Raw genomic sequence first — 55,226 nt, 5'->3', positions numbered from 1 at the left:
CATGGTTTTCCAGTCCTTCAACCTCTTCCCGAACATGCGCGTGCTGCGCAACGTGACCGAGGCGCCGGTGCACGTTCTTGGACTGTCCAAAGAGGAGGCTGAGGAGCGCGCGCTCGGCCTCTTGGAGATGGTCGGACTCGATCACAAGATCGACTCGTATCCTTCCCAGCTCTCCGGCGGCCAGCAGCAGCGGGTCGCGATCGCCCGTGCACTGGCGATGCGGCCGGACGTGCTGTTGCTGGACGAGGTGACCTCGGCGCTGGACCCCGAGCTGGCCGCCGGAGTGCTCGACGTGCTGCGCGACGTCGCCAAGACCACCGACGTCACGATGCTGTGCGTGACCCACGCGATGAAGTTCGCGCGGGACATCTCGCACCGCGTGCTGATGTTCTGCGAGGGCAAGATCATCGAGGCGGCGCCGCCGGAGCAGATGTTCGACTCGCCCGACCACGAGCGCACGCGGTCGTTCCTCCAGTCCGTGCTGAACGAGTCCTAGGGCTCATCGGGTGAACGCCTGCGCCACGGCGAGGCTGTCCTCGTAGACGTGGTGCCGTGTGATCAGGCCGTCCTCGACCGTGAGGTGCAGGGCGAACCGTGCCCGGTAGGCGCGTCCGGTCGACTTCGCGGTCTGCCGGATCTCGCCCAGCACCACGGCTTCATCGCCGTCGACGAGGATGCGCTCGATCTCCGTCGCGGCCTCGCCGGGCACGTGGTTCTCGCCGATCTCGCGGAAGTGCGCGGCGGCGTCGGCGCGGGTCGACCGGTGGCGAATCCACGGCGTCTCGGCACGCCCGTGCTCCGCCTCGGGCCAGTCGAGCTGCCAATCCGTTTGCGGCGCATACAGTTCCGCGATTCGCGCGGGGTCGCCCTCACCGATTCGCCGCAGCAGCTCCATCACCGTGTCTCGCGTCGTCATGCCTCATGTCTACGCGAGCGCGTGCGTCGGATCGATTACCTGTCAGGTAAGGACGGCGCGCGTGCTGGTCACCTCGGCGAAGTTGCCGTGCAGGTTCACCGCGACCACGCGCGCGATCTCGTCGGCCGTGACGATCGACCCGTCCTGCGCGGTCTCGTCGAAGGTGTACGTCGCGTCGAGCACGTACTTGATCTCGTAGCCGAGGTCGCCGCCGACCCGGGTCGTGGTCTCGACGCAGCGGTTGGTCTGGATGCCGCAGGTGACGAGCTCGGTGATGCCGCGTTCCCGCAGCCACGCGTGCAGGTCCTCTTCGCCGTGGAAGGCGGAGTGCACGCTCTTGTTGACCAAGAAGTCCGGCGTGACGCCGTCGAGCTCGGGCTTGAAGTCGTTGCCTTCCTGGCCGGGGCGCAGCGGTGAGTCGTGCTTCGCGGAGTTGTGCCGCACCAACACGATCGGCTCGCCCTTGCGTTGCCACGCCTCGATGAGCAGCCGGATGTTGGCCTCCGCGTCGGGGTTGTTGCGCTTGCCCCAGAACTCGGTGTCGTCGAAGCCGCGCTGCACGTCGATCACGATCAGAGCTGTTGTCATGCGGTTGAGCCTGCCCGGCGGGCGGCGTGCGCGGGAGTGGCAGAACCGGCGCGAAGGAGTACTTTCCTGCCATGCGCACCGTCGGACTGCTTGCCCTGCCGGACACCCGCTCCTTTGACGTGGCTGTGACGGCTGAGGTGTGGTGCGTTGACCGCGTGGATTCGGGCATCGGGCCTTTTGAGCTGCGGATTTGTGCGCCTCGAAAAGCTCCTGTGGCTCTGCGACCGATCGGTTCACTGGTTCCCACGCATGGCTTGGACGGCTTGGCGGGCTGCGATCTCGTCGTGCTGCCCGGTCGCTACGACCCGCTGGCGCCCGTCCCTCGGTCGGTGATCCAGGCGCTGCGCTCGTACGACGGCGTGATCGCGACGCTGTGCTCCGGCGCGTTCACCGCCGCTGCGGCCGGGCTGCTCGACGGCCGGCCCGCGACGACGCATTGGCGGTTGCTGCCACAGCTGGCCTCTGCGGCTCCGCGCGCGGAGATCCGGGGCGACGTGCTGTACACCGACGACGGTTCCGTGCTGACGTCGGCGGGAGTCGTTGGCGGCGTTGACCTCTGCTTGCACCTGGTGCGGCGGTCGCTCGGGGCTTCCGTGGCCACCGCGCTCGCTCGACGGTTGGTGATGCCGCCCGCGCGCGAGGGGGATCAGCGCCAGTTCGTCGAGGCTCCCGTTCCGCCGCGCCCGGCTCAGGTGGGCATCGGGTCCACTGTGGACTGGGCGAGCGGTCGGCTGGAGAGCTCCCTGGGCGTGGGTGATCTCGCCGCGCACGCGGGGATGAGCGAGCGGTCCTTCCAGCGCGCGTTCACCGCCGCCATGGGCACCACGCCCGGGAAGTGGCTTCTGGCGCAACGGATTCGGCACGCCCAGCGCCTGCTGGAGACCACCGACCTCTCCGTCGACCGCGTCGCCCACCGTTGCGGCCTCGGCACCGCCGCGAACCTCCGCCGCCGCATGCACTCCGCCCTCGGCGTGACCCCCGGCGCCTACCGCCGCACCTTCCACGCCCCGTAGTAGCTGAATGACTCATTGAGGTACTTGAGCGTCCCGAATGAGTCATTCAGGGAACTCAACGCACCGAACGCGGCATTGGTGGGGTGCGGAGTGCGTGGCGTCAGTCGAGGGCCACGCGGAGGCCGAGGGCTACCAGGACGGCGCCGGTGAGGCGTTCGAGGGTGAGCTTGACCTTGGGGTGGGAGAGGAAGCGGCCGAGCTTGCCGATGAGGACGGAGAAGACGGTCCACCACGCCACGGCGAGCGCCAAGAAGACGGCGGCCAGCACGGCGGAGGTCGCCATGCGGGACTCTCCGGCGGCGACGAACTGCGGCAGCAGGGTCAGGAACAGCAAGGCGATCTTGGGGTTGAGGATGTTGCTCAGCACGCCCTGGCGGAACGCGGCGCTGCGGGCCACGGGCTCCTTGACGGCTGTCGTCAACGACGACCGGACGCCGCGAAGGCCGTGCCGGGCCGCCCAGAGCGCCTGCACACCGAGCCACACCAGGTACGCGGCACCCGCCAGCTTCACGACGGTGAACGCGGTCGCCGAAGCGGCCAAGAGCGCGGAGAGGCCGATGACCGCGGCGAGCGCGTGCACGGCGATCCCGGCGCAACAGCCGAGCCCGGTCCACCACGCGGCGGCGGTCCCACCGCGCACCCCGTTGCGCAGCACGAGCGCCATGTCAGGGCCGGGGGTGATCGTCAGCACGACGACGACGGCCAAAAAGGGGATCAGCAGTTCGGGCACCTCGTCAGGCTAACTCCGCGCCGCTACGGTCGGGGCCATGTCCGAGTACCGGAACCTCCTCGTCGATCGTGCGGACGACATCGTTCGGATCACGATGAACCGGCCGGAGCGCCGCAACGCGCTCTCCGCCGAGCACCTGACCGAGCTGCTGAGCGCCTTCCGCGCGGCGGGGGAGTCCGATGCGACCGGGGTGGTGCTCGCCGGGACGGGCAAGGTCTTCTCCGCCGGGCACGACTTCGCCGACGTGGCCGCGCGCGACCTCGACGGGGTGCGCGAGCTGTTGGAGCTGTGCACCGAGGTCATGCGCACCGTCCAGTCCATCCCGCAGGTGGTGATCGCGCGGGTGCACGCGCTGGCCACGGCCGCCGGGTGTCAGCTCGTCGCGTCGTGCGACCTCGCCGTGGCGGCGGCCTCAGCGGGATTCGCGCTGCCGGGCGGCAAAGCCGGGTGGTTCTGCCACACGCCCGCCGTGCCGGTGGCTCGCGCGATCGGCCGCAAGCGCTTGATGGAGCTGGCGCTGACCGGCGATCCGATCGACGCCGCGACCGCCGAGCAGTGGGGCTTGATCAACCGGGTGGTGCCGGACGAGGAGTTGGACGCCGCCGTCGACGACCTCCTGGCGCGGGCGACGCGGGGCAGCCGGGCGAGCAAGGCGGCGGGAAAGCGGACGCTCTACGCACAGCTCGACCGGCCCGAGGCGGACGCCTACGAGATCGCGCTCGAAGCCATGGCCGCAGCCTCGCAGACGCCGGGCGCGAAGGAGGGCATGGCCGCGTTCCTGGAGAAGCGCAAGCCCTCCTGGCCGGACTAGCGGGTCGGGACGACCTCCTCGACCAGGCGCGCGACGGCCAGCACGAGGTCGTCGGAGTGCCTGGGGCCGACGATCTGCAGGCCGACGGGGAGCCCGGCGGCGGTCCTGCCGACGGGCATGCTGATCGCGGGCTGCTGCGTCATGTTGAACGGGTAGGTGAACGGCGTCCAGTCCGGCCAGCCGCTCATCCCGCTGCCCGCGGGCACGTCCGCGCCCGCCTCGAAAGCGGGGATCGGCATGGTCGGAGTGATCAGCACGTCGTGCCTGCTGTGGAACTCGCCCATGGTGATGCCCAGCGCGGCGCGCTCGGCGTTCGCGCCGAGGTAGTCGCTGGCGGTGTACGTGCCGCCCTGCTCCCACAGCATCCGCAGCCCTGGGTCGAGCTTGTCGGCCGAGCCCGCCGGGAAGGCGTCGAGCCACTTCGCGGCGCCGGTGGACCACAGCACCCAGAACGCTTCCTTCGGGTCCTTGAAGTCGGGGTCGACCTGGTCCACGTGCAGCCCGGCCTCGTCGATCGCGCGCACGGCGGAGGCCACGATCTCGGCGACCTCGGGGTCCACGTCGACGTAGCCCAGGTTCGGCGAGAACGCCGCGCGCAGCCCGCGCACATCGCGCCGGACGGCTTCGCGGTAGGTGCCGACGAGCTGCGGAAGTGAAGTGGGGTCACGGTAATCGGGCAGCGCGAGCACGTCCTGCAACAGCGCGATGTCGTCGACGGAGAGCGCCATCGGACCGGCGTGCGACAACGGACCGAAGGGGCTCGCGGGGTAGAGCGGGATGCGGCCGTGCGTCGGCTTGAACCCGACGATCCCGCAGAACGACGCGGGAATCCGCACCGAACCGCCACCGTCGGTGCCCACGGAGAGCGCGCCCATGCCCGCCGCGACCGCCGCCGCGCTGCCCCCGCTGGAGCCGCCCGCGGTCTTCGTCGCGTCCCAAGGGTTCCGCGTGACGCCGCGCAGGGGGCTGTCGGTGACGCCCTTCCACCCGAGCTCCGGCGTGGTGGTCTTTCCCAGCAGTACCAAGCCGTTCTCGCGCAGGCGCGCGGTGACCGGGCTGTCCACCACCCACGGCTGCTCCGGGTCGATGCAGCGCGAGCCGCGCAGGGTGGGCCAGCCGACGCTGAGGAACATGTCCTTGATCGACGCGGGAACCCCGTCCAGCCAGCCGATCGGGTTGCCGTCGTGCCACCGCTGCTCCGAGGCTTTCGCCTGCTCCATCGCGGCTTCGGCGTCGACGAGGCAGTAGGCGTTGTACTCGCCGTCCCCGCGCTCGATCGCTTCGAGGGCCGACCGCGTCGCCTCCACCGGCGACAGCTCACCCGAGGAGAAGGCCGCTGCCAACTCGCTCGCCGTCGTCAGGCTGCTCGTGTTCGGGGCCATGACCCTCCTCAGCGTGTGCTCGGCACGTAGCCCAGCTGCTTGTCGACGACATTACGAAGATCACGATCGGCTCGCCACCGCCGAAAGTTGTCCGCGAAGACCTCGACCAGCGCGTCCCGCCAGCCGACGAAGTCGCCGGACATGTGCGGGGAGACAAGGACGTTCTCCATGGTCCACAGTGGACTGTCCTGGGGCAGTGGCTCGGTCTCGAACACGTCGAGCGCCGCACCCGCGATCACTCCGTCGCGCAGGGCGCGCACCAGATCCGAGGTCACCACCAGCTCGCCGCGCCCGACGTTGACCAACCGCGCGGTCGGGCGCATCGCCGCGAACGCGCGGGAGTCGAACATCCCCTTGGTGTGCTCGGTCAAGGGTGCGACCGCGATGACGAAGTCCGCTTCCGGCAAGTGCTCCAGCAGGTCGTCGGCGGCGTGCACGGTGCCGAAGTCCGGGTCGTCCGCGCGGGCTCGGCGGCCGATGCCGGACACGTGCACCCCGACCGCGCTCAGCAGCCCGGCGACGGCCCTGCCGATCGGGCCGGTGCCGACGACGAGCGCGCGCTTGCCGGTGAGCCGCTCGGATTCCCTGTGCAGCCAACGTTTCCGGCTCTGGAGTTCGGCCGAACGAGCGAAATCCTTGGCAAAGGCCAGCAGCACGCCGAGCACGTACTCGGCGATCGGCCGGTCGAAGACCCCGCGCGAGTTGGTCAGCACGACATCGCTGTCCCTGATCTCCGGGAACAGCACCGGATCCACCCCTGCGCTGGCGATGTGCACCCAGCGGAGCCGGTCGGCGGCGTGCCAGGCGCCGGGGACGGCCTTGGAGAGGAAGTCGTAGACGAACAGCGCGTCGGCGCCGCTCAGCGCCTCGGCGAGCCCGTCCTCGCGGGTGTAACGAACCACCGCGGTGTCCTCGATGCCCCGCATGCCGGGCGGCCGTGAGTCGCCGTGCAAGACCGTGAGCACTGGGGTTTCGGGCACGTTGACACGCTAGGAGTCGTTCGTATGATTGTCAACAATCCGAGGAGTCACCCCGGAGGCCACTCCTCACCCTGGGAGCCCAGCCTTGGATTTGGATCTCTTGGACTTCGACGGTCCGCTCGCCCAGCGCGGGATCGGCGTCATCGCCCCGTTCGACCTGGCGCTGGAGCGGGAGCTGTGGCGCTGGGTGCCGATGGAGGTCTCGCTGCACCTGGCCCGCACCCCGTACGAGCCGGTGCCGGTCAGCATGGAGATGGCGCGACTGGTCAGCAACAGCTCGCACCTGGCCGCCGCGACCAGGGACGTGCTGCACGTCGAACCCGAGGTCGTCGCCTACCTGTGCACCTCCGGCAGCTTCGTCAACGGCGTCGACCACGAGCGCTCGCTGTGCAAGGCGATCTGCGACGCGGGCGCCCCGGACGCGGTGACCACCTCGGGGGCGCTCGCCGAGGTGCTGCACCAGTTGGACCTGCGCTCGATCTCGGTGATCACGCCCTATGACGAGGACCTGACCAGGAGCCTGCAGGCGTTCCTGGCCGAACTGGGCGTCACCACGGTCTCCAGCGACTACCTCGGGCTCGGTGGCGGCATCTGGAAGGTCAGCTACCGCACCATCGCCGAGCGCATCCTCGCCGCCGACCACCCCGATGCCGAGGCGATCTTCGTCAGCTGCACCAACCTGCCCACCTACGACCTGATCGAGCCGCTGGAGCGCAGGCTCGGCAAGCCGGTGCTCACCGCCAACCAGCTGACCATGTGGGCGTGCCTGCGCCGCATGCGGCTGCCCATCGTGGGGCCGGGAACCTGGCTCCGCGAGGTCACTTAGGATTGTCGACAACCCTGTTGGAGGAACTCGCCATGCCGACGATCGGCTTCATCTACCCCGACCACGCGGTGGAGGACGAGTACCCGTTCGCGGCCGAGTTGCTCGCCGACGACGTGCGGCTGCCGGTCGCGCACATCTACGGCACGGACCTGCACGCCGTGCCCGAGCTGCTGGACCTGGGCAGCCCGGAGCGGCTCGCCGAGGGAGCGCGGCTGCTCGCGAAGCACGAGCCCGACGCCGTGGTGTGGGCGTGCACCAGCGGGAGCTTCGTCTACCGCTGGGACGGCGCCACCGACCAGGTCGCCAAGCTCGCCGAAGCGGCCGGGAAGCCCGCCTCCAGCACGTCTTTCGCGTTCGTCAACGCCGCGCGGGCGCTCGGATTGAGCAAGGTCGCCGTCGCCGCGAGCTACCCCGCCGACGTGGCCGAGTACTTCGTGGAGTTCCTCGGCGCCGGCGGTGTCGAGGTGGTGTCCATGGCCAGCGCGGACATCGACACCGCGGCCGAGGTCGGCAGGCTCGACCCGGACGCGGTGATCGACTTCGCGGTGGCGCACGACCACCCCGACGCCGAGGCGGTCCTGGTGCCCGACACCGCGATGCGCACGCTCAACGTGGTCAACGAGATCGAGAAGCGGCTCGGCAAGCCCGTGCTGACCGCGAACCAGGTGACCGTCTGGGAGGGCCTGCGGCTGGTCGGCGGCCACCCGGGGACCGCCGCCTTCGGCACACTCTTCCGCACAGGAGGTGCGTGATGGCGCTGCCGGACATCTCACCGGTCAGCCGGGAATCGACCGCCGAGATCATCGCTCGGCAGCTCCGCGACGCGATCATGCGCGGTGCCCTGCCGCCCGGCACGCAGCTCGGTGAAACCGAACTGGCGTCGCAGTTCCAGGTCTCCAGGGGGCCGCTGCGGGAGGCGATGCAGCGGCTGGTCTCCGAGGGACTGCTGCGCGCGGAACGCCACCGCGGGCTGTTCGTGATCGACCTCGGCCCCGCCGACGTGTACGACATCTACTCGACGCGCTCGGCGATCGAGCGCGAGGCCGTCATCCGCGTGATGCGCGGCGGCAACCGGGAAATCGTCGCTCTGGCGCTGGACGAGACCGTGCGCGCGATGGCGGCGGCCGCCGATGACGACGACCCGACCGCCCTGTCGGACGCCGACCTCAAGTTCCACGAGGCGCTGATCGCGGCCTCCGGTAGCCCCCGCCTGATCCGCATGGCGCGCACGCTGCTCATCGAGACGCGGATGTGCCTCGCCGAACTCCAGCGCACCTACCAGGCCGTTGAGGAGCGCGTCGGCGAGCACAACCAGATCATCCAGGCGATCCGCTCCGGCGACGAGGCCCAGGTGCTCACCCTGCTCGAGGCGCACATGGAGGACGCCGTCCAACGCCTAATCCCCGGCGCGAGCCTGCACGCCACGCCGCTGAAGCCCTGAACGGGTCGTTTAGTGCGTTGAGCGCGCTGAACGACCCGTTCAGTGCGTTCAACGCACCAAACGGGCCGTTGGCTGGTGGGGTCTGCGGTTGGGCGCCGTCCTGCGCGGGGCAGGGTTCGCCGGTCTTCAAGACCCGCAAACCCCCGCCGCAGTTGTCCGCAACGACCGCAAACCCTTACCGAGCCCCGGGGCGGCCTCAGTGCTGAATGACTCATTGAGGTACTTGAGCGCCCTCAATGACTCATTCAGCACGCTCAACCACACGAATGCGTCATTGAGGTGATTCGGCGGCGCGGGCGAAGGAGAGGGTTTCGCCTTCCACGCCGCGCAGCCACAGGTCCTGTGCGGCGGCCGCCATCTCGGCGAGGCCTTCCTCGATGGTGGCGAAGACGTTGCCGGGCACCCATCCCGCGTCGCCGTTGATGAGCAGGTTGTTGCGGCCGTAGAAGATCGCGAGGTCGGTGGCGCCCTCGTCGCCGTGCGCCTCGCTGGAGTCCTCGTAGCCGTAGGCGGGGTTGCCGATCTCCCACGCCTCGAAGCCGAAGTACACGACGTCGCCGGGAATCGGCGTCACGGTGGGGTTTTCCCTGCCGGGCTTGGGGTTCGCGAACGGCGGGACCAACGTGTAGACCTCGTTGCGGGCGTACTTGGCGTGGTAGGCCGACCCGCTCTGCGGCAGCGCGTCCCACACGGCCTTGCAGGTGCGCGGTGCCTCGGCGTCGAGCAGCCGGGCGCGGCAGGACACACCGCGCTTGTCCAGGGTGATGGTGATGTAGCGGGCCACGTCGAAGTCCTCTCAGCCAGTGGTGACGGCGGCGACGGCGTCGGCCCAGATCCCCAGGCCCTCGTCGACCTGCTCGGCGGTGATGATCAGCGGCGGGATCATCCGCACGACGTTCATGTGCGCGCCGCAGGTCAGCATCAGCAACCCGCGCTCTCCGGCGGCCTTCTGCGCGGCCTGCGCGGTGGCGGTGTCGGGCTCGCCGTCGGCGGTGGTGAACTCGGAACCCACCATCAGCCCCAACCCGCGCACGTCACCGACCCGTGGTGTCTTGTCCGCGACGAGCCGCGCGCCCGCGAGCAGCTGTTCGCCCCGCGCGGCGGCGTTCTCCACGAGACCCTCGTCCTGGATCACGTTGAGCGTTTCCAGTGCCGCGGCGCAGGAAACCGCGTTGCCGCCGTAGGTTCCGCCCTGCGAGCCGGGCCAAGCCTTGGACATCAGCTCGGTGGAAGCAGCGATGCCGGAGAGCGGGAAGCCGCTCGCGAGGCCCTTCGCGATCACGACGATGTCCGGGCGCACGTCGAAGTGGTCGTGGCCCCAGAACTTCCCGGTGCGGCCGAAGCCGGTCTGCACCTCGTCGATCACCAGCAGGATGCCGTGCCGGTCGGCGCGCTCGCGCAGTCCCGCGAAGAACTCGGTGTTCGCGGGCACGTAACCGCCCTCGCCGAGAACCGGCTCGATGAAGAACGCGGCGGTCTCGTGCGGCACGCTGGCCGTGGCGAAGAGGTAGTCCAGCTCGCGCAGCGCGAACCTCGTCGCGGTCTCGACGTCCCACCCGTAGCGGTAGGCGTTGGGGAACGGCGCCACGTGCACGCCGCCCATCATCGGTGAGAAGCCCGCGTTGAACCGGGTGCCGGACGAGGTCATGCTGGCCGCGCCCACGGTGCGCCCGTGGAAACCCCCTTGGAACACAACGACGTTCGGGCGTCCGGTGGCCTGGCGGGTCAGCCGCAGCGCTGCCTCGATGGCCTCGCTGCCTGAGTTCACGAAGAACAGCGAGTCCAGGCCGGGCGGCAGCACCGCGCCGAGCTTCTCGGCCAGCTCCAACATCGGGCGGTGCATGACCGTCGTGTACTGGCCGTGGATCAGCTTGCCGATCTGCGCCTGGGCGGCGGCGACCACGCGAGGGTGGCAGTGCCCGGTGCTGGTGACACCGATGCCCGCGGTGAAGTCGAGGTTGCGCCTGCCGTTCGTGTCATAGAGGTAGACGCCTTCGCCCCGGTCCGCTACGACGGGAGTTGCCTGCTTGAGCACAGGGGACAGCTCGGCCATCGAACACTCCTCGGCTGGTGCTGCGGGTGTTGTAGATTGTCGACAATATTCGTAGCATGGGGCTCGGACCGACGCAATGAACGCCATCGGCGAGGAGCGGGATGTCTGAGATCAGCGAGACCGGCGTGGTCGACCAGGTCACCAAGGACCTGTTCATCGGCGGGAAGTGGGTCGCCGCGTCCGGCGGCCGGACCTTCGCCGTGCACGATCCCTCGACGGGGCGAGGACTGTGCGAGGTCGCGGACGCTTCCCCTGCCGATGGCAAGGCCGCGCTGGAGGCCGCCGTGGCCGCGCAGCGGGGCTTCGCCGCGATGCCACCGCGCGAGCGTGGGGAGATCCTGCGCCGGGCCTACGAAATCCTGTTGGCGCGCAACGAGGAACTCGCGTTGCTGATGACGCTGGAGATGGGCAAGCCACTGGCCGAGGCGCGTGGCGAGGTCGCCTACGCCGCCGAGTTCTTCCGCTGGTTCGCCGAGGAGGCCGTGCGCATCGACGGCGGCTATGCCGTGGCGCCCAACGGGAACGGCCGCTTCCTCATCACCAAGCAACCGGTCGGCCCGACGCTGTTGATCACCCCGTGGAACTTCCCGATGGCCATGGGCGGGCGCAAGCTCGGTCCGGCGATCGCGGCGGGCTGCACCGTGGTGATCAAGCCGGCCGAGCAGACGCCGCTGTCGATGCTGGCCCTCGCGGGCGTCCTCGCCGAAGCAGGCCTGCCCGACGGCGTGCTCAACGTGATCACGACGAGCGACGCGGGTGCGGTGATGGAGCCGCTGATCCGCGACGGTCGCGCGCGCAAGCTCTCCTTCACCGGCTCCACCGCCGTGGGACGCAAACTCCTTGAGCAGTGCGCGGAAAAGGTGCTTCGGACCTCCATGGAGCTCGGCGGCAACGCGCCTTTCCTCGTCTTCGACGACGCCGACCTCGACGCGGCGGTGGACGGCGCGATGCAGGCCAAGATGCGCAACATCGGCGAGGCTTGCACTGCGGCGAACCGGTTCTACGTGCAGCGCGGCGTCTACGACGAGTTCGCGCGCAGGCTGACCGAGCGCATGGCCGCGCAGAAGATGGGCCGTGGCACGGAGGACGGCGTCGTGGTCGGCCCGCTGATCGACGACGACGCTGTGCGCAAGGTCCGGGAGCTGGTCGCGGACGCGGTCGAGCGAGGAGCGCGCGTGCTGACCGGAGGGTCCGAAGTGGACGGTCCGGGGCACTTCTACCCAGCGACCGTGCTCGTCGACGTCCCGCGTGACGCGCGCATGTCCGATGAAGAGATTTTCGGCCCAGTGGCACCGATTTCGGTCTTCGACACTGAGGACGAAGCGGTCGAGGCCGCCAACGACACCGAGTACGGGCTGGTGTCCTACCTGTTCACCAACGACGTGAAGCGCGCGCTGCGCGTCTCGGAGCGGCTTGAGGCCGGGATGATCGGCCTGAACCAGGGCATCGTGTCCAACCCGGCGGCGCCGTTCGGTGGGATCAAGCAGTCCGGTCTCGGCAGGGAAGGCGGAACCGTTGGTATCGAAGAGTTCCTGGAGACCAAGTACATCGCGGTGAGCCTGTGAGGACCTACGAGATCGCCTCTATCCCGGGCGACGGGATCGGCGTCGACGTCACCGTCGAGGCGCGCAAGGTGCTCGACCGCGCCGCGTCGCTCACCGGCTTCCGTCTACAGTGGACTGAGTTCGACTGGAGCTGTGAGCGCTACGCGAAGACCGGCTCGATGATGCCTGTGGACGGCATCTCGGTGCTGTCCGGCTTCGACGGGATTCTTCTCGGCGCGGTGGGGTTTCCGGGCGTTCCGGACCACATCTCCCTGTGGGGCTTGCTGATTCCTGTGCGCAGGGCCTTCGCGCAGTACGTCAACCTGCGCCCGGTCCGGCTGTTCCCCGGGACCAGTTCGGTGCTGCGCGAGCGCTCCGCCGAGGACCTGGAGATGGTGATCGTCCGTGAGAACTCCGAGGGCGAGTACTCGGCCATCGGCGGCAGGCACAACGCGGGCCAGCCCAGCGAGTTCGTGCTCCAGGAGTCGGTTTTCACGCGGGTCGGGGTCGAGCGGATCATCCGCTACGCCTTCGAGCTGGCGCGCACCCGCGACGGCAGGCTGTGCTCGGCGACGAAGTCCAACGGCCTCATCCACTCGATGCCGTACTGGGACGAGATCTTCGCCGAGATCGCCGCCGAGTACCCCGATGTGAAGAGCGAGCAGTGCCATGTCGACGCACTCGCCGCGCGGATCGTGCAGAACCCCGAGCGGCTGGACGTGATCGTGGCGTCCAACCTCTTCGGCGACATCCTCAGCGACCTCGCGGCGGCCGTCACCGGCGGCCTCGGCATGGCTCCGTCCGGCAACATCAACCCGCCCGGCGAGCACCCGTCCATGTTCGAGGCCGTGCACGGCAGCGCCCCCGACATCGCGGGCCAGGGCATCGCCAACCCCGTCGCCCAGGTCCTGGCGGGCGCCATGATGCTCGAACACCTGGGCGAAACCATTGCCGCACAAGCCGTTCGCAACGCGGTCGACGCCGTCCTGGAGGCCAAGCAGATCGCCACCCCGGACCTGGGCGGTACCGCCACGACCGAGGAGTTGGGCACCGCCATCACCCAGGCACTGCGAGCCTCGTGACACCCAACCCCCTTCCTCACCTTGCACTCCGCCATCCCCGCGCGCCACGCTTGAAAGCGGGGGAACCCCCAGGCGTACGAAAGCCACCCTCGCCCGCCCGCGTTGTTGTACCCAATGTGGCATTTGTTTCGTCAGAAGCAACAAATGCCACATTGGGTACGTAAGCCGGTCCCGTAGGACGGCTTCAACGAGTTCAGTTGTTGTGCAGGCGGAGGTGCGCCGGGGGAGCCGCTGCGGGGGCGCTCGCGGTCGGCACCGGCTCCGCGTGCGGCGGCACGCTCACGTCAGAGTGCGGGAGCTTGCCGCTGACCAGGTACTCCTTCATGATCCGCTCGGCCTGCGGGTTGGCGAAGGTGGACGGGCGCCCGGTCACGGTGGTGGTGCTCGAATTGCGCTCGGTCACCAGCACCGAACCACGCAGCCGCTGGTGCATGGCGACGGAGTCGGCGTACGGGGTGACCGCCGACCGATCGGTCGCGAACAACAGGGTCGGCGGAAGGCCCGCGCCAGTCGTCTTGATCCGCTCCTCGTGCCCGGCGGGCCAGTTCGCGCAGGCGGACGGGATGGTCACGTTGTACCAACCCCAGGAGGTGCCCTTGGACGCCTTGGTGAAGTCCCGCTCGATCCGCGCGCGGTCCGACGGCCAGTCGGTGTCCAGGCACGCGACCGTCATCAGGCTCGCGATGTAGCGCTCGACGTCGGGGCCACCGGTCGGGGTCGCCCAGGCGAGCACGGCCCGCTCGTCACCGCGAAGCACGTAGTCGGCCATCGCCTTGGCGAGCGGCTCCCAGTAGGCCCCGTGCGACTGGGTGCTGACGTAGGCGTCGAGCAGCTCGGCCGCGCCGACGTTCTTGTCCTGCCCGTGCGGCCGCGCGCGGAAGTCGCCGAGCATCTTCTGCCAGGCGGCGTTCACCGCGTCGAAGGTCTTGCCGAGGTGGAACACGTTGTCGTACTTGGCGATCCAGCTCAGGTACTCGCGCTGCCTGCCCTCGCCGAGCCGCACCTGCTCCAGACCGAGCTCGTACCACATCTGCTTGGTGTCGGGGTTGGTCGAGCTGTCGAACACGACGCGGTCGAGCCGGTGCGGGTACTGCTGCCCGAAGGCGGTGCCGACGTAGGCGCCGTAACCCGAGCCGAGGAAGCTGAGCTTGCGCTCACCGAGCTGGGTGAGCATGCGGTCCATGTCCCGCACCACGTTGCGCGTGCCGAAGTGCCTGAGCCGGTCGCCGTTCTTCTCGCCGCACGCCTTGGAGTAGGCCTGCCACCGGTTCCAGCTGAGGTCCCGCTGCCCCGGCAGGTCCGGGTCGGGCTGCATGGTCCGCCAGTAGTCCTCGCCGACGCAGCTCGGCTGCTCGCTGTGCCCGACACCGCGGGCGTCCATGCCGATGACGTCGTAGGTGTCGAGCACCTCCTTCGGCAGGCGGGTGTAGCCGCTCGCCTCCGCCTTCGTCAGCTTGCCCGCGTGCAGCACACCGGCTCCGGTGGTGCCGCCCGGGTTGACGAGCAGCACGCCACGGCGCTTCGCGGGATTCGTGCTCGCCCGCTTCGAGAGGAGCACGTTGACCTGTGCCCCGAGCGGGTCGGCGTAGTCCAGTGGAACGCGAAGATTCGCGCACTTCAGTTCGGGATAAGTCCCCGCCACATCGGCCGGGCAGGCGCCGAATTCGAGTTCGCCCGCGAAAGCGGGGGTGGTGACGGCGGCCGCGGCGCCCGTCGCGAGTATCGCGGCAAGGCCGAGCGTGAGGATTCTCCTCATTCAAACCCCAGGGAGTGTCGTGGATGGAAACGCGCAGGCCACATGGCCTCGCAGTTCAGTGCGAGGTTAGCGCACGACTACCACGGCAGTCGGGGTTTCATTCTTTGCTGAAACACCTCGATCGAATACCTGGCTATTGCCGGATTGAAAGTCTTTGCTCAGCCGCGTTCGTGCAAAAGGAGCAGTGCGTAGGCGGCGATCGACTGCGCGTCGGTGATCTCACCCTTGGCGATCATCGCCTCGAACTCCGCGCGGGTGAACCACGCGGTGCGCATGTCCTGCTCCTCGTGCTCGCGCTCCGGCTCGCCCTGCACGAGCTCGGTCGCCAGGAAGACGCGGCCGCGCTGGCTGGACATCCCGGGCGCCACGTCGAGCAGGCCGAGCTCGGTCATCCGCCCCGCGCGCAGGCCGGTCTCCTCGCGCAGCTCGCGCGCGGCAAGCTCCATCGGCTCGCTGTCCGCCCGCTCCGGTGCGGTGCCCTGCGGGAACTCCCACCGGCGCAGGCCGAGCGCGTAGCGGTACTGCTCGACCAGGTGCAGCCGGTCCCCGTCCAACGGCACGACCAGCGCGAACTGCGGCTTGTCCACCACGCCGTAGATCCCGCGCGAGCCGTCCGCGCGGCGGATGCCGTCCTCGCGCACGGTCATCCACGCGTTGGCGTACACCTCACGACTGTCCAGCTTCTCCACGGTCTCCATGCTGCCAGCCGTTCAGCCGGGACTTGCGCACGCCGTACAGGAAGTACACGCCGAGCCCGACGACCGTCCAGATCCCGAACGCCAGCCAGGTCTGCGGCTTGAGGCCGACCACGAGCAGCACGCACAGGCCGAGCCCGATGATCGGCGTGACCGGCATCAGTGGGGCGCGGAAGCTGCGCGGCAGGTCGGGCTTGGTCCGGCGCAGCACCAGAACGCCGATGTTGACCAGCGAGAACGCGACCAGCGTGCCGATGCTCGTCGCCTCCGCGAGCTGGCCGAGCGGCACGAACGCGGCCAGCGCCGCCACCAGACCGCCGATGACCAGGGTGTTGGCCGTCGGCACCTTGCGCTTGCCGACCTTGGAGAACATCGCGGGGACCAGGCCGTCGCGCGACATCGCCACCAGCACGCGCGTCTGTCCGTAGAGGACGGTCAGCACCACGGAGGCGATCGCGACCACCGCTCCGAAGGCCAGCACGATCGACGGCCAGCCCGCTCCGGTGACCTCGCGCATGACCGCCGACAGCGACGCCTCCTGGCCGCCGAGCCCGTCAGCCCCGACCGCTCCCACGGCGGTCAGCGCCACCAGCACGTACATCGCGGTCACGATGCCCAGCGAGATCACGATCGCCCTCGGCAGGTCGCGCTGCGGGTTGCGCGCTTCCTCGCCCGCCGTGGACGCCGCGTCGAAGCCGATGAAGGAGAAGAACACCGCCGACGCTCCGCCGGTGATGCCCGCGATCCCGGCCGGGGCGAAGGGCGCCATGTTGGCGGAGTTGAACGCCGACACCGTGACCACCACGAAGAAGACCAGAACCAGCAGCTTCAGCACGGTGGTCACCGTGGTCACCACAGCGCTCTCCCTGGCGCCGCCGATGAGCACGAAGGCGGCCAACAGCACCACGACCGCCGCGGGCAGGTCCATGATCCCGCCGGCCGCGGGGGAGTGGGACAGCGCCTCCGGGATGCGGACGCCGATCGTGGAGTGCAGGAACTCGTTGAGGTAGCCGCCCCAGCCGACCGCGACCGCCGCGACGGAGACCCCGTACTCCAACAACAAACACCAACCGCACAGCCACGCGACGAACTCGCCCATGGTCGCGTAGGAGTAGGAGTACGCCGAGCCGGAGACCGGGACCGCGCCCGCCAGCTCCGCGTAGGACAACGCCGAGAACAGTGCCGCGAGCGCGGCGAGGACGAACGAGAGCACCACCGCCGGGCCCGCCTGCGGGGCCGCTTCGCCGAGCACCACGAAGATCCCGGTGCCCAGCGTGGCGCCGACCGACAACGCGATCAGCGGGATCAGGCCGAGACTGCGTTTGAGCTGGGTGTTGGCGCCCTCGTCGGTGATCCGTTCGACGGGCTTGGTCCGCATCAGGGACTGCAGCGAGAGCGACACGGGCCGCGACGTTACTCGCCCGTAGCCCCCGCCCCCTGACTCCCTCCAAGATCCTGAACCGCCCTCACCCGCGCGCACGCCCGCCGCGGCGGCCCGTAGCCTCATCGCCGTGCGTCTGGTCATCGCTCGTTGCCAGGTCGACTACGTCGGCCGCCTCACCGCCCACCTGCCCATGGCCCAGCGGCTGCTGTTGATCAAGGCGGACGGCTCCGTCTCGATCCACTCCGACGACCGCGCGTTCAAGCCGCTGAACTGGATGAGCCCGCCGTGCTGGCTCATCGAGGACCCCGGGACCTGGGTGGTGCAGAACAAGGCGGGCGAGAAGCTGGTGATCACCGTCGAGGAGGTGCTGCACGACTCCAAGCACGAGCTGGGCCCCGAGCCCGGCCTGCGCAAGGACGGGGTCGAGGCGCACCTGCAGGAGCTGCTGGCCGAGCACGTCACCACCCTGGGCGAGGGCTGGACGCTCGTGCGCCGCGAGTTCCCGACGGCGATCGGCCCGGTCGACCTGATGTGCCGCGACGCCAAGGGCTCCAGCGTCGCCGTGGAGATCAAGCGGCGCGGTGAGATCGACGGCGTCGAGCAGCTGACCCGCTACCTGGAGCTGCTCAACCGCGATCCGCTGCTCGCCCCCGTTCGCGGCATCTTCGCCGCGCAGATCATCAAGCCGCAGGCCCGCGTCCTCGCCGAGGACCGGGGCATCGAGTGCGTCACGCTCGACTACGACGCCCTGCGCGGCATCGAGCCGGACGAGTTCCGCCTCTTCTGAATCTGTCTCGTGTCCTCCGCTCGGCGGGCTGTGCGCCGCGCCGGGAAGGTCTACTGTCCTCGAATTAGTGGTCGGTCACAACAAATTCGACACGACGGGCGAAGTTGAGGGTTCATGTGCGCGCCCGCGTGCGGTAGCGTGCGCCCCGTTGTGGTGATGGTGATTGCTGTTCGAAGGTGTTGACTTGGGAGGTAGGGCGGCGTGATCGAACTCGCCAAGTCGGAGCCACTGCTCAATGCGAGCTGGCTGGACTACACGCTGCTCGGCGTGTACTTCGCGCTGGTGCTCGGCATCGGGTTCATGGCCCGGCGATCGGTGTCCAGCAGCCTGGACTTCCTGCTCTCCGGGCGCTCGCTGCCCGCGTGGGTGACGGGACTGGCCTTCATCTCGGCCAATCTGGGCGCGCTGGAACTGCTCGGCATGACGGCCAACGGGGCGCAGCACGGCATCCCGACCGTGCACTACTACTGGATCGGCGCCATCCCGGCCATGGTCTTCCTCGGCCTGGTGATGATGCCCTTCTACTACGGCTCGAAGGTGCGCAGCGTCCCCGAGTTCCTGCGCCGCCGCTTCGGACCCGGCGCGCACCTGGTGAACGCGCTCAGCTTCGCGGTCGCCCAGGTGCTGATCGCGGGCGTGAACCTGTTCGCGCTGGCGCTGATCATGAACGCGCTGCTCGGCTGGTCCATCCCGCTCTCCATCGTGATCGCCGCGGTGGTCGTGCTGACCTACACCACCCTCGGCGGCCTGTCGGCGGCGATCTACAACGAGGTGCTGCAGTTCTTCGTGATCGTGGCGGCGCTGCTGCCGCTCACGATCATCGGCCTGACCAAGGTCGGCGGCTGGCAGGGCCTCGTCGACAAGATCACCGCGAGTCCCGGCGGCGCCGAGCAGCTCTCCGCGTGGCCCGCGACCAGCCTGACCGGCATCGGTGACGCCACGCTGAGCGTGCTCGGCCTGGTCTTCGGCCTCGGCTTCGTGCTGTCCTTCGGCTACTGGACGACGAACTTCGCCGAGGTGCAGCGCGCCATGTCGGCCAAGAGCATGTCCGCGGCCAAGCGCACCCCGATCATCGGCGCCTACCCGAAGGTGCTGATCCCGGCCGTCATCATCATCCCCGGCATGATCGCCGCGGTCGCCGTTCCGGAGATCGCCGCGCTCAAGCAGGGCGCGGGCGCCGAGGGCGTGGAGTACAACGACTCGATCCTGTACCTGATGCGGGACCTGCTGCCCAACGGCTTCCTCGGGGTCGCGCTCGCCGGCCTGCTCGCCTCGTTCATGGCCGGTGTCGCGGCCAACGTCAGCTCCTTCAACACGGTCTTCACCTACGACCTGTGGCAGAGCTACGTGCGCAAGGACCGGCCGGACGAGTACTACCTGCGGGTCGGCCGCCTCGCGACCGTCGGCGGCATGGTCGTGGCGATCTTCACCGCGTTGATCGCCTCCGACTACGGCAACATCATGGACTACATCCAGACCCTGTTCTCCTTCTTCAACGCGCCGCTGTTCGCCACGTTCATCCTGGCGATGTTCTGGAAGCGGATGACGCCGGCGGCGGGCTGGATCGGCCTGGTGGCGGGCACCGCGGCCGCGATCACGGTGGACCGGCTGGCGGCGGGCGGGGTGCTGGAGCTGACGGGTCAGGGCCCGGCGTTCATCGGCGCGGGCGCGGCCTTCGTGGTGGACATCCTGGTCAGCGTCGTCGTCTCGCTGGTCACCAAGCCGAAGCCGGAGAAGGAGCTGGTCGGGCTGGTCTACAGCCTGACGCCGAAGGAGGACCGCGCGCACTCGGTCACCGGCGAGGACGCTGGGTGGTACCGCTCGCCCGCCGTGCTCGGCGGAGGCGTGCTGGTGCTGACCGTCGCGCTGAGCATGCTGTTCATCTGAGTCGGAGGAGAAGACATGGCTTCGCAGTCCAAGGCGGGTCTGTTCGACCTCCGCCTGATCATCGCGCTGCTCTTCGGCGTCTACGGGGTGGTGCTGACCGTCACCGGCTTCGCCTTCACCACGGCCGAGGAGATCCAGAAGGCCGCGGGGATCAACATCAACCTGTGGGCGGGGCTCGGCATGCTCGTCACGTCGGCGATCTTCGTCGTCTGGGCGAGGGCGCGGCCGGTCGTGGTGCCCTCGGAGTTCGCCGACGACGCCGATGGCGTCGGCGAACCAGGGCACTAGCGGCGGGTGCGGCCCCGGTACGGGTAGACCGGGTTGAAGGCCTCGACGGTCCAGTCGTCGATCCAGCGGACCGCGCGGCCGAGACCGGTGCGGACCCGTCCCCGACGGGCCAGATGACCGCCCTTGCTGGTGTCTCGCATGTGTTTCACCTCCTGTGCGGACGGCTCGGACCTGCAAGCAGTCCTCGCGGCGATGTACTGGGTGCTTCCACCCGGTACATCGCCAGGAGCTTCTGGATCGTTTCCGAACCTCTCCGTGACATCGCGCACTCTCCGTATTGAAATGGCGCTGATCATGAGGTTCCCTGCACGCGTGTCCGACGGGGTCGCTACCGTGCACCTCGTGCGCAGCCCAGCCAGAACCGTGTGGACGGCAATCGCCCTGTCCGGGGCATTCCTGCTCGCCGGATGCGGGAGCCAGGCCGACCTGGCGAAGGTCAACCACCCGAGGACGGTCGTCCCCGCCAAGGTGGTCCAGAAGCCGCAGCCCAACACGCCGCCGCGGCCGGTAGAACCCGTGTTCGCCCCGGAGCGCCTGCGCGCCGTCGACCCGTGCGCGCTGATGGACACGCAGACGCTGTCAGCGTTCGGCGTCCCGGCCTCCAGCAGGGCCGTCGCGCTCTCCGACTGCGGCAACTACATGAAGGACGGCGCTGGCAAGCGGCTGAGCATCACGCTGCGCCTCGGCCAGAACGTCCTCATCTCCGACACCGCCAAGACCACCAAGCTGGCCGGGCTCACCACCGTCGAGTCCACCTCGACCACGACCTGCTTCGTCAAGTCGGTCGTCCAGGAGGGCTCCGTGGTGCTGGGCATCGTCGCCCAGGTCGACTACGAGGGTGACTCCTGCGACGTGGGCAGGCGGCTCAACGAGTCCGCGATCAACCGCATCCGGACCAACGCGCCGCTGCGCCCCCAGGGCAACAAGGGCTCGCTCACCTCGGTCGACCCCTGCGCGATCTTCTCCCCGGTGACCGCGACCGAGGTGCTCGGCGGCACGCCGTCGATGACCCCCTACGACCTGTACCGGTGCAACTGGCGGCGGGACAGCCTGTCCTTCGGGATCGAGTTCGCCGAGAACACCGACCCCAAGAACAGCAGCGCGAACAAGAAGGCCGAGGTCGTGACCATCGAGGGGGTCACCGCCTACCAGCGCAAGGACGACAGCTTCGGCAACTCGTGCAAGATCGAGTGGCTGCACAAGGCGACCACCGACGGCAAGGGCGAGGTCGCCACGGTCAGCGTCGACAACACGAAGAAGGGCGTCGACATCGACCTCTGCGCGAAGGCCACCACCGTGGCCAAGGCGCTGGTGCCCAAGCTCCCCAAGCCGTAGCCGTGGGCTGTGGGGCCGGTCACAGAGGGTCTCCCCTTGGCGCCGAAGTGTTGCGTACTGTTTGGTAACCGAAAGGTTTTCTGAACGGACGGGGAGATCGCGATGAGCCGAGCCGTGTCCCAGCAGGCCGACGAGCAGTGGTTCACCTCCCTGGATCCGCGCACCGCTGAGGTGATCGGCAAGCACCGGGTGCACTCCCCGATCGAGGTCCGTGCCGCGGCCACCCGCGCGCGCACCGCCGCGCAGTGGTGGGGCGGCCTCGACCACGCCGAGCGCAAACGGCGGCTGGACGCGTGGCGCGCGCTCATCCTTCGCAGGCTCGACGACATCGTGGAGCTGGTCTGCGCGGAGACCGGCAAACCGCTGGACGACGCGCGCCTGGAACTCGTCCTGGTCGTCGACCACCTGCACTGGGCCGCGCGCAACGCGGAGAAGGTGCTGCGCCGCCGCCGCGTCTCCCCGGGCAAGCTGATGTTCAACCAGGCGGCGACGGTGGAGTACCTGCCGATGGGCGTCGTCGGCGTGATCGGCCCGTGGAACTACCCGGCCTTCACCCCGATGGGGTCGATCGCCTACGCGCTCGCCGCCGGCAACGCCGTGGTGTTCAAGCCCAGCGAGCTGACCCCCGGCGTCGGCGAGTGGCTCGCGTCGACCTTCGCCGAGGTCGTCCCCGAGCACCCGGTGCTGACCGTCGTCACCGGCTTCGGCGCCACCGGCGCGGCGCTCTGTCGCTCGGGCGTCGACAAGGTCGCCTTCACCGGTTCGACCGCCACCGGCAAGCGCGTGATGGCCGCGTGCGCGGAGTCGCTGACCCCCGTCCTGGTGGAGTGCGGCGGCAAGGACCCGCTGATCGTGGACTCCGACGCCGACCTGGAGGCCGCCGCCGAGGCCGCCGTGTGGGGCGCCATGTCCAACGCCGGGCAGACCTGCGTCGGCGTCGAGCGCGTGTACGTCGTCGACTCCGTCGCCGACCGCTTCACCGAGCTCGTCGTGCGCCGCGCCCGCAAGCTCAAGCCCGGCGGCCAGGCCACCGCGCACCTCGGTCCGATCACCATGCCCGAGCAGGTCGGCATCATCCGGTCGCACATCGCCGACGCGCTCGACAAGGGCGGCCGCGCGCTCGTCGGCGGCCTCGACTCCGTGCGCCCGCCGTACGTCGAGCCCGTCGTGCTCGCCGACGTGCCCGAGGACTCCGCCGCGATCACCGAGGAGACCTTCGGGCCCACCCTCACGATCAACCGCGTGTCCACTGTGGACGAAGCCGTCGAGCTGGCCAACGCCACCCGTTACGGCCTCGGCGCCACCGTCTTCTCCCGCTCCCGAGGCCCCGAGCTGGCCCGCCGCCTGCGCTGCGGCATGGTCTCGGTCAACGGCGTCGTCTCCTTCGCAGGCATCGCCTCCCTCCCCTTCGGCGGCGTCGGCGACTCCGGCTTCGGCCGCATCCACGGCGCCGACGGCCTCCGCGAGTTCGCCCGCCCCCAATCCGTCACCCGCCGCCGCTTCTGGGCCCCCTTGCAGCCCAACACCTTCGCCCGCGCCAACGGCACCCTCCGCCGCCTGGTCCGCCTCACCCGCCTCCTCTACCGCCGCTGACCCCTCCCTTCGGCCCCAGCCCCCGGCTTCAGCCCTGAATGACTCATTCAGGTACTTGAGCGCGCTCAATGACTCATTCGGGGAGTTGAGCGTCCTGAATGAGTCATTCAGGGATTACGGGGGCCTCAGCCTGTTCCGGCTGAGCGGATCACGGCGGCGTTGTAGGCTCGCCTCAATTCGGCGATGACATCCTCTGGTGCGGATCTGAGGCGGCTAGGAAGTGTTTGCACCACATGGATACCAGCCATGGCGTATCGCGTGTTCCGCTGGAGTGTCCTCGCGTAGTCCTTTGGGTTGAGGTGGAACTCGTAGGAGTCGATTTCCCAGGCCAGTGATGCCTCAACGCACCACGCGTCGGGAACTCCGATGAGCACGCCGTTGGTGTCGTGGACGGGCACGTTCCACTGCGCCTTCGGAAGCCCACTTTGTTCCCACAACCGCATCGCGTCGATCTCCGCGACAGACCTGGCACCAAGGCCGATGGTGGCCAACACTCGGCGCGGAACCGCCGAACCTCGTTGGCTTCCCTCAGCGAGTTCGTGGTCGAGGTCCGACATCTGACAGCGACCGCGTTGGACAGCCTCAGCAAGCAGCGCACGTGCCGGGTCCAGGGTTCTCAGCCGTCTCGACGTGTCCAGGACCGCCCGCGCCAGGGGTGCGACCGGGAAGCCGCCCTTGATCTGGGGACGCGGCAGTCGTGTCGTCCTTTCCACGATGACGAACTCGCTGCTGATCCGTTTGCGGAAGCTGCTCATGAGGAGGTGGACCTTCTCGGATTCCGGCAGCTGTCGTAGGCCGTGCAGTCGACATGCCTCGCGCCCCGTGACCAAGGCGTCTTGGCGTGCGTACAGCAGCGCAGCGGCTATCCGCTGCTCCACGGACGGTGGTCCGGGACTGAGCAGGATCACGCCGGGGAGCATGCGTCGCCAAGGACCGCCCGCCCGGCAGCGAGCGTAGACACTCCGCGATGACATCCCCATCTCGATGAGCGTGGCGGCGCGGATGACGCCCCGGCTGCTCCTGCGGTAGATCAGTTCGGCATCTGCTGCCCAGAATCCTCGACGCATGGAACCATCGTCAGCCCAGTTCTCGGGTGAATGTGCCGGGAAGCCGCATTCTGTGGACAGCCGGTCGAGATGTGGACAAGTTCCCAATGGACCGTTTGTAGCGTTGAGGGTCCTGAATGACTCATTTAGGACCCTCAAGTACCTCAATGAGTCATTCAGCGCGTGAGGAGGGTGGTGAGGTCGTTGAGGACTTCGGTGGCGCCGAGGGAGCCGAGGCCGAGGAACCAGGTTTCGTCGGAGACGGTGCGGACGTGGTTGGCCTTGGCGGCGCCGAGCTGCTTCCAGACGGGGCCGTCGACGATGGTGGACTGCTGCGTCTTGGCGGGGTCGCCGTAGGTGCCGACGAAGATCCAGTCGCCGTCGGCCTTGCCGATCTGCTCGGTGCTGACCTCGACGGCGAGGTCCTCGACCTCCTGGCCGGTGGGCCGGGGCAGCCCGGCGTCGACGAGGATCGTGCCGATGAAGGACTTGGCCGCGTAGAGGCGGATGCGGCCGGGCATGAAGCGGACCATGGAGATGGTGGGGCGCTTGCCGAGCTTCTGCTCCGCCAGTGCGCCGATCTCCTTGGCGCGGCGGGTGTAATCGGTGAGCTGGGCGGTGGCGTCGGCGGTGCGGTCGAGCGCGGCGGCGTTGAGCCGGAAGTTCTCCTTCCAGGTGAACCCGGGCCGCAGGCTGAACACGGTCGGGGCGATCTCGGCGAGCTTGGGGTAGAGCTGCTCGGCGCGCAGCCGCGAGCCCAGGATCAGGTCGGGGCGCAGGCCCTTGATCGCCTCCAGCTTCAGCGCGTTGATGGTGCCGACGTTGGTCGGCTCGCCCGCCTTGGCCGCGAGGTAGCCGGGCATCGCGGGGGAGCCCTCGGTGTAGGCGACGCCGACCGGTTTGACGCCGAGCGCGACCACGTTGTCGAGCTCGCCGCCGTCGAGCACGATCACCCGTTCCGGGCGCTTCTGCAGCACGGTGCTCCCCATCGCGTGCTTGATGGTGCGCGGGAAGACCCCGGAAGCGGCGTCGGTGCCGAACTTGGCGCTCTCCTCGGCGGCCTTGGCGAACTCGGAGCCGCCCTGGGCCACTGCGGGCTGGTCGCCTGCGGGTTTGCCGGTCGCGCAAGCGCCGACGAGGAGGGAGAGCGCCGCGACGGCGGCGATGACGGGGATCCTGCTGCGCACGACGTACTCCTTCTGCGCGGGGTGACCACGCCGGTCACACCCGAAGTTAGGGGAGGCTAACCAGAGGTCGTGATCAACACCAGCGGCGCGTGTGCTTTCCCACTGCGCCCGCGGCGGGTATCAATGCGGGGCGGGTCACTTTTCCGGGCGGGCAAGGAGGGCTGCGGTGAAGAAGATCATCAACGATCCGGCGGCGGTGGTCGCCGAAGCGCTGCGCGGGATGGCGGCGGCCCATCCGGACCTGCTGACCGTCCGCACCGATCCGGCCGCGATCCTGCGCGCGGACGCCCCGGTCGCCGGACGCGTCGCGATCGTCTCCGGCGGTGGCTCCGGGCACGAGCCGCTGCACGGCGGCTTCGTCGGCAGGGGAATGCTGCACGCCGCCTGCCCCGGACCGGTGTTCACCTCCCCGACGCCCGATCAGGTGCAGGCCGCGATCGAGGCCGTGCACGGCGGCGCGGGCGTGCTGCTGATCGTGAAGAACTACACCGGCGACGTGCTCAACTTCGAGACCGCGGCCGAGTTCGCCATGGCGGAGGGCATCGACGTCCGCACGGTGCTGGTCGATGACGACGTCGCGGTGAAGGACTCGCTGTACACGGCGGGCAGGCGCGGTGTCGGCGGAACGCTGCTCGTCGAAAAGATCGTCGGAGCCGCCGCCGAGCGCGGGGCGGACCTGGACACCTGCGAGCGGCTGGCCCAGCGCGTGGTCGCGGGCACCCGCTCGCTCGGCATGGCACTCACCGCGTGCACCGTGCCGCACGTCGGCGAACCGAGCTTCACCCTCGCCGACGACGAGATGGAGATCGGCATCGGCATCCACGGCGAGCCCGGGCGCGAGCGCCTGCCCCTGGAGCCCGCCGACGGCATCGTGCGCCGCCTCGTCGACGCGATCACCGAGGACCTGTCCTTCAAGCGGGTTCTGCTGTTCACCAACTCGATGGGCGGGACACCGCAGCTGGAGCTCTACCTGGCGCACGGCATCGCGGAGCGCCTGCTCGCCGAGCGCGGGATCACGGTGGAACGGAGACTGGTCGGGCCGTACGTGACCAGCCTGGAGATGCAGGGGATGAGCCTGACGCTGTGCGGGCTCGACGACGAGCTGATCGACTTGTGGGACGCGCCGGTGCACACCGCGGCGCTGCGCTGGGGGTGCTGAATGGGTTGCTCCGTCGAAGAAGTCACCGCCGCGGTCCGCGTGGCGGCGGAGAAGGTCATCGAGCACCGTGACGAGCTGGTCGAGCTGGACCGCGTGATCGGCGACGGCGACCACGGCGAGAACCTGCACCGGGGGTTCACCGCCGTGGTGGCCAAGCTCGACGGCGGCGGCTTCGACAGCCCCGCGGCGGTGCTGAAGGTGACCGCGACGACGCTGATCTCCACGGTCGGCGGCGCGGCGGGGCCGCTCTACGGCACGGCCTTCCTGCGCGCGGCGACCGCGCTCGGCGACGTGTCCGAAGTGGACGGTCGCATGGCCGCGACCGCCCTCGAAGCCGCCCTCGAAGGCGTTGTGGCGCGAGGGAAAGCGGCACCCGGCGACAAGACGATGGTCGACGCGCTCACCCCGGCCGTCGCGGCCGCACGGTCCACTGTGGACGCGGGGATCGCCGACGTGCTCATGGCAGCGGCGGACGCGGCCGCGGCAGGAGCGGCGGCGACGGTCCCGCTCGTCGCGCGCAAGGGCCGCGCCTCCTACCTCGGCGAGCGCAGCGCGGGCCACCTCGACCCCGGCGCACGGTCCACGGCTGTGCTGCTGCGCGCACTGGCGGACGCGGCTTCCCGGACCCAGCGACAGTGACGGGGGGTAGTTGGTGAGAGTCGGCTTGGTCATCGTCTCGCACAGCGCCGCGCTGGCGGCGGGTGTGACGGAGCTGGCTGCCCAGATGGCCCCTGACGTGCGGATCATGCCTGCGGGCGGCACCGAGGACGGCGGACTGGGCACGGACTTCGACTGCGTGTCAGCCGCGTTGGAGCGCGCCGATTCCGGGGCCGGAGTGGTGCTGCTCTACGACCTCGGCAGCGCGCAGATGACCGCTGAGCTGGCCGTCGAATCGCTCACCACGCCGATCCGCGCCATCGTCGCCGACGCCCCGCTGGTCGAGGGCGCGGTCGCCGCGGCGGTGTGCGCGCAGGGCGGGGCGGACCTCGACGCGGTCGGTTCCGCCGCGGCCATGGCGCACGCCTTCGTGCAGGGCGAGGCCTTCGACGAGATGGACCTCGACCGGCACGTCTACGGCGGGGGTGACGGCCTGCTGGAGCGGACCTTCGTGCTGCGCAACGAGCTCGGCATGCACGCGAGGCCCGCCGCGCTGACCGCCCGAGCGGTCGCCGAGCTGGACGTCGAGGTCTCGATCCGGCACGGCGACCAGGAGGTCGACGCGCGCAGCGTGCTCGCGCTGATGGGACTCGGCGCGCGGGGCGGTGACGAGTTACTCGTCCGGGCGGTTGGCCGCGACGCGCAGAAGGCCGTCGACGCCCTCGCTGAGCTGCTCGAATCCGGTTTCGGCGAGGAGGAACGACCGGGTGCGGGCCCGCGGCGGCTGACCTAGTGTCGGCCGCATGGGGTTCGGGGGAATCTGCCTGGTGGGAGCGCTGCTGCTCAGCGGTTGTGCGGCGCCCGACCCGCCCGCCGCGGTCCACTCGGACGCGCGGGCGGGGACGGTCACCGACTGGCACCGCGTGGACCCGTGCGGCTTCGTCGACCCGGCGCTGCCCGGGCACTACGGCATCCCGCCGGAGCGGATCGAGGCCTTCGACCTCAGCGCCTGCGAGATCCCGCTCGCGCAGCCCGGCGGCGGCACCGTCTACCTCGGGGTGATGACCGACAACCGGCTCTCCGACGAGCGGGAACTGTCCTCGCTCGGCACCGCGTTCACCCGGCGCGGCGCGCTGCGCGTGGGCGAACCCGTGCCGTACGAGGACACCTGCGCGGCCAACGTCGTCTTTCCCGACCTTCGCTACGTCCAGGTGAACGCGGTTCCCAAGGACGGAGCCAGAACCGACTCGTGCTCCATCGCGGCCGCGCTCGCCGACTCCGTCGTTTCCTCCGTGTTGCACGGGAAATACCGGTTCTTCCCGGCTTCGCCGAGTTCGTGGTTGCACGTCGACCCGTGCGAGCTGCTGACCGGCGAACAGGTCGCCGTGATCGCGGGCGGTGCCGAGCCGAGGCACGGGCCGAACCGGCACAACTGTCGTTGGGGCGCGGGCAAACCCGACTACACCGGGGTCGTGCTGAACATCGGCGTGAGTTCGCAGCGGCTCGTCGACGCGCGCGACGTGGCAGGGCGGGCGACCGAGGTCCGCGCCGAGCCCGCCGAGGCGCCGCTGCCGCCGGGTTGCCGCGTCGCCACGCAGCACATCGGCTTCGCGCGGGACAAGGTGGAGACGATCGCGCTCGTCGTCTTCGCGGACCAGCAGCCCCGTCAGCTGTGCGCGACGGCCGTGGAACTGGCGGCAAAGGTGTGGTCGAAGCTGCCCCGCGCTCCGTGACGCTCTAGCATGCCGCCCATGTCCAGCTGGAGGTCTCGTTTCCTCGCCACCGTCGTCGTGGCGTCCATCGCACTGACGGCCGCGTGCACCTCGGCGGTGCCCGGTGAACCCGTAGCCGCTCCGGGAGCCGAGGAGAAGGGCAAGAAGGCCAAGAGCAAGATCGACGCTGGCACCGGTCCGGTCGCCGGGCTCGGCGAGCTGAACGCGCGCAGGGAGGTCGACCCGTGCGCGCTGTTCCCGAAGGACGCGCAGGACACGCTGGGCAAGAAGGTCAACTACATCGGCGGCAAGACCAAGATCGACACCTGCACCTTCGGCATCGAGGTCTGGGCGGGCGAACCGCCCAAGGACCCCGCCGAGAGGGCCCCGAACCTCGGCGTCGTCGACATCGCGCTCAACTCCGGAATGGTCTACGTCGACGAGGAGAGGGCCTCGACCGGGGACAGGGGGCCGATGACCAAGGAGTCGCGCGATGACTTCGAGGTCTACTCCTCCCAGGAGCCGAGGATCTGCACCCGCCGCGCGCTCTTCAAGGACAAGTCGATGATCGAGGTCGAGGTCACGACGAGGAACAACTCCACCCAGGCCGACCCGTGCGAGTCCGCGGAGACCGTGCTCTCCAGCGCGCTGAAGGTGATGCGCGCCGGGCAGATCACGCGCCGCTCGGTCCCCGCCAACTCGCTGGTGAACGTGGACGCCTGTGGCCTGGTCACCCCCGACGTGGTGACCGCGGTCACCGGCGGCACCCCGCCGCGCCACCAGGGCCCCAGCATCCGCAACTGCCTGTGGACCCTTGACCCGAAGTCCACCAAGACCGACGCCTTGCTGGTCGACGTCGTCCTCACCTCGGCCGTGAACAACGAGATGGTGAAGTCGGTCCCGCCGATCGGGGGCAGGCCCGCCGCCGCCGTCCAGCTGCCGTTCTCCGCGCCCGGCATGCCCGGCACCTGCACGATCGAGGTCTCGCACATCCCCTTCGAGACGCAGCTCCCCGGCAAGAAGGAGGCGCTCAGCGTCATGTCGATCACCCAGGCCGGTCCCGAGGCCGCGTGCCAGAAGGCGCGCGCCGGTGCGGAGCTGCTCGCCTCGAAGATGCCCGCCATGTGACTCTCCGCGCTCGCCGTGGCGAAGCTCACGGCGCTCACCTCGTCGAACGTGGCACTATCACGTGAAGTTACCGGCGCGTAGCGTGCTCGCTCCCTGCGCTCTCCGGTTCCCCGACGGCGTGGGAGGTAGCTCGTGACTCGCATTGGCACGGTCGGAGTTGTCGGACTCGGCACGATGGGGGCGGGCATCGCCGAGGTGCTGGCCCGCACCGGGCTCCGGGTCGTGGCCGTGGAGCTGGACGAGGACGCGGTGCTGCGCGGACGGGCGCACCTGGAGCACTCCACAACGCGCGCGGTGCTGCGGGAGAAGCTCTCCAGCGGTGACCAGAGCGAGCTGTTCGGCCGGATCCGCTACACCACAACGCTTTCCGATCTCGCCGATGTCGATCTGGTGATCGAGGCGGTGCCGGAGCGGAAGGAACTGAAGGCGGCGGTCTTCGCCGAACTGGACCGCGTGTGCCGCCCCGAGGTCGTGCTGGCGTCCAACACCTCCTCGCTGTCGGTCACCGAGCTGTCCGTCGTCACGAAGCGGCCGGGCAAGGTCGTCGGGATGCACTTCTTCAACCCGGCGCCCGTGCTCAAGCTGGTCGAGGTCGTGCGCACGGTGGTCACCGAGCCGGAGGTGATCACCGACGTGGTCGCCTTCGTCGAGCACCTGGGCAAGGTGCCCGTGGTGATCGGCGACCGCGCGGGCTTCATCGCCAACGCGCTGCTGTTCGGCTACCTCAACCACGCCGTTCGCATGTTCGAGTCGCGCTACGCCTCGCGCGAGGACATCGACGCGGCGATGCGCTTCGGCTGCGGCTACCCGATGGGACCGTTGCAGCTGCTGGACCTGATGGGCCTGGACACGGCCTACGAGATCCTCGACACGATGTACCACCAGTCGCGCAACCGCCTGCACGCACCGGCTCCCGTGCTTAAGCAGATGATCACCGCCGGCCTGCTCGGGCGGAAGTCCGGGCGCGGTTTCTACACCTACGACGACATCGATTCGCCGGTCGTGGTGCCTGACGCGCAGACACCGGGCGATGCCGTGCTGGGCGGTCGCGCGCGCGAGGTGCAGCGGGTCGGAGTCGTCGGCACGGGCACCATGGCGGCGGGCATCGTCGAGGTGTTCGCCAAGGCGGGCAACGACGTCGTGATGCGTGCGCGCAGCGAGGTGAAGGCGAACGCGGCGCTGGAGACGGTGCGTCGGTCGCTGAACAAGGCCGTGCTGCGCGGAAAGCTCACCGAAGAGCAGCGTGACGCCGCGCTCGCGCGCATCCGGACCACGACCAGCTTCGACGACTTCGCCGACTGCGACCTGGTCGTCGAGGCCGTCGCAGAGGAGCTGGAGGTCAAGAAGGCCGTCTTCGGCGCGCTGGACGAGGTGTGCAAGCCGGGCGCGGTGCTCGCGACCACGACCTCCTCGCTCCCGGTGATCGAGTGCGCCGCGGCGACCTCGCGCCCCGCCGACGTGGTCGGGCTGCACTTCTTCAACCCCGCTCAGGTGATGAAGCTGGTCGAGGTGGTGCACACGATCTCGACGTCCCCCGATGTGCTCGCGACGGCGCGCGCGGTGTGCGCGAGGCTGGGCAAGCACGCGGTGAGCTGCGGCGATCGCGCGGGCTTCATCGTCAACGCGTTGCTGTTCCCCTACCTCAACGACGCCGTTCGGATGCTGGAGGCGCACTACGCCGACGCCGACGACATCGACGGCGCGATGGCCATCGGCTGCGGCCTGCCGATGGGGCCGTTCGCGCTGCTGGACGTGGTGGGGCTGGACGTGGCGCTGGCGATCCAGCGCGAGCTGTACCTGGAGTTCCGCGAGGCCGGGTTCTCGCCCGCTCCGCTGCTGGAGCACCTGGTCACGGCGGGGCGGCTGGGGCGCAAGACCGGCAAGGGTTTCCGCGACTACACGGCCTGACCCCGGAGACTGTCAGGGGTCTGTTCTAGCTTCGGGGTCATGGCAACTTGGTCGGACGTCGAGGCTTCCGCTCCGCAGTTCGCGCGGCGCGTGCGGGACAGCTTCGACGCGCACACGAACAAGACCATCGCGACGCTGCGCCGGGACGGATCACCCAGGATCAGCGGCACCGAGGTCGAGTTCGTCGACGGGCAGCTGTGGCTCGGTGCGATGTGGCGGTCCCGCAAGGCGATCGACCTGCAACGCGATCCGCGCTGCGCGGTGCACAGCGGAACGGGGAACGGCGGCGAGTCCTGGACCGGCGACGCCAAGCTCTCCGGTACCGCGGTGGAGATCACCGACTCGGTGCGCCACAAGGAGATCAGCGACGCGAGCGCGGGCGAGGCGCCTCCGGGTCCGTCGCACCTGTTCCTGATCGACATCGACGAGGTCGTGCACACCCACGTCGAGGGCAACCGGCTCGTCGTCGAGCTGTGGACGGAAGGGGGTGGTCTGCGCCGCATGGAACGCAAGTAGGTTGCCCGCATGGGGTTGGACGCGTTCGTCCTGTGCCGGTGCTGGGTCGAGGGGCGCACCACGCCGCCCCCGGTGCCGCGCGAGCTGATCGTGGTGCCGGACGAGCACGGGCCATCGCTGGAGCTGGACTACGACGGCAACGAGGAGCTGTTCAGCCGCTTCGACAGCTGGCGGGTCGACTGCTGCGAGCATTCGGACATGGAGTACGCCTCGCAGCGGATCGGCACGTGGTCCGGCGTGCGGCAGTTCCAGTGGGCACTGGGTGCCGTCGGCGGATTCCCCGTGCTGCGGTCGATCCTACCCTCGGGCAACGGCGGCACCGTGGAGCCGGACGTGGCCGCTCGTGCGCTGGTCGAGCTGGCGGATTTCGTGTCCTGCCAACGGATCGGCGAGCGCGCCGAGCTGTACGACGGTGACACCGGTGCGGTGGTCGCCCGGCAGAACCCGGCGTTCGGCGGCTTCTTCTCGATCGGGCCCGGCGGTCGGTTCGGCGTGGACTCCGGCGGCCTGTTCGTGGTCGAGGGCGAGCGGGAGGTCTTCCGCGCGCTCCGGACCCGCCAGCGCGTCGACGGCGATGGTGCGTGGCTTGCCGACCTGGATCGCGACGAGCGCGGTGAGACGCGGATCGGCGCCACCATCGGCGGCGGGGCGAGCACGCTGCTCATCCGGGCCAAGGCGTACACGGCGGCTGACTTCGAGTTCCAGGTGCGGGCGCTCACGACCGTGTTCGAGGCGGCCGTGAAGATCGGCAACCCGGTGGTGTGGTGCTGAGGCGCGGATCAGCCGCAGCAGCCACCACCGCAGCAACCCCCGCCCCCGCCGCCTCCCGCGGGCGCCGCGGCACTTGCTGACCCGGCACTGGCTGACCCGGCAAAGCCGACCGTGGTCAGCAGCTTCACCGTGTCCTGGTGACCGGCGGGGCACTGCGCGGGGTCCGAGGCCGCGCTCATCGGGCGCTTCACCTCGAACGTCCCGGAACACTCGCGGCAGCGGAACTCGTACGTCGGCATGTGTTCATTGTGCTGTGTCCCGCTGGTGGGCCGCGAGCAGTTCCGTGAGGCGGGCGATGGCGAACGCCCGGAACGGCTTCGTGGGGACGAGCACGCAGGCGGCTTTTCCGACGGTGACGGGTCGTACACCCGCGTGCTGTTCGAACTCGCGGCCGATCTGCGGGAAGAACGTGCCGTTGTCGTCGCCGACGTCGACGGTCTCGACCCACACCCGTTCTTCGTTGATGGTCGACGGGAAGCGACGGACCTTGAGCCTGGGAGCCGGGGTCAGGGACTCCACGTGGTGCAGGAAGCTGTTGCGGTCGTGCCCGACGCCGATGAGCAGGATGCGGGCGTCGACGTCGTGCAGCCGCGCGAACGGGGAGTCGTGCCCGAGGGCGAACCCCAAGGGTTGACGGCTCACGATCTCCTGCGCTCGGGCACCGACGGCTGCCACGGATGCCTGGGGGTGCGAGCTGCGGACGCTGTCGGGACGCGCACGCAGTGCTTCGGCGACGGCTCCCATCGTGGTGGGCAGGTCCGGGTGGAACAGCGGTACGGCCGCTCGTCGTCGCAGCAGCTCGTCGTCCGGGACGGCGTGGTGCTCGGGCGACGGGTCCGTGACGTGCGGCGTGAACGCCGGTGTGACGACCGTGCCTTCGGGGCCGACAACGGAAAGCAGACTCTCCACCACCGTGGCGGCGCCACCGTCGACCTCTCCGAGACTGGACAGGGACGAGTGCACGATCAACGTCATGCCCTCTGCGACTCCGGTACGGAGCCAGCCCTCGGTGAGGTCGTTGTGGTGCAGGGGCATGTTTTCTCCGCTTCTCAGGCGAGCAGTTCACGCACCCAGGACAGCACCGCATCGCCCTGGGCTCGTTGGAAGGCTCGCACGGTCGGCAGCCCCGGAGGTGCTGGTTGGCGTGCTGCGTCGAGGAAGGTCCCCGCGACCCCTGCCAGGAAGGCTATGACGTCGTCGAGGTCGGCGTTCGCGGTGTGCTCGGCGAGCAGAGCGGACGTGTTGTGGCCGCCGTGCAGGCGCACGTTGACCAGCAGAAGCGCGGTGTCGAGCCACTCCGCGCCCCGGCATGCCCACGGCCAGTCGACCACCGTCACCGCACCGCCTTCGCCGAGCAGGACGTTGTCCGCCCGGACGTCCATGTGCACGAGGTGGTCCCCGTTCGTCGCCGCCAGCCCTCGATCGGCCAGCCCGCACAGCGCCTCCAGGTTCCGCGCCGCCCACGAATCCAGGTCGGCCGGTGGACTCGCGGAGATCTGTTGCCATCCCGCGAAGTCATCCGCCAGCGACTCCTCCGCGCTGATCAGGTCCGGCACGTCGGACGATGTCGCGACTGCGGCGAGCGCGCCGAGAACGCGATCCACTTCGTCGGGCAGCCACGGTGTGGCCGGGTGTCGGCCCTCGACGTCCTCCAGCACCAAGGCGACCCAGTCACCGTCGTCGTACGACCCGAGCAGTCGCGGAGCGGGGATCTCCGGCGACAGTGCCGCCGTCACCCGCGCTTCGCGGCGGTGCAGCTGTGGGCTGAAGTCGTTCAGCTCAATGCCCACTGCTTTGACGAACGCGCGCGTTCCGTCGGCCATCCGGACGCGGTCGGCAGTGCCCGGCGAGAAACCTCCGCTCTGCGAGACCGCTTCGACGACAGGGGCGCCGATGATCTCCTCGACGGCCGCGCGGACGTGTCGCGGCAGCTCCGCCCACCCGATCCGCTTCCCCACGCCCACATCCTGGCACCGCGGCACAAGCGCTGTTCGCGCTTGACGTATCCGATCGGATACGTAACTGTTGGGTGCATGAGCGCCGGTCACATGCTGCTTCGAGTGCGTCAGGAAGCTGGGCTCAGCCAGGAGGAGCTCGCTGAACGCGTGGGCACGTCGCGTCCCACGTTGTCCGCGTACGAGAACGACCGGAAGTCGCCGACGGTGGAGACCATGGAGAGGCTCCTCTCCGCTGCGGGCTTTCAGCTCACCGTGGAACCCGCGATCTCCTTCGTGGACCACGTCGTCTCGCGCGGGCGCATCGCCACGGTTCCTTCCCGGCTGCCCAGGCTCGACCCCCGGAAGGCGTTCGCGACGGTCCGCCTGCCGTTGCACCTGAACTGGTCCCACCCGGGGAAGATTTCCGACCTCTCGGATCGCGGCGATCGTGGCCGCTGCTACGAAGTCGTGCTTCGTGAGGGTGGTGCCGATGACATCCTCGAGTACATCGACGGCGCCTTGCTCGTCGACCTGTGGCCGGAGCTGGTCGTTCCCAGGGACATCCGCGCGCTGTGGGAGCCGCTTGTCCAGATGGCGTCGTAGATGTCATCCGCACTGACCGGGTTTCAGGCCGATGTCGCGCGCTTGTTCTTCGGGCTTCCAGCGTCGCAGGGGTTTCTTCTTGCTGGCGGGGCTGCTCTGATCACGCAGGAGTTGATCGTTCGCCCGACCGAGGATTTGGACTTCTTCACGACGCGTGCGCCGGACGTCGTCACTGCCCGGGACGCGTTGGAAGCTGCTGTCGCGGAGCAGGGCTGGTCTTCGCGCAGAGCGCGGGACGGCGCGACGTTCGTCCGCTTGGAGATCATCGGGCCAGAACGGGTTCTTGTAGACCTGGCACTGGATTCCGCGCCGGGAAGTCCAGCGGTGGTCACGGTGATCGGCCCCAGCTTCGCCCCGGAAGAGCTTGCTGGCCGAAAGCTGGTTGCCCTGTTCGACCGCGCTGAGGCGCGAGACTTCACGGATGTCCATGCGCTCGCGGAGCGCTATGGCAAGGCGTTCCTGCTCCGGCGGGCAGCTGAAGTCGACCAGGGATTCGACGAGCGCGTGCTTGCCGAGATGTTCCGCTTTCTCCCGCGCTGGAAAGATGATGATCTTCCGGTACCGCCCGACGAGGTCGGCGCCGTTCGGGAGTTCTTCGCCGACTGGGCGCGGGAGTTGGAGGCCCCGGCCGAGTGACCGGGGCCTCCGCCAGCCACGGTCAGCGGAGCTGGGCGCGCACCCACTGCTCGACCTCGTCGGTGGCGATCGGCAGGGCGTCGGAGAGCACGCGCGAGCCCTCCGGCGTGACGACCAGGTCGTCCTCGATCCGCACACCGATGCCGCGCAGCTCCGGCGGGACGGTGAGGTCGTTGGGGTGGAAGTACAGGCCGGGCTCCACGGTCAGCGCCATGCCGACCTCGAGCTGAGCGTCGTGGTAGGTCTCGGCACGCGCGTGGGCGCAGTCGTGCACGTCGAGGCCGAGGAAGTGGCCGACGCCGCACACGATGTAGCGGCGGTGCTGCTGGCCGTCGGGGTCGAGCGCCTGGTCGACGGACACGGGCAGCAGGCCCCAGTCGTGCAGGCCCTCGGCGAGCACGCGCATGGCGGTGCGGTGGAACTCGCGGTAGTCGGCGCCGGGCTTGACCTCGGCCATGGCGGCGACGTGCGACTTGAGCACGAGGTCGTAGACCTGGCGCTGGGCGGAGCTGAACTCGCCGTTGACCGGGAAGGTCCGCGTGACGTCGGCGGTGTAGAGCGTGTTGACCTCGACGCCCGCGTCGAGCAGCAGCAGCGACTCGTCGGGCACGCCGCCGTCGGCGCGCACCCAGTGCAGCACGGGCGCGTGCGGGCCCGCGGCCACGATGGAGGCGTAGCCGACGCCGTTTCCGCTGGTCCTGGCCCTGCGGTCGAAGGTGCCCTGGAGCCAGCGCTCGCCGCCGCCCTTGATCGCGGCGGGCAGCTCGCCCGCGACATCGGCGAAGCCGAGCACGGTGGCGTCGACGGCGGCCTGGAGCTGGCCGATCTCCCAGTCGTCCTTGATCCGGCGCAGCTCGGCGACGGTGCGCCGCAGCGCGGCCGCCTGGACCGGGCCGACGGTGATCAGCGCGTCGAGCATCGGTTCGACGCCGGTTGCGGCGATGACGCCGGGCAGGCGACCGCGCAGCGCGACGGGCAGCTCCTCCAGCGGGCGGCAGCGCAGGCCGAGCGCCTCGGACCACTCCTTCATGCCGGGGACCGGGCCGATCCACAGCTCGCCGTCGCGGGCGTTGGCGAAGAAGTCGGGGTCACCGGGACCCGCGGGCTCGCGCAGGAACAGCTCGGCGGAGTGGCCGCCGTCGTGCGGGTGCATGACGAGCACGGCGCCCTCGGCGTTGCAGCCGGTCAGCCACGAGAAGTCGCTGTCGGGCCGGAAGTCGAAGTCGGTGTCGTTGGAGCGCACCGGGGCGCGACCGGAGGCGATGGCGATCCGCAGGCCGGGGAACTCGGCGCTGAGCCGGTCCCGATGCGCCGCGGCGGCCTCGCGCGCTCCCGGGGTCAGCCTGACATCGCGGTCGGCCGGTCCCCAGTTGTCGCGCACGAAGTCCCGGAAGCCCGAAGCGTCGACAAGACGGCTCGGGTCGCGGCGAGCGGGCTTTTCCTCGGCGTTCATGACACCTCCGTGTATCTGCGGTCGCCGGTTCTGCGGCGGCAACCACACCGTAACCGGATCAGAGGACGAATCCTCGGGGGAAGGGGTCGCTGGGGTCCAGCACGTAGGTGGCGCGCGCGGTGATCCACGCCCGCCCGGTGACCGTGGGGACGACGGCTTCCCGCGCGCCCAGCGAGGTGGTCGAGGTCAGGCGGCCGGTGAAGCGCGTGCCGATGAAGGACTCGTTGACGAAGTCCTCGCCGAGCCCCAACGAGCCGCGCGCGTGCAGCTGCGCCATTCGGGCGCACGTGCCGGTGCCGCAGGGGGAACGGTCGAACCACCCGGGGTGGATCGCCATGGCGTTGCGGGAGTGGCTGCCGTCGCGGCCGGGCGCGGTGAACTGCACGTGCTTGCAGCCGGAGATCGCCGGATCGCTCACGTGCACCGGCCGTCGCTGTTGGTTGATCGAGTCCATAATGGACAGTCCGGCGGTCAGGATGTCGTGCTTGTGCTCGTGCGCGAAAGGGATTCCCAGCTGGTCGAGCGGCAGGATCGCGTAGAAGTTGCCGCCGTAAGCCATGTCGTAGCGCACCTCGCCGACCCCGGGGACCTCCACGCGGGCGTCCAGTTCGTGTGCGTAGGCGGGCACGTTCTCGATCGTCACGTGCTTCGCTCGGCCGTTGGACACCGCGACCGAAGCCACGACCAACCCCGCCGGGGTGTCCAGGCGAACCTGCGTGACCGGCTCGGTGACTTCGACCAAGCCGCTCTCCACGAGAACCGTTGCCACGCCTATGGTTCCGTGCCCGCACATGGGCAAACAGCCGGAAACTTCGATGTAGAGCACGCCCCAGTCGGCGTCGGGATGCGTCGGCGGTTGCAAGATCGCGCCGCTCATCGCCGCGTGCCCGCGCGGTTCGTTGACGAGCAGTTGGCGGATGTCGTCCATGTGCGCCATGAAGTGCTCGCGCCGCTGAGCCATGGTGTCGCCGGGGATCGGGCCGACGCCGTCGGTGATCACGCGCGTCGGCATGCCCTCGGTGTGCGAGTCGATCGCGGTGAAGGACCTCATGCGACTGCCCGCCGGAGATCGGCTTCGAGGCGTGCGCGGTGGTCATCGCTCAGCGGACCGCGCGGCGGTCGGCAGGGACCGCCGAAGCGGCCGACGAAGTCCATGCCGTACTTGATGGCCTGCACGAACTCCACGCGCGAGTCCCACCGGAACGCCGCCACCATCGGCTCGTACAGCGCGCGTGCCTCGTCTAGTTTCCCTTGCTGGGCAAGAGAGAACAGCTCGGCGCACTCGGCGGGGAAGACGTTGGGGAAGCCCGCGAACCAGCCGGTCGCGCCCATCAACAGCGACTCCAGCACGACGTCGTCCGCGCCCGCGACCACAGCCAGTTCCGGCGCCAGCTCGCGGATCTCCAGCACTCGGCGGACATCGCCGCTGAACTCCTTGATCGCGACGACGTTGTCGATCGCGGCGATCTCCGCGAGCAGCGCGGGCGTGAGGTCGACCTTGGTGTCGATCGGGTTGTTGTAGACCATCACCGGCAGGCCCACGCTCGCGACCTGCTCGAAGTGGTCGATCACCTCCCCGGCGTTCGCGCGGTACATCGTCGGCGGCAGGCAGAGCACGCCGTCAGCTCCGTCCTCAGCCGCCGCCTCCGCCCAGTACCGGGCTTGGTGGGCGCCGACCCCGTGCACGCCGACGACCACAATGCCTTCCGCCCCAACGGCTTCGACGGCGATTTTGGCCACCGCTCTGCGCTCGGAGTCGGTCAGCGACGAGTACTCGCCGAGCGAGCCGTTCGGGCCGACACCGCGACAGCCGTTGTCCACCAGCCACCGGCAGTGGTCGGCGTACCGGTCCAGATCGGGGCGCAGTCCGGCCGGAGCCGACGCGTTCTCCGCGTAAGGCAGGGCGGTCGCGACGATCACGCCATCGAGCTTCTCCTGAGTCATGCCGGGTTCCCCTCACAGAGTTCGCCAAGTCGGACGGGCGCGACGATCGGGCGGCGGACGGACTCGGGAATGCCGGTCAGCTCAGCGACGGCGCGCCCGCACATCCGCCCCTGACATCGGCCGAGCCCTACGCGGCTGGTCAACTTGAGCGTGCGCGAATCCGTTGCTCCTCGCAGGTCAACGGCCTCGCGCAGCGCTTCGTGGTCGACGCGCTCGCAGCGGCAGATGATCGTGTCCGGGGTGAGCCAGGTCCGCCAGCCGGGCCGCACCGGATGCGCCTTCGCCAACGCCTCGGCGAACATTCGTCCTTTGTGGACTCTCCGGAGTGCTTCGCGGGAAACGGTTCCACCGGCTGCGACGGTTCCGGCGACCTCGCCCTCCGCCGCCGCGAGGTCTGCTCCGCCGATGCCGGTGATCTCTCCGGCGGCGAAGACGCCCGCGACCGAGGTCCGCTGCCCGCTGTCGACTCGCACGAATCCATTCGCCACAACACATCCAGATGCCACAGCGAGGTCGAGCTGTGGCACGAAGCCGAATCCGACGCACACCGCGTCCACCTCGACGCGTCGCTCCGAGCCGGGGATGACGCGCCAGTCTCCGTCGAGCTTCGCGGTCGTGACCGAGGTGACGCGCTCGGCTCCGTGTGCAGCGATGACAGTTCTCTTTGTGCGGTAAGGAATTCTGTTCTTGGCGAGCACGGCGGCGTACTTGGCCAGCTCGGGGATCTTGTGCAGCCCAGTGCGTGCTCCGCGTGCCCAGCGGGTCGGCGAGTTCGCTTCGAGCACGCCGAGAACGCGGGAGCCGACGTTCACCAACGACTCCGCGACTGGCAAGAGGAACGGCCCGGTGCCCGCGATCAGCACGCGTTTCCCGACAGCGAGCCGCTTGCCCTTCGCGAGCGCCTGTGCGGCTCCGGCCGTGTGGACACCGGGGAGATCCCAGCCGGGAAAGGGAATCGCTCGGTCGTACGCGCCCGTGGCCAAGATGAGGTTCTCGGCATTGATCACGCTCGCCACGCGGTTGGGCGCGTCGAGCGGGCCACTGAGCAGGTGCAGCCGGTTCCCCGGCTCGACCGCCCAGACAACCGTGTTCGGGAGGTGCTGGACACCCGGAATGCCGACGTACGGGCTGTCGACGGCTTGGCGCCCGTACTGACCGCCGAGCAGGGGAGCGGAGTCGATCAACGTCACGCTGGCGCCGTGAGCGGCTGCGGCCTTGGCTGCGGCTACGCCAGCGGGACCGGCGCCCACGACGACGATGTCCGTGGCGTGCGGGATGGCGGCGGGTGTGGCGTCAGGAATGTGTTGGCACGCGCGGACAGTGAGCGGTGGCTGGACGCATCCGTGACAGACGCCGATGCCGCAGAAGAAGCTCATGGCCGTCTGTCCACTCGGAACGGTTCCGGGTCGACGTGCGGAGCCTGGCCGGTGAACAGCTCGGCGAGGAGCTGGCCAGTGGCCGCCGCGAGGCCGATTCCGGCGCCCTCGTGACCCGTCGCGTGCCACAGGCCGGGCAGCCGGTGATCCTCGCCGATGATCGGGAGGTGGTCGGGCGCATAGGGGCGAAAACCGCCGTACGAACGCATGATCTGCGCATCGGCGAGGATCGGGAAGAGGCGCACGGCCTTGCGCGCGAGTTCGCGGAGCACGTCGACGCGCATGCTGTCGTCGAAGCCGACGCGTTGCCTGCTGGAGCCGATCAGCACCGTGCCCGCCTGTGTGGACTCGACGACCGCTGACGTCTGGAGGTCGGCTTCGCCGCTCGCCACCGCGCCCACGTAGTCGGCGTCGTACACCTTGTGCCGCACGGTGTTCGTCGGCAGGGGAGCGGTCACGAGCACCACTCCGCGCCGCGGCTGGATGTCGATGGGGGCGCCCGCAGCTCGCGAGAACGTCCCGGACCACGGGCCGCACGCGTTGATCACCGCGCTGCACGGAATGGTGCTGTGCCTGGTGCGCAAGGCTTTGACTGACCCGCCGTGGCGTTCGATGCCGACTGCTTCGACAGCGCCACGGACTTCACTACCTCGTTTGCGCACGGCCGCGAGCAGCGTGGTCGTTGCGAGAACTGGTTGCAGCTGCGCGTCTTCGGGGTAGTGGACCGCTGCGGCGATCTCCTTCGTCAGGTGTGGTTCGAGGTGTGCGGCGTCGCTCGCGGTGATCGCGCGCGCATCGACACCTGCTCCGCGCTGGGCGGCTGCGAAGTCCGCCAACGGTTGCGCCGCAACGGAAGTGGTGGCCACGACCAAGCCGCCCTTGGGCTCCCACTCGACCTCCGCGACGGGACCGAGTTCTTCACGCAGCTCCGCCAAGAGCGTCGGCCACCTCCGCCGGGACGCTTGTGCGAGCACGAGTTCGGGGCCGGGTTCCTTGTCGGAGACCAGCACGTTGCCCTCGCCGGACGCAGTGGTGCCCGAGGCCGGGGCGCCGCGGTCGAGCACGAGCACCGAGACTCCGCGCGCGGTCAGCGCTTCGGCGCACGCGGCGCCGATCACGCCGGCGCCGACGACCACCACGTCGGGATGTGCCACGGAGCCTCCGCCGCATCGTTCATTTCAGTGAACGACGCGAGCGTAGGCAGCTCACGCGGCGAGGGTCAACAGTGCGCGCCGAACTGCACCGGTCCAGCCGTCGCCGGGTACTCCAGCAGGAGCACCGAGGTCACCGGTCCGTCGACCGCCTCGTAGATGTGCGGCTGCTGGGCGGAGAAGCACACGTAGTCGCCCGGACCGAGCGTGTACGGCGCGTCCGCCGGGCCGACGCGGAGAAAGCCCGATGTCACAACGGTGTGCTCGCGTCCGGGATGCCCGTTCGAGCGCTGCGTGCGCCCTGGCCGCACGCGCTGGTCGTAGAGCTCGAACACCGTCTCCGAGACGTCCACGCGGCGCAGCATGCGGAGGTCGACCGCGTCCCCGCTCAGCACGTCGAGCCCGGCTGAGCGGATCAGCACGACGTCCTGCGCGACCCGCTCGGTCAGCAACGACGACACCGGGACCTCGAGAGCGTTCGACAAACTGAACACTGTCTCGATCGTGGGGTTGCCCGTGCCGGACTCCAACTGCGAGAGCGTGCCCTTGGCGATCTCGGAGCGCCGCGCCAACTCCGACAGCGACAGGCCGCGTTGCTCGCGCAGCGCGCGCAGGTTCGCCGCGAGCACCTGTCCCGCTTGTTCCCGGACCACCCGGCCTCCTCACCCCGGCAAACGCCAGACGTTACGTGCTGAATGAGTCATTGAGGTACTTGAGCGCCCTCAATGACTCATTCAGCACGTTCAACGGACCACACGCGACAGTGGCGTCGGCCGGTGGGTCAGAAGGTGGAGCGGATCTTGTAGTCGCCGTGCGTGGTGGTGAAGAAGGGCACGGTGCTGGTGCACGGCAGGGTGTTCTCCTGGAAACCGCCGGTGGCCCAGCTCCAGCCGATGCGGTCGCCGCGCCTGCCCTGGTCGGCGACGGACAGGCCGATGCGCTTGCCGATGATCGTGCTCCCCGGCGGCAGACCGGGCAGCGCCTCGCGCTCCACGATCCCGGTCATCACGGCCTGGCCGTGCGCGGCGATGAGGCAGTCGACCCTGCCGGAGAACTCAGCGTGCGCCGTGCCGTCCGGCTTGGTGTGCACCACGTGGAAGGTGCCGCCACCTCCACCGGCGGGTCCCTTCGCGTCCACGGTGAAGCGCACCGGGTCCCCGCCGAGCGGGCCGAAGGACTTGGGCAGCTTGCCGCCCGCCGAGCCGACCAGGCTTCCCTCCGGCTCGGCCGGTGCGGCCGAAGCGACGCCAGCGGTCACCACGGACGCCAGCATGATCGCGAGTGCGCCTGCGACGAGCTTCATGGGTGTTTCCCCTCGTGTTGTCGGTGGCACCAACCCTGCTCGCCGGGACGGCGCCGCGGCTCCCACCAGCGAACGATCTCTCTCCCCCACGAGAGCTAGGCCGCGTTTCGGGTGTCCGTGTTCGCGATGGCCGGGCCGAGAACGCCGTCGGAAGCCCACGTACACCGGTACGCGGTCTTCCCGACGTCTGGCCAGGAACCCTCTAGGGTTTTCGCCGTGCCCCGCCACAACCGCCGCGACAAGGGCCCCGATCGAGGACTCGGGGGCGGTGTCGGCTGGGCGCGCACGGAGAGCGGGCCGGACGGGGACTGGCTGGTGCGCAACGTGGCGGGCTCGCAGGCGACGAAGCACTACCGCTGCCCGGGCTGCGACCACGAGATCGTTCCGGGAACGCCGCACGTCGTGGCCTGGCCCGCCGACGAGCACGGGTCGAGCGCGGACCGCCGCCACTGGCACCAAGGCTGCTGGTCGGCCCGATCACGGCGGGGACCGACGCGTCGCTGGTCGTGACGCTCGTCGCGCTCGCGCGGCGCCGCGCGGGTGGCAAAATCGAGGCTGCCATGACTACTGAGATCCGGGCGAACACCGTCCTCCCCGCGCGCCGCGAGCCGGTCACCCTGCACACCGCCGACGGGCTGAACCTGATCGGCGAGCTGTCCCTGCCGGAGGGTGAGCCGAAGGCGACGCTCGTGCTGCTGCACCCGCTGCCCACGCATGGCGGGATGATGGACTCGCACCTCTACCGCAAGGCGGCGTGGCGGTTGCCCGCGCTGGCCGACGTGGCGGTGCTGCGCTTCAACACGCGCGGCACGGCGAGCGAGGCCGGGCGCAGCGACGGCGAGTTCGACAACGGGGACGGCGAGCGCTTCGACGTGGCCGCCGCGCTGGAGTACGCGGAGTTCCACGACCTGCCGAACGTGTGGCTGGTCGGCTGGTCCTTCGGCACGGACCTGGCGCTGGTGCACGGCTGCGACCCGCTGGTGCGCGGGCTGTTCCTGATCTCCCCGCCGCTGCGCTGGAGCAAGCCGGAGCACCTGAAGACCTGGGCGGACTCGGGCAAGCCGGTGTTCTGCCTGGTGCCTGAGCACGACGACAACCTCCAGCCCGACGAGGCGCGCGAGCGCTTCTCCGCGATCCCGCAGGCGAAGGTGATCCCGGTCGCGGGTGGCAAGCACCTGCTGGTGGGCTACGCCGAGGAAGCGCTGGACCAGCTCGTCGCGGCGATCCTGCCGGACGTGCCGACGCCGTTGCCGCGCACCTGGGACGGACCGTCGACCACGCATCAAGTCACGATCGTTTCCTGATCGCCGTAGACGACCGCCGGAGCGCCTTCGAGGACGGTCTCGCACAGCTTCACGAAGCCGATCTTCTCGGCGACCCGGATGGCGGCCGTGTTGTCGACCTTGGTGAAGATCAGCACGGGTTCGGGGCGGTGGTCCCGCGCCCAGTCGACGACCGCGCGCGCCATCTCCGGCGCGAAACCCCTGCCCCAGGTCGACGGGCGGAAGCGGTAGTAGAGGTTGAGCACGGGCTCGCCGTCGAAGACGTGGGTGCGCAGGCCGCCGAAGCCGATCACGCGCCCGGAGTGCTCGGTGATCGCGCAGTAGCCGAAACCGTGCTCGACCCAGTGCGCCAGCCACGACTTGAGGTCCTGGGTGGCGCGCACCTCGTCGGCGGGACCGAGCGGGTTGAAGCGGTTGGTCTCGGGGTCGGAGTGGATCTCCACGGCCGCGGCGAGGTCCTCGGCGGTCGGGCGGCGCAGCACGAGGCGATCGGTGGTGATCACGCGATCAGGCTCTCCGCCCGGCGCGAGAGGATCTCCGCGACGGTTTCCTGCGGCGTCTGCTCCGAGGTGTCCAGCCACAGGCCCAGGCGCGGGGTCTGCTCGTGCAGGATCTTGTTCAGCGCCGTGACCGCCCACGTGTCGTAGCCGGTCTTGTTCCGAGCCGCCTCGCGAGCGTGCACCGTCTCGGGTGTCGGCGCGAGCACGACCAGGTGCACCGGCCGCCCGCGCAGCACGTCGAGGTAGTCCTTCAGCACGTCGCCGATGATCACGTCCTCCGCGACGGTGGCGAACCCCGCATCCTGGAACGACATCGCCAGCGTTGCGGCCTGCCGGTAGCGCAGGAGCAGCTGGCTGAGCGCGTCCTCGGACGGCTCCGGGCTCATGTCCACGCGGCCCGAGCGCACCATCTCGCGGACCAGGTCGCCCTCCACGAACGCGCTTCTGGGGAAGGAGTCGGCGAGCAGGCGGCCGATGGTGGTCTTGCCGCTCGCGGAGATCCCGGTCAGCACGAACAGTGGGGTGTCGATCACGCGGGCAGGATAGGCAGGCATGAGCTCAGACGACATCGCAATTCGCCCCGCTGTGGTGCTGCTGCACGCGTTTCCGCTGGACTCGCGCATGTGGGACGCGGTGCGCGCGCCACTGGAAGCACACTTCACGGTGATCACCCCGGACCAGCGCGGGCTCGGTGCGCGGCCGCTGGGCTCCGCTCCCGTGCCGAGCTTGGACGTGGTGGCCGCGGACGTGATCGCCGAGCTGGAGTCACTCGGCTTGGAGCGCGTGGTCCTCGGCGGGATCTCGATGGGCGGCTACGTGGCGATGTCCGTGCTGCGCCAAGCCCCGGAGCTGGTCGAAAAGCTGGTTCTGGTCGACACCAAGGCGGTCGCCGATACCGACCAGCAGCGCGTCGGGCGCCTCGCGATGGCCGAGCGCGTCGAGGCCGAGGGGACCGCCTGGGTCGCTGACGCGGTGCTCGACGGGCTGCTCGGCGCGAGCACGCACGCATCGCGGCCGACCGCTGTGAACGCCGCACGCGCGCTGATCGACGCGCAGTCGGCCGAGGGGATCGCGTGGGCTCAGCGAGCGATGGCGGCCCGCCCGGATTCCACGGACACGTTGCGCGGAGTGGGTGTTCCGACGCTGGTCGTGGTGGGGGAGCAGGACAAACTCGCCCCGCCCAGTGCCGCCGAGGAGATGTTCGACCTGCTGCCCGACGCCGAGCTCACGGTGCTGCACGGGTGCGGCCACCTGCCACCGATCGAACGCCCGGCGGAGTTCGCGGAGGTCCTGATCGACTGGCTGTCCCCCGCATGACAGTGCCGGGCGCGATCACGCGCCCGGCACCGGGGACTTCGTTCAGCGCTGGCGCTGAGGTGGCTTGCCCGAGGACTTCTGCTGCTGTTGCTTCTGCGGCTTCGGGGGCTGCTGCCTCGGCGGCTGCTGTTGCTGCGGCTTGTGTTGCTGCTGCTGGTTCTGGAGCACCTGCGTCTGCTGCTGCGGCGGGCGCTGCTGCTGGTGCTGCTGCTGGCCGCCCATCCGGTTGGTGGGTGCCTCCATCGCGGGCATCGGCCGCTTGAACTGCTGCGTCGGCGGATCCAGCGGCGGCGCTGAGCCGGACGGCTTGGCCGAGGACGGCGGCACGCCCTGCGCGAGCTGCTGCTGCTTCGGCTGCTGAGGCTGCTGCGGGCCCCCCTGCGGGGACTGCTTGGGCGCCTGCGGGGACTGCTGCGGACCGCCCTGCTGCTGGCCCGGCTGCTGGCCAGCCTGCGGTGCACCGGCCTGCTGCGCACCGCCCTGCGGACCGGCCGGAGCGGGACCCTGCGGGCCCTTGCCCTGCGGCGGCTGCTGGGTGGGCCGCTGCGGCGGCAGGGCGGGCTTGTTCAGCACGTCCTGCTCGTCCTCGGCCTGGTCCAGGATCGGCTTGGCGTCGGCGAAGGCGGTGTGCACCGAGTCCAGCTCGCCGCCGACCCCGGTGAGCACCGAACTCAGCTCGGTCTCGCCCTTGCCGGTGGCCGTCGCCAGCTCCGTGTCGAGGTCGGTGCGCATGGTCTCCAGCTTCGAGACCAGCTCCGTGCGCGCGGCCTCCAGCTGCGTCTTGAGCTGGGCGCGGGCCTTCTCCAGCCGCGTCTTCAGCTCCGAGCGCAGCGAGTCCAGCCTGGACTCCATCTCCTTGAGCTGAGCGGCGACCTTGACCCGCAGCTCGCGCAGTTCCTGCACGCGCGTGGTCGCGTACTCCACGCGGCGGGTCGACTCGTCGGTGGCCTCGCGGACCAGGCGCTGGGCCTCGGCCGTGGCCTCGCGGACGCGGCGCGCGGACTCCTCGGTCGCCTCGCGGATGCGCTTGGCGGCTTCGTCGACGGCCTCGGTGCGGCGCCGCTTGGCCTCCTCGGTCGCCTCGAAGAGCCTGCGGCTGCTCTCGTCGGTGGCCTCGCGGACCAGGCGCTGGGCCTCCGCGGTGGCCTCCGCGACGCGCCGCGTGCTGTCCTCGGTGGCGTCCAGGACGCGCTTGTTCGCCTCCTCGGTGGCCTCGCGGACCCTGCGGTCGGCCTCGGCCTTGCTGGCCGCCTCGGTCTCGGCGAGCGCGTGCATGGCCTCGGCGCGACGCGAGGCCATAGCGATCTCGAAGTCCTCCTCGACCTGCTTGCGCTTGGCGGCGGAGGCGGCGTCGGCGTCCTGCCTGGCGCGCTCGGCCTCGTCGGTGATCCGCTTGGCCTCGGCGCGGGCGGTGTCGAGCACGTTCTGGTGCTCGGCCTCCATCTCCGCGCGCCGGTTGTCCAGCTCGGCGATCAGCTGCTCGTAGCGCAGGCGCAGCGCGGCGGCGTCCTTCTCCGCCTTGGCCTTGATCTCGCGGCCCTCGCCCTCGGCGCGCGCGCGTGTCTCGCTCGCCTCGTCCTGGGCGAGCCGGAGCATGCGTTGCAGTCGTTCGCTGAGGCCCTCGAGGGTTGTCGGCGGCTTGGACAGCCGGTCCACCTGTCCCTTGAGGTCCTCGATCTCCGAGCGCGCCTTTTCCAGCTGGCGCGCGAGATCTGCCGCCTGGGAGACGGCGGCGTCGCGGTCAGCCGCGAGGATGCGCAGGTCCGAGTCGAGCCGTTCGAGGTGCTCCTCCACCTGGGCGCGGTTGTAACCCCCGCGCTTCACGATGTCGAAGCCTGACCCCAGCGGCACCAGCTCGCGGTCTTCGGCAAGGCCCATGACATCACGCTACCCGTACTCGGGAGAAAACTTCAGACCCCACGGGCGCGTGCCCGGTGAAATCCGGCGACCGTCCACTGTGCTCAGTCGGTGGACGGCCGCCGGAAAGCGTTCACACGCCCCGAAAACGGTTGATCCCGTCGAGGTGGGTGGCCCGGAGCTCGTGGTCGCGCACGCCCAGTCCTTCCTCGGGGGACAGGCACAGGACGCCGACCTTGCCCTGGTGGGCGTTGCGGTGGACGTCGTGCGCGGCCTGCCCGGTCTCCTCCAGCGCGTAGACCTTGGACAGCGTCGGGTGGATCGCGCCCTTGGCGATCAAACGATTGGCCTCCCACGCCTCGCGGTAGTTCGCGAAGTGCGAGCCGACGATCCGCTTGAGGTGCATCCACAGGTAGCGGTTGTCGTAGCTGTGGTTGAAGCCGGAGGTGGAGGCGCAGGTCACGATGGTGCCGCCGCGCTTGGCGACGTAGACGCTGGCGCCGAAGGTCTCGCGGCCGGGGTGCTCGAAGACGATGTCGGGGTCCTCGCCACCGGTGAGCTCGCGGATCCTGGCGCCGAAGCGCTTCCACTCGCGCTGGTCCTGCTCGTGCTCGTCCTTCCAGAACTTGTAGCCCTCGGCGGCGCGGTCGATGACCAGTTCGGCACCCATCCTGCGGCAGATCTCGGCCTTCTCCGGGCTGGAGACCACGCACACCGGGGTGGCGCCGCCGTTGAGCGCGAACTGCGTCGCGTAGGAGCCGAGTCCCCCGGAAGCGCCCCAGATCAGCACGACGTCGCCCTGCTTCATGTCCGCGCCGTTGCGCGAGACGAGCTGGCGGTAGGCGGTGGAGTTGACCAGGCCGGGGCTGGCCGCCTCCTCCCAGCTGAGGTGCTTCGGCTTGGGCATCAGCTGGTTGGCCTTGACCAGCGCCAGCTCGGCCAGCCCGCCGAAGTTGGTCTCGAAGCCCCAGATCCGCTGCTCCGGGTCCAGCATCGTGTCGCTGTGCCCGTCGGGGTGCTCCAGCTCCACGTTGAGGCAGTGCGCGACCACCTCGTCACCGGGCTTCCACGCGTTCACCCCGGGACCGGTGCGCAGCACGACACCGGCGAGGTCGGAGCCGACCACGTGGTACGGCAGGTCGTGCCGGGCGTTGAGCTCCGATGTGCGGCCGTAGCGTTCCAGGAACCCGAACGTCGACAGCGGCTCGAAGATCGATGTCCAGACGGTGTTGTAGTTGATCGCGCTGGCCATCACCGCGACCAGCGCCTCACCCGGGCCCAGCTCCGGCGTCGGCACCTCGTCGACGTGCAGCGAACGACGCGGGTCCTTCTCGCTGCTCGACAGCCCGGCGAACATGTCCTGCTCGCTCTTGCGCACCGTCACACCGCGATAGGAGTCCGGCACCGGGAGGGACGCCAGCGCGTCGAGCTCGTCGGCCAGGATCGCGTCGAGGATCTTCTGCACGGCAGACCTCCTGTGATCGAGTGCACATCAACGGCGTTCATAGCCGCAGGTTGGCCGGAGGTTACTGGCCGGTAATCGATCCAGTGGCACGGCTGTGAGACACCGCACTCCGGGTTCCCTCGATTGCTGGGCGGCCGATCGTCCGCCGCGAGCCACGGTCCCGCTCGGCCGAACGGTCGCGGGCTGTCTGGCGGAATCTCGCTCACGTGCCGAAACGTGAGCTTTAAATACCTTTTGTGGCCTTCTAGGCAGACCCGTCCCGAGGCTATGAAGTCCGTGCGTTCTGCCGAGGGGGTCTGTCATGCGGGCTTTGTTCCTGGCTGCTGCGGTGCTTGTCTCCGCTGTCGCTGTTCCTGCCGCCGTTCCGGCACAAGCGGCCACAACGACGACCTACGCGGTACGCGGGCTCGACCTGCCTGTGCGCATGGTCGTCGACAAGTGGGGCGTGCCGCACATCTACGCGCAGAACTCCGACGACCTGTTCCTAGCGCAGGGCTTCAACGCCGCGCGGGACCGTCTGTTCCAGATGGACCTGTGGCGCAAACGTGGGCTCGGTCAGCTCGCGGAGTCCTTCGGTCCCGCGTGGGTCGAACAGGACCGTGCGTCGCGAATGCTCTTATATCGCGGTGACATGGAGCGCGAGTGGGCCTCCTACGGTCCGCACGCGAGGCAGACCATCACGCAGTTCGTGAACGGCATCAACGCCTACGTCGACTGGGTCGGCCAAAACCCGCAGGCGCTGCCTGAGGAGTTCCGCAAGCTCGCTTATAAGCCCGCGCGGTGGGCTCCAGAGGACGTAGTGCGCATCCGCAGCCACGGTCTCGTGCGCAACCTCTACAGCGAGATCATGCGCGCGATGACCGCGTGCGTCGCTGGGCTCGACGCGGACCGTGTGCGCGTGAAGTTGCAACCGGACTGGACCACGAAGGTTCCCGACGGCTTGGACGCATGCGCGGTCACGGAGAACGCGGGCGAGGTCATCAACACCTACTACCTCGGTACGTCAGCGGTGTCCTTTAACGGGCAGAAGCTCGAACGCTCCACCTCGGAGCAGCAGGAAGGCAGCAACAACTGGGTGGTCGGCGCGAAGAAGTCGGCGACCGGGCGGCCCGTGCTGGCCAACGATCCGCACCGGGTGCTCCCCGCGCCGTCCGGGCGCTACATCCAGCACCTGTCAGCGCCGGGGCTCGACGTGATCGGCGCTGGTGAGCCGATCCTTCCTGGGGTTTCCATCGGCCACAACGGCACGGCGGCGTTCGGTCTGACGATCTTCTCGATCGACCAGGAAGACCTTTACGTCGAGCAACTGGACCCGGCGAACCACGGCCGCTACCGCTTCAAGGACGCGTGGGAGACCGTGCGCACGGTCAAGGAGAAGATCGCGGTCAAGGGCGAGGTGGCCCGCGAGATCGATCTGAACTTCACGCGGCACGGCGTCGTCATGCACACCGACCAGGCCCGGCACCAGGCCTACGCGCTGCGCAGCGTGTGGTTCGAGCCCGGGACCTCGCCGTACCTCGGCAGCCTGAAGTACATGGGCGTCAAGAACCTCGCCCAGTTCCGCGAGGTCATGCGCAACTGGGGCGGCCCGCCGGAGAACCAGGTCTACGCGGACACCAAGGGCGACATCGCGTGGTTGCCCGGCGGTATGGCACCGAAGCGCCCCGCGTTCGACGGCCTGCTGCCCGTGCCCGGCGACGGTCGCTACGAGTGGGAGGGCTACTACGACGGCGAACAGCTCCCGCGCTCGGTGAACCCCGCCAAGGGCTTCCTGGCAACGGCCAACGAGGAGAACCTGCCGGAGAACTACCCCGCTGACCGCAAGCTCGGCTACGAGTGGGCCGATCCGTTCCGTTCGCAGCGCATCCACGAAGTGCTCGCGGGCAAGGAGAAGCTGACGATCACGGACTCGGAGCGCTTGCAGAACGACCAGCTCTCCGTTGTTGCCCGTCGAGTCACTGCGGCCCTTAAAGACGTCACGACGACCGACCCCGTCGCTTATAAGGCATTGCAATCGCTGCGCGGGTGGAACCACGTACTGGACGCGAAGTCCGGCCCCGCGGCGCTGTACGAGGTGTGGCGCGTGAAGCACCTCGGAGCCGCCGTGATTGCCGCGACCGCCCCCGCGCTCGCGCAGCTCGGCCAGGCTCCGGACCCCGAGGTCGTGCTCGACGTGATCGAACACCCGGAGCGGTGGCTCGGCGCTGACGCGAAGGCCAAGCGCGACAAGCTCGTCGTGGACACGCTCGCCGCCGCGTGGCGTGATGTGGAGAAGCGCCTCGGTGCCGATCCCGCCGCGTGGCAGTGGGGGACGCTGCACCAGACGCTTTTCCAACACCCGCTCTCCGCACAGCTGCCCGGCGCCGACGTCGGCCCGTTCCCGCGCGGCGGCTCGGCAGACACCCCCGACGCCGCCTCGTACGGCGCGGACTTCAAGCAGACCGGAGGCGCGTCGTTCCGCATGGTGCTCGACGTGGGCAACTGGGACGGCTCACGCGCGATCAACGCACCTGGCCAGTCCGGAGACCCCGCGAGCAAGCACTACCGCGACCTGGCGCCGTTGTGGCACAAGGGCGAGTACTTCCCGCTGCTCTACTCGCGCGGGGCCGTCGAACGCAACGCCAGCAAGGTGATCCTGCTGCTCCCGCAGCGCATCAACTAGCCAAAACGTGAAATGGGCCGGGTGGATCAATGCCCTTCGGCGGGTTGGACCAACTCGATGAGCACGCCGCCGCCGTCCTTGGGGTGGACGAAGTTGACCCGGCTGTCGGAGGTGCCGCGTCGAGGCGTGTCGTAGACGAGGCGCACGCCCTTGGCCTTGAGCGCAGCGCACGCGGCGTCGATGTCGGTGACCCGGTAGGCGAGCTGCTGGAGCCCGGGGCCGCGCTTGTCGAGGAACTTCGCGATCGTGGAGTCCTCGTTCAGCGGGGCCAGCAGCTGCACGGCCGTGCCCACGCCGGTGTCGCCGGGGGCGCGCATCATCGCCTCGCGCACGCCCTGCTCCTCGTTGGTCTCCTCGTGCGCCATCTCCAGGCCGAAGGTGTCGCGGTAGAAGGCGACGGCGACGTCGAGGTCCGGGACGGCGACACCGACGTGGTCGATGGCCGTGACGAAGGACTGCAGCTCCGAATGCATGCTGGGAGGGTAGGTCTCAACGGGTGGCCGCGCCTGTGCCTCGCCTCACAAACTTCTGCATCGAGTACCGGCGGTATGGTCCGCTCGGAGGAAGTCCCGCACCGTCGCTGGAGGTCTTACTGTGTCTGGATCCGTGATCGTCGCGGGCGCTCGCACTCCGATGGGCAGGCTCCTGGGGTCGCTCAAGGACTTCTCCGGAGCACAGCTCGGCGGCGTCGCCATCAAGGCCGCTCTGGAGCGCGCGGGCGTCGCGCCGGAGCAGGTGCAGTACGTGATCATGGGTCAGGTGCTCACCGCCGGCGCCGGTCAGATCCCCGCCCGCCAGGCCGCGGTCGCCGGTGGCATCCCGATGAGCGTGCCCGCGCTGACCATCAACAAGGTCTGCCTCTCCGGCATCGACGCGATCGCGCTCGCCGACCAGCTGATCCGCGCCGGTGAGTTCGACGTCGTCGTCGCGGGCGGCCAGGAGTCGATGACCCAGGCGCCGCACCTGCTGCCGAAGTCGCGCTCCGGCTACAAGTTCGGCGACGTGACCATGGCCGACCACATGTCGCTCGACGGCCTGTTCTGCGCCTTCGACCAGGTCGCCATGGGCGCTTCCACGGAGAAGCACAACGCGCGCTACAACCTGACCCGCGCCGAGCAGGACGAGTTCTCCGCGCGCTCGCACCAGCGCGCCGCCGCCGCTGCCGAGAAGGGGATCTTCGCCGAGGAGATCGCCCCGGTCTCGGTGCCGCAGCGCAAGGGCGACCCGCTGGTGGTCAGCTCCGACGAGGGCGTTCGGGGTGACACCACCGTGGAGACGCTGGCCAAGCTGCGCCCGGCCTTCGCCGCCGACGGCACGATCACCGCGGGCTCCGCCTCGCAGATCTCCGACGGCGCCGCCGCGGTCGTGGTGATGAGCAAGGCCAAGGCCGAGGAGCTGGGCCTGAGCTGGATCGCCGAGATCGGCGCGCACGGCGTGGTCGCCGGGCCGGACGCGAGCCTGCACGAGCAGCCGTCCAACGCGATCAAGGCGGCCTGCGCCAAGGAGAGCATCGACCCGGCCGAGCTGGACCTCGTCGAGATCAACGAGGCGTTCGCCGCCGTCGGTGTGGTCTCCGCGCGCGAGCTGGGCCTGGCCGAGGACAAGGTGAACGTCAACGGTGGAGCCATCGCGCTCGGCCACCCGATCGGCATGTCCGGCGCGCGCATCCTGCTGCACCTGGCACTGGAGCTGAAGCGCCGGGGCGGCGGTATCGGTGCCGCCGCGCTCTGCGGTGGTGGCGGCCAGGGCGACGCGCTGATCGTCCGCGTTCCCAAGGCCTGATGCCTCGCTCCGTCGATGTCGGTGACCTGGTCTCGCGGGCTCGCGAAGGCCAGGCGCGGGCGGTCGCGCGGCTGATCTCCCTGGTCGAGGACGACAGTCCGCACCTCAGGGAGGTCGCCGCCGCGCTCACCCCGCACACCGGGCGGGCGCGCGTCGTCGGCCTGACCGGCTCGCCCGGCGTCGGCAAGTCGACCACGACCTCCGCGCTCGTCGCAGAGCTGCGCAAGCGCGGCCAGCGCGTGGGCGTGCTTGCCGTCGACCCGTCCTCTCCGTTCTCGGGCGGCGCTCTCCTGGGTGATCGCGTGCGCATGCAGGAGCACGCGCTCGACCCGGACGTGTTCATCCGTTCCATGGCCACGCGCGGTCACCTCGGCGGGCTGTCCTGGGCGACCCCGCAGGCGCTGCGCGTGCTCGACGCGGCGGGCTGCGACGTCGTCCTGATCGAGACCGTCGGCGTCGGGCAGTCCGAGATCGACGTGGTCGCGTTGGCGGACACCACGATCGTGTTGCTCGCCCCGGGCATGGGCGACGGCATCCAGGCCGCGAAGGCGGGCATCCTGGAGATCGGCGACGTGTTCGCGGTGAACAAGGCCGACCGCGACGGCGCCGACCGCACCGTTCGCGAGCTCAAGCACATGATCTCGTTGGGGCGCAGGGAGATCCAGGGCGCGATGTGGCGCCAGCCGATCCTCAAGACAGTCGCCGCGCGCGCCGAGGGCATCGGCGCGGTGGTCGCCGCGATCGACTCGCACCACGAGTGGATGACCGCGCACGGCGAGCTGGAGCAGCGTCGTCGCAAGCGCGCGGAGAGCGAGATCGAGGCGATCGCCGTGGCCGCGCTG

The 55,226-nt window shown here is 69.7% G+C and carries 57 protein-coding genes (2 of these 57 only partly in view); 29 read left to right on the top strand and 28 right to left on the bottom strand.

All coding sequences use genetic code 11. The annotated features are described in order from the left end of the window. Nucleotides 1-496, top strand: partial view of an ectoine/hydroxyectoine ABC transporter ATP-binding protein EhuA gene (gene ehuA / locus ABD798_RS31290; RefSeq protein WP_086819291.1) — the 3' portion only. It extends 320 nt beyond the left edge of the window; only the last 496 of its 816 coding nucleotides appear in the window; the start codon falls outside the window, past its left edge; it ends in the stop codon at nt 494-496. 3 nt (nt 497-499) lie between these two features. Here the strand turns inward: ehuA and ABD798_RS31285 are convergent, their stop codons facing one another. Beyond that, nucleotides 500-916 (bottom strand): nuclear transport factor 2 family protein, encoded by a 417-nt coding sequence (locus ABD798_RS31285; RefSeq protein ID WP_344882884.1) that lies wholly within the window; start codon nt 914-916, stop codon nt 500-502. A 42-nt stretch (nt 917-958) separates the two neighbouring features. After that, nucleotides 959-1,504, bottom strand: coding sequence for a cysteine hydrolase family protein (locus ABD798_RS31280; RefSeq protein ID WP_344882881.1), 546 nt, complete (start codon nt 1,502-1,504; stop codon nt 959-961). 71 nt (nt 1,505-1,575) lie between these two features. On the opposite strand from ABD798_RS31280, the gene ABD798_RS31275 reads away from it, so the two are divergent. Further along, nucleotides 1,576-2,517 carry a GlxA family transcriptional regulator gene (locus ABD798_RS31275; RefSeq protein ID WP_344882878.1) on the top strand — a complete coding sequence of 314 codons (942 nt, stop codon included), beginning with the start codon at nt 1,576-1,578 and terminating at the stop codon, nt 2,515-2,517. 100 nt (nt 2,518-2,617) lie between these two features. On the opposite strand, the gene ABD798_RS31270 is transcribed toward ABD798_RS31275, so the two are convergent. Continuing rightward, on the bottom strand, nt 2,618-3,247 hold the full coding sequence (locus ABD798_RS31270; RefSeq protein ID WP_344882875.1) for a LysE family translocator: 630 nt from the start codon (nt 3,245-3,247) through the stop codon (nt 2,618-2,620). Nucleotides 3,248-3,284: 37 nt separating this feature from the next. Between ABD798_RS31270 and ABD798_RS31265 the strand changes: the two genes are divergently transcribed. Continuing rightward, nucleotides 3,285-4,058, top strand: a complete 774-nt coding sequence (locus ABD798_RS31265; protein ID WP_344882872.1) for an enoyl-CoA hydratase-related protein — start codon at nt 3,285-3,287, stop codon at nt 4,056-4,058. On the opposite strand, the gene ABD798_RS31260 is transcribed toward ABD798_RS31265, so the two are convergent. Together ABD798_RS31260 and ABD798_RS31255 are read right to left on the bottom strand one after the other, a co-directional pair. Further along, nucleotides 4,055-5,440, bottom strand: a complete 1,386-nt coding sequence (locus tag ABD798_RS31260) for an amidase (RefSeq protein WP_344882869.1) — start codon at nt 5,438-5,440, stop codon at nt 4,055-4,057. The genes ABD798_RS31265 and ABD798_RS31260 overlap by 4 nt on opposite strands. 8 nt (nt 5,441-5,448) lie before the next feature. Further along, the gene (locus ABD798_RS31255) at nt 5,449-6,366 is read right to left on the bottom strand and encodes a D-2-hydroxyacid dehydrogenase (protein WP_344883691.1); all 918 of its coding nucleotides are present in this window, start codon (nt 6,364-6,366) and stop codon (nt 5,449-5,451) included. A gap of 139 nt (nt 6,367-6,505) precedes the next feature. Here ABD798_RS31255 and ABD798_RS31250 point away from each other — a divergent pair, with 139 nt between their 5' ends. From ABD798_RS31250 to ABD798_RS31240, 3 genes are read left to right on the top strand one after another with little or no spacing between them, the layout of a single operon-like run. Continuing rightward, complete coding sequence (locus ABD798_RS31250) at nt 6,506-7,246, top strand: maleate cis-trans isomerase family protein (RefSeq protein WP_344882866.1); 741 nt, start codon at nt 6,506-6,508, stop codon at nt 7,244-7,246. A 32-nt stretch (nt 7,247-7,278) separates the two neighbouring features. Further along, nucleotides 7,279-7,998, top strand: a complete 720-nt coding sequence (locus ABD798_RS31245) for a maleate cis-trans isomerase family protein (protein WP_344882863.1) — start codon at nt 7,279-7,281, stop codon at nt 7,996-7,998. Then, on the top strand, nt 7,998-8,687 hold the full coding sequence (locus tag ABD798_RS31240) for a GntR family transcriptional regulator (RefSeq protein ID WP_344882860.1): 690 nt from the start codon (nt 7,998-8,000) through the stop codon (nt 8,685-8,687). The genes ABD798_RS31245 and ABD798_RS31240 overlap by 1 nt, the downstream gene beginning before the upstream one ends. A gap of 271 nt (nt 8,688-8,958) precedes the next feature. On the opposite strand, the gene ABD798_RS31235 is transcribed toward ABD798_RS31240, so the two are convergent. Beyond that, on the bottom strand, nt 8,959-9,471 hold the full coding sequence (locus tag ABD798_RS31235; protein WP_344882857.1) for a DUF3830 family protein: 513 nt from the start codon (nt 9,469-9,471) through the stop codon (nt 8,959-8,961). A gap of 12 nt (nt 9,472-9,483) precedes the next feature. Continuing rightward, nucleotides 9,484-10,740 (bottom strand): aspartate aminotransferase family protein, encoded by a 1,257-nt coding sequence (locus ABD798_RS31230; protein ID WP_344882854.1) that lies wholly within the window; start codon nt 10,738-10,740, stop codon nt 9,484-9,486. A gap of 101 nt (nt 10,741-10,841) precedes the next feature. Between ABD798_RS31230 and ABD798_RS31225 the strand changes: the two genes are divergently transcribed. Together ABD798_RS31225 and ABD798_RS31220 are read left to right on the top strand one after the other, a co-directional pair. Beyond that, a complete protein-coding gene (locus ABD798_RS31225; RefSeq protein WP_344882851.1) occupies nt 10,842-12,305 on the top strand; it encodes an NAD-dependent succinate-semialdehyde dehydrogenase in 1,464 nt (487 codons plus the stop codon). After that, nucleotides 12,302-13,366: a tartrate dehydrogenase gene (locus ABD798_RS31220; RefSeq protein WP_344882848.1), complete on the top strand. Its 1,065-nt coding sequence runs from the start codon at nt 12,302-12,304 to the stop codon at nt 13,364-13,366. Before ABD798_RS31225 ends, ABD798_RS31220 begins: the two co-directional genes overlap by 4 nt. 193 nt (nt 13,367-13,559) lie before the next feature. Here the strand turns inward: ABD798_RS31220 and ABD798_RS31215 are convergent, their stop codons facing one another. The 3 genes from ABD798_RS31215 to ABD798_RS31205 form a co-directional block, all read right to left on the bottom strand. Continuing rightward, complete coding sequence (locus ABD798_RS31215; RefSeq protein WP_344882845.1) at nt 13,560-15,122, bottom strand: alpha/beta fold hydrolase; 1,563 nt, start codon at nt 15,120-15,122, stop codon at nt 13,560-13,562. A 158-nt stretch (nt 15,123-15,280) separates the two neighbouring features. After that, nucleotides 15,281-15,820, bottom strand: coding sequence for an NUDIX domain-containing protein (locus ABD798_RS31210; RefSeq protein WP_344882842.1), 540 nt, complete (start codon nt 15,818-15,820; stop codon nt 15,281-15,283). Further along, nucleotides 15,789-17,195, bottom strand: coding sequence for an amino acid permease (locus ABD798_RS31205; RefSeq protein WP_344883688.1), 1,407 nt, complete (start codon nt 17,193-17,195; stop codon nt 15,789-15,791). Before ABD798_RS31205 ends, ABD798_RS31210 begins: the two co-directional genes overlap by 32 nt. A 133-nt stretch (nt 17,196-17,328) precedes the next feature. Between ABD798_RS31205 and nucS the strand changes: the two genes are divergently transcribed. The 3 genes from nucS to ABD798_RS31190 all read left to right on the top strand — a co-directional run bounded on the left by nucS (nt 17,329) and on the right by ABD798_RS31190 (nt 20,163). After that, nucleotides 17,329-17,988: an endonuclease NucS gene (gene nucS / locus ABD798_RS31200; RefSeq protein WP_344882838.1), complete on the top strand. Its 660-nt coding sequence runs from the start codon at nt 17,329-17,331 to the stop codon at nt 17,986-17,988. A 201-nt stretch (nt 17,989-18,189) separates the two neighbouring features. Further along, complete coding sequence (locus tag ABD798_RS31195) at nt 18,190-19,875, top strand: sodium:solute symporter family protein (RefSeq protein WP_344882835.1); 1,686 nt, start codon at nt 18,190-18,192, stop codon at nt 19,873-19,875. Between the two features lie 15 nt (nt 19,876-19,890). Further along, nucleotides 19,891-20,163, top strand: coding sequence for a hypothetical protein (locus tag ABD798_RS31190; protein ID WP_344882832.1), 273 nt, complete (start codon nt 19,891-19,893; stop codon nt 20,161-20,163). Here ABD798_RS31190 and ABD798_RS31185 read toward each other — a convergent pair. After that, nucleotides 20,160-20,303: a hypothetical protein gene (locus tag ABD798_RS31185; protein ID WP_344882829.1), complete on the bottom strand. Its 144-nt coding sequence runs from the start codon at nt 20,301-20,303 to the stop codon at nt 20,160-20,162. The two genes, ABD798_RS31190 and ABD798_RS31185, sit on opposite strands and share 4 nt — an antisense overlap. 202 nt (nt 20,304-20,505) lie before the next feature. On the opposite strand from ABD798_RS31185, the gene ABD798_RS31180 reads away from it, so the two are divergent. Next, nucleotides 20,506-21,498 carry a DUF3558 family protein gene (locus tag ABD798_RS31180; protein ID WP_344882826.1) on the top strand — a complete coding sequence of 331 codons (993 nt, stop codon included), beginning with the start codon at nt 20,506-20,508 and terminating at the stop codon, nt 21,496-21,498. A gap of 102 nt (nt 21,499-21,600) precedes the next feature. Further along, the gene (locus tag ABD798_RS31175; RefSeq protein WP_344882823.1) at nt 21,601-23,091 is read left to right on the top strand and encodes an aldehyde dehydrogenase family protein; all 1,491 of its coding nucleotides are present in this window, start codon (nt 21,601-21,603) and stop codon (nt 23,089-23,091) included. Between the two features lie 125 nt (nt 23,092-23,216). Here the strand turns inward: ABD798_RS31175 and ABD798_RS31170 are convergent, their stop codons facing one another. Then, on the bottom strand, nt 23,217-23,999 hold the full coding sequence (locus ABD798_RS31170) for a hypothetical protein (RefSeq protein ID WP_344882819.1): 783 nt from the start codon (nt 23,997-23,999) through the stop codon (nt 23,217-23,219). A gap of 314 nt (nt 24,000-24,313) precedes the next feature. Continuing rightward, a complete protein-coding gene (locus tag ABD798_RS31165) occupies nt 24,314-25,324 on the bottom strand; it encodes an ABC transporter substrate-binding protein (RefSeq protein ID WP_344882816.1) in 1,011 nt (336 codons plus the stop codon). Nucleotides 25,325-25,490: 166 nt separating this feature from the next. Between ABD798_RS31165 and dhaK the strand changes: the two genes are divergently transcribed. The 8 genes from dhaK to ABD798_RS31125 all read left to right on the top strand — a co-directional run bounded on the left by dhaK (nt 25,491) and on the right by ABD798_RS31125 (nt 33,115). Continuing rightward, nucleotides 25,491-26,483 carry a dihydroxyacetone kinase subunit DhaK gene (gene dhaK, locus ABD798_RS31160; RefSeq protein ID WP_344882813.1) on the top strand — a complete coding sequence of 331 codons (993 nt, stop codon included), beginning with the start codon at nt 25,491-25,493 and terminating at the stop codon, nt 26,481-26,483. Continuing rightward, nucleotides 26,484-27,122: a dihydroxyacetone kinase subunit DhaL gene (gene dhaL / locus ABD798_RS31155; protein ID WP_344882810.1), complete on the top strand. Its 639-nt coding sequence runs from the start codon at nt 26,484-26,486 to the stop codon at nt 27,120-27,122. A 13-nt stretch (nt 27,123-27,135) separates the two neighbouring features. After that, on the top strand, nt 27,136-27,873 hold the full coding sequence (gene dhaM, locus ABD798_RS31150; protein WP_344882807.1) for a dihydroxyacetone kinase phosphoryl donor subunit DhaM: 738 nt from the start codon (nt 27,136-27,138) through the stop codon (nt 27,871-27,873). Nucleotides 27,874-27,883: 10 nt separating this feature from the next. Then, nucleotides 27,884-28,813 carry a DUF3558 family protein gene (locus tag ABD798_RS31145; protein ID WP_344882804.1) on the top strand — a complete coding sequence of 310 codons (930 nt, stop codon included), beginning with the start codon at nt 27,884-27,886 and terminating at the stop codon, nt 28,811-28,813. A gap of 18 nt (nt 28,814-28,831) precedes the next feature. Then, on the top strand, nt 28,832-29,920 hold the full coding sequence (locus ABD798_RS31140; RefSeq protein ID WP_344882801.1) for a DUF3558 family protein: 1,089 nt from the start codon (nt 28,832-28,834) through the stop codon (nt 29,918-29,920). 132 nt (nt 29,921-30,052) lie between these two features. Beyond that, nucleotides 30,053-31,828: a 3-hydroxyacyl-CoA dehydrogenase family protein gene (locus ABD798_RS31135; RefSeq protein ID WP_344882798.1), complete on the top strand. Its 1,776-nt coding sequence runs from the start codon at nt 30,053-30,055 to the stop codon at nt 31,826-31,828. 39 nt (nt 31,829-31,867) lie between these two features. Beyond that, nucleotides 31,868-32,344: a pyridoxamine 5'-phosphate oxidase family protein gene (locus ABD798_RS31130; RefSeq protein WP_344882795.1), complete on the top strand. Its 477-nt coding sequence runs from the start codon at nt 31,868-31,870 to the stop codon at nt 32,342-32,344. A gap of 9 nt (nt 32,345-32,353) precedes the next feature. Continuing rightward, complete coding sequence (locus tag ABD798_RS31125) at nt 32,354-33,115, top strand: hypothetical protein (RefSeq protein ID WP_344882792.1); 762 nt, start codon at nt 32,354-32,356, stop codon at nt 33,113-33,115. Nucleotides 33,116-33,123: 8 nt separating this feature from the next. On the opposite strand, the gene ABD798_RS31120 is transcribed toward ABD798_RS31125, so the two are convergent. Genes ABD798_RS31120 through ABD798_RS31110 form a run of 3 tightly spaced genes read right to left on the bottom strand, consistent with a single transcriptional unit; the run spans nt 33,124 to nt 35,073 of the window. Then, a complete protein-coding gene (locus ABD798_RS31120) occupies nt 33,124-33,354 on the bottom strand; it encodes an FmdB family zinc ribbon protein (RefSeq protein WP_344882789.1) in 231 nt (76 codons plus the stop codon). Nucleotides 33,355-33,358: 4 nt separating this feature from the next. Then, nucleotides 33,359-34,150, bottom strand: coding sequence for an AAC(3) family N-acetyltransferase (locus tag ABD798_RS31115; RefSeq protein WP_344882786.1), 792 nt, complete (start codon nt 34,148-34,150; stop codon nt 33,359-33,361). Between the two features lie 14 nt (nt 34,151-34,164). Continuing rightward, complete coding sequence (locus ABD798_RS31110; RefSeq protein ID WP_344882783.1) at nt 34,165-35,073, bottom strand: phosphotransferase; 909 nt, start codon at nt 35,071-35,073, stop codon at nt 34,165-34,167. Nucleotides 35,074-35,148: 75 nt separating this feature from the next. Here ABD798_RS31110 and ABD798_RS31105 point away from each other — a divergent pair, with 75 nt between their 5' ends. Together ABD798_RS31105 and ABD798_RS31100 are read left to right on the top strand one after the other, a co-directional pair. Next, entirely contained in the window at nt 35,149-35,655 is a 507-nt protein-coding gene (locus ABD798_RS31105; RefSeq protein ID WP_344882780.1) for a helix-turn-helix transcriptional regulator, read from the top strand. Then, nucleotides 35,656-36,291, top strand: coding sequence for a nucleotidyl transferase AbiEii/AbiGii toxin family protein (locus tag ABD798_RS31100; protein WP_344882777.1), 636 nt, complete (start codon nt 35,656-35,658; stop codon nt 36,289-36,291). Nucleotides 36,292-36,313: 22 nt separating this feature from the next. On the opposite strand, the gene ABD798_RS31095 is transcribed toward ABD798_RS31100, so the two are convergent. The 7 genes from ABD798_RS31095 to ABD798_RS31065 all read right to left on the bottom strand — a co-directional run bounded on the left by ABD798_RS31095 (nt 36,314) and on the right by ABD798_RS31065 (nt 43,518). After that, complete coding sequence (locus ABD798_RS31095; protein WP_344882774.1) at nt 36,314-37,744, bottom strand: aminopeptidase P family protein; 1,431 nt, start codon at nt 37,742-37,744, stop codon at nt 36,314-36,316. A 58-nt stretch (nt 37,745-37,802) separates the two neighbouring features. After that, on the bottom strand, nt 37,803-38,795 hold the full coding sequence (locus ABD798_RS31090) for a proline racemase family protein (protein WP_344882771.1): 993 nt from the start codon (nt 38,793-38,795) through the stop codon (nt 37,803-37,805). Continuing rightward, entirely contained in the window at nt 38,792-39,688 is an 897-nt protein-coding gene (locus tag ABD798_RS31085; RefSeq protein ID WP_344882768.1) for a dihydrodipicolinate synthase family protein, read from the bottom strand. The genes ABD798_RS31090 and ABD798_RS31085 overlap by 4 nt, the downstream gene beginning before the upstream one ends. Beyond that, nucleotides 39,685-41,064: an FAD-dependent oxidoreductase gene (locus ABD798_RS31080; RefSeq protein ID WP_344882765.1), complete on the bottom strand. Its 1,380-nt coding sequence runs from the start codon at nt 41,062-41,064 to the stop codon at nt 39,685-39,687. The genes ABD798_RS31085 and ABD798_RS31080 overlap by 4 nt, the downstream gene beginning before the upstream one ends. Continuing rightward, nucleotides 41,061-42,218, bottom strand: a complete 1,158-nt coding sequence (locus ABD798_RS31075; protein WP_344882762.1) for an NAD(P)/FAD-dependent oxidoreductase — start codon at nt 42,216-42,218, stop codon at nt 41,061-41,063. The genes ABD798_RS31080 and ABD798_RS31075 overlap by 4 nt, the downstream gene beginning before the upstream one ends. A gap of 65 nt (nt 42,219-42,283) precedes the next feature. Next, nucleotides 42,284-42,868 (bottom strand): helix-turn-helix domain-containing protein, encoded by a 585-nt coding sequence (locus ABD798_RS31070; RefSeq protein ID WP_344882759.1) that lies wholly within the window; start codon nt 42,866-42,868, stop codon nt 42,284-42,286. A 128-nt stretch (nt 42,869-42,996) separates the two neighbouring features. After that, a complete protein-coding gene (locus ABD798_RS31065; RefSeq protein WP_344882756.1) occupies nt 42,997-43,518 on the bottom strand; it encodes a hypothetical protein in 522 nt (173 codons plus the stop codon). A 216-nt stretch (nt 43,519-43,734) separates the two neighbouring features. On the opposite strand from ABD798_RS31065, the gene ABD798_RS31060 reads away from it, so the two are divergent. Beyond that, nucleotides 43,735-44,028, top strand: a complete 294-nt coding sequence (locus ABD798_RS31060) for a hypothetical protein (RefSeq protein WP_344882753.1) — start codon at nt 43,735-43,737, stop codon at nt 44,026-44,028. A 50-nt stretch (nt 44,029-44,078) separates the two neighbouring features. Further along, complete coding sequence (locus tag ABD798_RS31055; RefSeq protein WP_344882750.1) at nt 44,079-44,822, top strand: alpha/beta hydrolase; 744 nt, start codon at nt 44,079-44,081, stop codon at nt 44,820-44,822. Here the strand turns inward: ABD798_RS31055 and ABD798_RS31050 are convergent. Both ABD798_RS31050 and ABD798_RS31045 read right to left on the bottom strand, forming a co-directional pair. Next, nucleotides 44,801-45,304 carry a GNAT family N-acetyltransferase gene (locus ABD798_RS31050; RefSeq protein WP_344882747.1) on the bottom strand — a complete coding sequence of 168 codons (504 nt, stop codon included), beginning with the start codon at nt 45,302-45,304 and terminating at the stop codon, nt 44,801-44,803. The genes ABD798_RS31055 and ABD798_RS31050 overlap by 22 nt on opposite strands. Further along, nucleotides 45,301-45,834, bottom strand: a complete 534-nt coding sequence (locus tag ABD798_RS31045) for an AAA family ATPase (RefSeq protein ID WP_344882744.1) — start codon at nt 45,832-45,834, stop codon at nt 45,301-45,303. Before ABD798_RS31045 ends, ABD798_RS31050 begins: the two co-directional genes overlap by 4 nt. A gap of 19 nt (nt 45,835-45,853) precedes the next feature. On the opposite strand from ABD798_RS31045, the gene ABD798_RS31040 reads away from it, so the two are divergent. Next, nucleotides 45,854-46,618, top strand: coding sequence for an alpha/beta fold hydrolase (locus ABD798_RS31040; RefSeq protein WP_344882741.1), 765 nt, complete (start codon nt 45,854-45,856; stop codon nt 46,616-46,618). 42 nt (nt 46,619-46,660) lie between these two features. Here ABD798_RS31040 and ABD798_RS31035 read toward each other — a convergent pair whose 3' ends face one another. Both ABD798_RS31035 and ccrA read right to left on the bottom strand, forming a co-directional pair. Beyond that, the gene (locus ABD798_RS31035; protein WP_344882738.1) at nt 46,661-48,496 is read right to left on the bottom strand and encodes a coiled-coil domain-containing protein; all 1,836 of its coding nucleotides are present in this window, start codon (nt 48,494-48,496) and stop codon (nt 46,661-46,663) included. Nucleotides 48,497-48,608: 112 nt separating this feature from the next. Continuing rightward, a complete protein-coding gene (gene ccrA, locus ABD798_RS31030; protein ID WP_344882735.1) occupies nt 48,609-49,940 on the bottom strand; it encodes a crotonyl-CoA carboxylase/reductase in 1,332 nt (443 codons plus the stop codon). A 301-nt stretch (nt 49,941-50,241) separates the two neighbouring features. Between ccrA and ABD798_RS31025 the strand changes: the two genes are divergently transcribed. Further along, a complete protein-coding gene (locus ABD798_RS31025; RefSeq protein ID WP_344882732.1) occupies nt 50,242-52,602 on the top strand; it encodes a penicillin acylase family protein in 2,361 nt (786 codons plus the stop codon). A 26-nt stretch (nt 52,603-52,628) separates the two neighbouring features. On the opposite strand, the gene mce is transcribed toward ABD798_RS31025, so the two are convergent. Further along, entirely contained in the window at nt 52,629-53,075 is a 447-nt protein-coding gene (gene mce, locus ABD798_RS31020) for a methylmalonyl-CoA epimerase (RefSeq protein WP_344882729.1), read from the bottom strand. A gap of 121 nt (nt 53,076-53,196) precedes the next feature. Here mce and ABD798_RS31015 point away from each other — a divergent pair, with 121 nt between their 5' ends. Next, nucleotides 53,197-54,384 carry an acetyl-CoA C-acetyltransferase gene (locus ABD798_RS31015; protein ID WP_344882726.1) on the top strand — a complete coding sequence of 396 codons (1,188 nt, stop codon included), beginning with the start codon at nt 53,197-53,199 and terminating at the stop codon, nt 54,382-54,384. Then, nucleotides 54,384-55,226, top strand: the 5' portion of a protein-coding gene (gene meaB / locus ABD798_RS31010) for a methylmalonyl Co-A mutase-associated GTPase MeaB (RefSeq protein WP_344882723.1). 117 nt of this gene lie beyond the right edge of the window; 843 of the gene's 960 nt are visible here — the first part of the coding sequence; the start codon lies at nt 54,384-54,386; the stop codon falls past the right edge of the window. The genes ABD798_RS31015 and meaB overlap by 1 nt, the downstream gene beginning before the upstream one ends.

This window comes from Allokutzneria multivorans, from assembly GCF_039537405.1.
In the GTDB taxonomy this organism is placed as follows: Bacteria; Actinomycetota; Actinomycetes; order Mycobacteriales; family Pseudonocardiaceae; genus Allokutzneria; species Allokutzneria multivorans.
Note: the sequence above shows the minus strand (reverse complement) of the source record. Positions and strands in the feature narration are given on the sequence as shown.

Bases quoted from the DNA above. Each gene is read 5' to 3' on its own strand.
- ABD798_RS31080 (WP_344882765.1), bottom strand. From the start codon at position 41,064: ATGAGCTTCTTCTGCGGCATCGGCGTCTGTCACGGATGCGTCCAGCCA.
- ABD798_RS31145 (WP_344882804.1), top strand. From the start codon at position 27,884: ATGGGGTTCGGGGGAATCTGCCTGGTGGGAGCGCTGCTGCTCAGCGGT.
- ABD798_RS31260 (WP_344882869.1), bottom strand. From the start codon at position 5,440: ATGGCCCCGAACACGAGCAGCCTGACGACGGCGAGCGAGTTGGCAGCG.
- dhaL (WP_344882810.1), top strand. From the start codon at position 26,484: ATGGGTTGCTCCGTCGAAGAAGTCACCGCCGCGGTCCGCGTGGCGGCG.
- ABD798_RS31035 (WP_344882738.1), bottom strand. From the start codon at position 48,496: ATGGGCCTTGCCGAAGACCGCGAGCTGGTGCCGCTGGGGTCAGGCTTC.
- ABD798_RS31205 (WP_344883688.1), bottom strand. From the start codon at position 17,195: ATGCGGACCAAGCCCGTCGAACGGATCACCGACGAGGGCGCCAACACC.
- ABD798_RS31265 (WP_344882872.1), top strand. From the start codon at position 3,285: ATGTCCGAGTACCGGAACCTCCTCGTCGATCGTGCGGACGACATCGTT.
- ABD798_RS31210 (WP_344882842.1), bottom strand. From the start codon at position 15,820: ATGGAGACCGTGGAGAAGCTGGACAGTCGTGAGGTGTACGCCAACGCG.
- ABD798_RS31125 (WP_344882792.1), top strand. From the start codon at position 32,354: ATGGGGTTGGACGCGTTCGTCCTGTGCCGGTGCTGGGTCGAGGGGCGC.
- ABD798_RS31215 (WP_344882845.1), bottom strand. From the start codon at position 15,122: ATGAGGAGAATCCTCACGCTCGGCCTTGCCGCGATACTCGCGACGGGC.
- ABD798_RS31040 (WP_344882741.1), top strand. From the start codon at position 45,854: ATGAGCTCAGACGACATCGCAATTCGCCCCGCTGTGGTGCTGCTGCAC.
- ABD798_RS31130 (WP_344882795.1), top strand. From the start codon at position 31,868: ATGGCAACTTGGTCGGACGTCGAGGCTTCCGCTCCGCAGTTCGCGCGG.
- ABD798_RS31115 (WP_344882786.1), bottom strand. From the start codon at position 34,150: ATGCCCCTGCACCACAACGACCTCACCGAGGGCTGGCTCCGTACCGGA.
- ABD798_RS31085 (WP_344882768.1), bottom strand. From the start codon at position 39,688: ATGACTCAGGAGAAGCTCGATGGCGTGATCGTCGCGACCGCCCTGCCT.
- ABD798_RS31055 (WP_344882750.1), top strand. From the start codon at position 44,079: ATGACTACTGAGATCCGGGCGAACACCGTCCTCCCCGCGCGCCGCGAG.
- ABD798_RS31285 (WP_344882884.1), bottom strand. From the start codon at position 916: ATGACGACGCGAGACACGGTGATGGAGCTGCTGCGGCGAATCGGTGAG.
- ABD798_RS31255 (WP_344883691.1), bottom strand. From the start codon at position 6,366: ATGCGGGGCATCGAGGACACCGCGGTGGTTCGTTACACCCGCGAGGAC.
- ABD798_RS31090 (WP_344882771.1), bottom strand. From the start codon at position 38,795: ATGAGGTCCTTCACCGCGATCGACTCGCACACCGAGGGCATGCCGACG.
- ABD798_RS31190 (WP_344882832.1), top strand. From the start codon at position 19,891: ATGGCTTCGCAGTCCAAGGCGGGTCTGTTCGACCTCCGCCTGATCATC.
- ABD798_RS31140 (WP_344882801.1), top strand. From the start codon at position 28,832: ATGTCCAGCTGGAGGTCTCGTTTCCTCGCCACCGTCGTCGTGGCGTCC.
- ABD798_RS31225 (WP_344882851.1), top strand. From the start codon at position 10,842: ATGTCTGAGATCAGCGAGACCGGCGTGGTCGACCAGGTCACCAAGGAC.
- ABD798_RS31245 (WP_344882863.1), top strand. From the start codon at position 7,279: ATGCCGACGATCGGCTTCATCTACCCCGACCACGCGGTGGAGGACGAG.
- ABD798_RS31100 (WP_344882777.1), top strand. From the start codon at position 35,656: ATGTCATCCGCACTGACCGGGTTTCAGGCCGATGTCGCGCGCTTGTTC.
- ABD798_RS31025 (WP_344882732.1), top strand. From the start codon at position 50,242: ATGCGGGCTTTGTTCCTGGCTGCTGCGGTGCTTGTCTCCGCTGTCGCT.
- ABD798_RS31240 (WP_344882860.1), top strand. From the start codon at position 7,998: ATGGCGCTGCCGGACATCTCACCGGTCAGCCGGGAATCGACCGCCGAG.
- ABD798_RS31175 (WP_344882823.1), top strand. From the start codon at position 21,601: ATGAGCCGAGCCGTGTCCCAGCAGGCCGACGAGCAGTGGTTCACCTCC.
- ABD798_RS31120 (WP_344882789.1), bottom strand. From the start codon at position 33,354: ATGCCGACGTACGAGTTCCGCTGCCGCGAGTGTTCCGGGACGTTCGAG.
- ABD798_RS31095 (WP_344882774.1), bottom strand. From the start codon at position 37,744: ATGAACGCCGAGGAAAAGCCCGCTCGCCGCGACCCGAGCCGTCTTGTC.
- ABD798_RS31185 (WP_344882829.1), bottom strand. From the start codon at position 20,303: ATGCGAGACACCAGCAAGGGCGGTCATCTGGCCCGTCGGGGACGGGTC.
- ABD798_RS31275 (WP_344882878.1), top strand. From the start codon at position 1,576: ATGCGCACCGTCGGACTGCTTGCCCTGCCGGACACCCGCTCCTTTGAC.
- ABD798_RS31065 (WP_344882756.1), bottom strand. From the start codon at position 43,518: ATGAAGCTCGTCGCAGGCGCACTCGCGATCATGCTGGCGTCCGTGGTG.
- ABD798_RS31105 (WP_344882780.1), top strand. From the start codon at position 35,149: ATGAGCGCCGGTCACATGCTGCTTCGAGTGCGTCAGGAAGCTGGGCTC.
- mce (WP_344882729.1), bottom strand. From the start codon at position 53,075: ATGCATTCGGAGCTGCAGTCCTTCGTCACGGCCATCGACCACGTCGGT.
- ABD798_RS31280 (WP_344882881.1), bottom strand. From the start codon at position 1,504: ATGACAACAGCTCTGATCGTGATCGACGTGCAGCGCGGCTTCGACGAC.
- ABD798_RS31230 (WP_344882854.1), bottom strand. From the start codon at position 10,740: ATGGCCGAGCTGTCCCCTGTGCTCAAGCAGGCAACTCCCGTCGTAGCG.